General features: G+C 60.2%; 56 protein-coding genes (2 of these 56 only partly in view). 36 read left to right on the top strand and 20 right to left on the bottom strand.

Annotation, left to right across the window (positions count from 1 at the left end; translation table 11 throughout):
* Positions 1-545, bottom strand: the beginning of a protein-coding gene (locus C1725_RS16980) for a glycosyltransferase 87 family protein (protein ID WP_102412872.1). Its footprint begins 952 nt before the window's first position; 545 of the gene's 1497 nt are visible here — the first part of the coding sequence; its start codon is at positions 543-545; its stop codon lies off the left edge, out of view.
* 256 nt (positions 546-801) lie between these two features.
* Here C1725_RS16980 and C1725_RS16975 point away from each other — a divergent pair, with 256 nt between their 5' ends.
* Entirely contained in the window at positions 802-1872 is a 1071-nt protein-coding gene (locus tag C1725_RS16975) for a galactose-1-epimerase (RefSeq protein WP_102412871.1), read from the top strand.
* Between the two features lie 95 nt (positions 1873-1967).
* Here C1725_RS16975 and C1725_RS16970 read toward each other — a convergent pair whose 3' ends face one another.
* Positions 1968-2738 (bottom strand): helix-turn-helix domain-containing protein, encoded by a 771-nt coding sequence (locus tag C1725_RS16970; RefSeq protein WP_146009283.1) that lies wholly within the window; start codon positions 2736-2738, stop codon positions 1968-1970.
* 286 nt (positions 2739-3024) lie between these two features.
* Between C1725_RS16970 and C1725_RS16965 the strand changes: the two genes are divergently transcribed.
* The 4 genes from C1725_RS16965 to C1725_RS16950 all read left to right on the top strand — a co-directional run bounded on the left by C1725_RS16965 (position 3025) and on the right by C1725_RS16950 (position 7021).
* Complete coding sequence (locus C1725_RS16965; protein ID WP_102412869.1) at positions 3025-4257, top strand: extracellular solute-binding protein; 1233 nt, start codon at positions 3025-3027, stop codon at positions 4255-4257.
* 92 nt (positions 4258-4349) lie between these two features.
* Positions 4350-5276 carry a carbohydrate ABC transporter permease gene (locus tag C1725_RS16960; RefSeq protein WP_102412868.1) on the top strand — a complete coding sequence of 309 codons (927 nt, stop codon included), beginning with the start codon at positions 4350-4352 and terminating at the stop codon, positions 5274-5276.
* Between the two features lie 15 nt (positions 5277-5291).
* Entirely contained in the window at positions 5292-6170 is an 879-nt protein-coding gene (locus tag C1725_RS16955) for an ABC transporter permease subunit (protein WP_102412867.1), read from the top strand.
* Positions 6171-6190: 20 nt separating this feature from the next.
* Positions 6191-7021 (top strand): alpha/beta hydrolase-fold protein, encoded by an 831-nt coding sequence (locus C1725_RS16950; protein ID WP_102412866.1) that lies wholly within the window; start codon positions 6191-6193, stop codon positions 7019-7021.
* Here the strand turns inward: C1725_RS16950 and C1725_RS16945 are convergent.
* From C1725_RS16945 to C1725_RS16935, 3 genes are all read right to left on the bottom strand, one after another.
* Complete coding sequence (locus C1725_RS16945; RefSeq protein ID WP_102412865.1) at positions 7001-8107, bottom strand: hypothetical protein; 1107 nt, start codon at positions 8105-8107, stop codon at positions 7001-7003. The two genes, C1725_RS16950 and C1725_RS16945, sit on opposite strands and share 21 nt — an antisense overlap.
* A 67-nt stretch (positions 8108-8174) precedes the next feature.
* Positions 8175-8864 carry a DUF1919 domain-containing protein gene (locus C1725_RS16940; protein ID WP_346026783.1) on the bottom strand — a complete coding sequence of 230 codons (690 nt, stop codon included), beginning with the start codon at positions 8862-8864 and terminating at the stop codon, positions 8175-8177.
* Between the two features lie 68 nt (positions 8865-8932).
* On the bottom strand, positions 8933-9184 hold the full coding sequence (locus C1725_RS16935) for a DUF3781 domain-containing protein (RefSeq protein WP_102412863.1): 252 nt from the start codon (positions 9182-9184) through the stop codon (positions 8933-8935).
* 281 nt (positions 9185-9465) lie between these two features.
* On the opposite strand from C1725_RS16935, the gene C1725_RS16930 reads away from it, so the two are divergent.
* Positions 9466-10227 (top strand): hypothetical protein, encoded by a 762-nt coding sequence (locus C1725_RS16930; protein WP_102412862.1) that lies wholly within the window; start codon positions 9466-9468, stop codon positions 10225-10227.
* A 60-nt stretch (positions 10228-10287) separates the two neighbouring features.
* On the opposite strand, the gene C1725_RS16925 is transcribed toward C1725_RS16930, so the two are convergent.
* Positions 10288-11805: a response regulator gene (locus tag C1725_RS16925; RefSeq protein WP_102412861.1), complete on the bottom strand. Its 1518-nt coding sequence runs from the start codon at positions 11803-11805 to the stop codon at positions 10288-10290.
* Entirely contained in the window at positions 11802-13616 is a 1815-nt protein-coding gene (locus C1725_RS16920; RefSeq protein ID WP_346026782.1) for a sensor histidine kinase, read from the bottom strand. The genes C1725_RS16925 and C1725_RS16920 overlap by 4 nt, the downstream gene beginning before the upstream one ends.
* Before the next feature lie 229 nt (positions 13617-13845).
* Here C1725_RS16920 and C1725_RS16915 point away from each other — a divergent pair, with 229 nt between their 5' ends.
* From C1725_RS16915 to C1725_RS16890, 6 genes are all read left to right on the top strand, one after another.
* Positions 13846-15069 carry an extracellular solute-binding protein gene (locus tag C1725_RS16915; RefSeq protein ID WP_102412859.1) on the top strand — a complete coding sequence of 408 codons (1224 nt, stop codon included), beginning with the start codon at positions 13846-13848 and terminating at the stop codon, positions 15067-15069.
* A gap of 92 nt (positions 15070-15161) precedes the next feature.
* A complete protein-coding gene (locus C1725_RS16910; protein ID WP_346026781.1) occupies positions 15162-16070 on the top strand; it encodes a carbohydrate ABC transporter permease in 909 nt (302 codons plus the stop codon).
* A complete protein-coding gene (locus tag C1725_RS16905) occupies positions 16071-16907 on the top strand; it encodes an ABC transporter permease subunit (protein ID WP_102412857.1) in 837 nt (278 codons plus the stop codon).
* Positions 16888-17739, top strand: a complete 852-nt coding sequence (locus tag C1725_RS16900) for an endonuclease/exonuclease/phosphatase family protein (RefSeq protein WP_102412856.1) — start codon at positions 16888-16890, stop codon at positions 17737-17739. The genes C1725_RS16905 and C1725_RS16900 overlap by 20 nt, the downstream gene beginning before the upstream one ends.
* Before the next feature lie 247 nt (positions 17740-17986).
* Positions 17987-18508, top strand: a complete 522-nt coding sequence (locus C1725_RS16895; protein WP_102412855.1) for a sigma-70 family RNA polymerase sigma factor — start codon at positions 17987-17989, stop codon at positions 18506-18508.
* On the top strand, positions 18498-20738 hold the full coding sequence (locus tag C1725_RS16890; RefSeq protein WP_346026780.1) for an extracellular solute-binding protein: 2241 nt from the start codon (positions 18498-18500) through the stop codon (positions 20736-20738). Before C1725_RS16895 ends, C1725_RS16890 begins: the two co-directional genes overlap by 11 nt.
* 304 nt (positions 20739-21042) lie before the next feature.
* Here the strand turns inward: C1725_RS16890 and C1725_RS16885 are convergent, their stop codons facing one another.
* Both C1725_RS16885 and C1725_RS16880 read right to left on the bottom strand, forming a co-directional pair.
* On the bottom strand, positions 21043-21906 hold the full coding sequence (locus C1725_RS16885) for a radical SAM protein (protein ID WP_102412853.1): 864 nt from the start codon (positions 21904-21906) through the stop codon (positions 21043-21045).
* A gap of 3 nt (positions 21907-21909) precedes the next feature.
* Positions 21910-23475, bottom strand: coding sequence for a hypothetical protein (locus C1725_RS16880; RefSeq protein WP_102412852.1), 1566 nt, complete (start codon positions 23473-23475; stop codon positions 21910-21912).
* Between the two features lie 126 nt (positions 23476-23601).
* On the opposite strand from C1725_RS16880, the gene C1725_RS16875 reads away from it, so the two are divergent.
* From C1725_RS16875 to C1725_RS16860, 4 genes are all read left to right on the top strand, one after another.
* The gene (locus C1725_RS16875) at positions 23602-24336 is read left to right on the top strand and encodes an SH3 domain-containing protein (protein ID WP_102412851.1); all 735 of its coding nucleotides are present in this window, start codon (positions 23602-23604) and stop codon (positions 24334-24336) included.
* A gap of 102 nt (positions 24337-24438) precedes the next feature.
* Positions 24439-25206, top strand: a complete 768-nt coding sequence (locus C1725_RS16870; RefSeq protein WP_102412850.1) for a TSUP family transporter — start codon at positions 24439-24441, stop codon at positions 25204-25206.
* Between the two features lie 350 nt (positions 25207-25556).
* On the top strand, positions 25557-27014 hold the full coding sequence (locus tag C1725_RS16865; RefSeq protein ID WP_102412849.1) for an SH3 domain-containing protein: 1458 nt from the start codon (positions 25557-25559) through the stop codon (positions 27012-27014).
* Positions 27015-27033: 19 nt separating this feature from the next.
* Positions 27034-27894 carry an NlpC/P60 family protein gene (locus tag C1725_RS16860; protein WP_102412848.1) on the top strand — a complete coding sequence of 287 codons (861 nt, stop codon included), beginning with the start codon at positions 27034-27036 and terminating at the stop codon, positions 27892-27894.
* 17 nt (positions 27895-27911) lie between these two features.
* Here the strand turns inward: C1725_RS16860 and C1725_RS16855 are convergent, their stop codons facing one another.
* The 4 genes from C1725_RS16855 to C1725_RS16840 all read right to left on the bottom strand — a co-directional run bounded on the left by C1725_RS16855 (position 27912) and on the right by C1725_RS16840 (position 31538).
* On the bottom strand, positions 27912-28553 hold the full coding sequence (locus tag C1725_RS16855) for a hypothetical protein (RefSeq protein ID WP_102412847.1): 642 nt from the start codon (positions 28551-28553) through the stop codon (positions 27912-27914).
* Complete coding sequence (uvrC, locus tag C1725_RS16850) at positions 28550-30415, bottom strand: excinuclease ABC subunit UvrC (protein WP_102412846.1); 1866 nt, start codon at positions 30413-30415, stop codon at positions 28550-28552. Before uvrC ends, C1725_RS16855 begins: the two co-directional genes overlap by 4 nt.
* 394 nt (positions 30416-30809) lie before the next feature.
* Complete coding sequence (locus C1725_RS16845; RefSeq protein ID WP_102412845.1) at positions 30810-31172, bottom strand: DUF1292 domain-containing protein; 363 nt, start codon at positions 31170-31172, stop codon at positions 30810-30812.
* A gap of 162 nt (positions 31173-31334) precedes the next feature.
* Positions 31335-31538, bottom strand: coding sequence for a DUF896 domain-containing protein (locus C1725_RS16840; protein ID WP_346026779.1), 204 nt, complete (start codon positions 31536-31538; stop codon positions 31335-31337).
* A 98-nt stretch (positions 31539-31636) separates the two neighbouring features.
* Between C1725_RS16840 and C1725_RS16835 the strand changes: the two genes are divergently transcribed.
* A complete protein-coding gene (locus tag C1725_RS16835; RefSeq protein WP_346026778.1) occupies positions 31637-32140 on the top strand; it encodes a GNAT family N-acetyltransferase in 504 nt (167 codons plus the stop codon).
* A gap of 37 nt (positions 32141-32177) precedes the next feature.
* Positions 32178-32588, top strand: coding sequence for a methylated-DNA--[protein]-cysteine S-methyltransferase (locus tag C1725_RS16830; RefSeq protein ID WP_102412842.1), 411 nt, complete (start codon positions 32178-32180; stop codon positions 32586-32588).
* Between the two features lie 64 nt (positions 32589-32652).
* Here the strand turns inward: C1725_RS16830 and C1725_RS16825 are convergent, their stop codons facing one another.
* Entirely contained in the window at positions 32653-33432 is a 780-nt protein-coding gene (locus C1725_RS16825; protein WP_102412841.1) for a UTRA domain-containing protein, read from the bottom strand.
* A gap of 260 nt (positions 33433-33692) precedes the next feature.
* Here C1725_RS16825 and C1725_RS16820 point away from each other — a divergent pair, with 260 nt between their 5' ends.
* From C1725_RS16820 to C1725_RS16780, 9 genes are all read left to right on the top strand, one after another.
* Positions 33693-34706, top strand: coding sequence for an extracellular solute-binding protein (locus C1725_RS16820; RefSeq protein WP_102412840.1), 1014 nt, complete (start codon positions 33693-33695; stop codon positions 34704-34706).
* 68 nt (positions 34707-34774) lie between these two features.
* Positions 34775-35866: an ATP-binding cassette domain-containing protein gene (locus C1725_RS16815; RefSeq protein ID WP_102412839.1), complete on the top strand. Its 1092-nt coding sequence runs from the start codon at positions 34775-34777 to the stop codon at positions 35864-35866.
* A 43-nt stretch (positions 35867-35909) separates the two neighbouring features.
* Positions 35910-36998, top strand: a complete 1089-nt coding sequence (locus C1725_RS16810) for an enolase C-terminal domain-like protein (protein ID WP_102412838.1) — start codon at positions 35910-35912, stop codon at positions 36996-36998.
* A 15-nt stretch (positions 36999-37013) separates the two neighbouring features.
* The gene (locus tag C1725_RS16805; RefSeq protein ID WP_102412837.1) at positions 37014-38711 is read left to right on the top strand and encodes an ABC transporter permease subunit; all 1698 of its coding nucleotides are present in this window, start codon (positions 37014-37016) and stop codon (positions 38709-38711) included.
* Positions 38712-38723: 12 nt separating this feature from the next.
* Positions 38724-39170, top strand: a complete 447-nt coding sequence (locus C1725_RS16800; RefSeq protein WP_102412836.1) for a C-glycoside deglycosidase beta subunit domain-containing protein — start codon at positions 38724-38726, stop codon at positions 39168-39170.
* Positions 39167-40156 (top strand): TIM barrel protein, encoded by a 990-nt coding sequence (locus C1725_RS16795; RefSeq protein ID WP_102412835.1) that lies wholly within the window; start codon positions 39167-39169, stop codon positions 40154-40156. The genes C1725_RS16800 and C1725_RS16795 overlap by 4 nt, the downstream gene beginning before the upstream one ends.
* 3 nt (positions 40157-40159) lie before the next feature.
* On the top strand, positions 40160-41350 hold the full coding sequence (locus tag C1725_RS16790) for a Gfo/Idh/MocA family protein (RefSeq protein WP_346026777.1): 1191 nt from the start codon (positions 40160-40162) through the stop codon (positions 41348-41350).
* 36 nt (positions 41351-41386) lie between these two features.
* Positions 41387-42286, top strand: coding sequence for an EamA family transporter (locus C1725_RS16785; protein ID WP_102412834.1), 900 nt, complete (start codon positions 41387-41389; stop codon positions 42284-42286).
* Positions 42283-43170 (top strand): N-acetylneuraminate lyase, encoded by an 888-nt coding sequence (locus tag C1725_RS16780; RefSeq protein WP_102412833.1) that lies wholly within the window; start codon positions 42283-42285, stop codon positions 43168-43170. Before C1725_RS16785 ends, C1725_RS16780 begins: the two co-directional genes overlap by 4 nt.
* A 67-nt stretch (positions 43171-43237) precedes the next feature.
* Here the strand turns inward: C1725_RS16780 and C1725_RS16775 are convergent, their stop codons facing one another.
* A complete protein-coding gene (locus C1725_RS16775) occupies positions 43238-44353 on the bottom strand; it encodes a hypothetical protein (protein ID WP_102412832.1) in 1116 nt (371 codons plus the stop codon).
* Positions 44350-44823, bottom strand: a complete 474-nt coding sequence (locus C1725_RS16770; RefSeq protein WP_102412831.1) for a sigma-70 family RNA polymerase sigma factor — start codon at positions 44821-44823, stop codon at positions 44350-44352. The genes C1725_RS16775 and C1725_RS16770 overlap by 4 nt, the downstream gene beginning before the upstream one ends.
* A gap of 205 nt (positions 44824-45028) precedes the next feature.
* Here C1725_RS16770 and C1725_RS16765 point away from each other — a divergent pair, with 205 nt between their 5' ends.
* Entirely contained in the window at positions 45029-46120 is a 1092-nt protein-coding gene (locus tag C1725_RS16765) for a hypothetical protein (protein WP_102412830.1), read from the top strand.
* 172 nt (positions 46121-46292) lie between these two features.
* Entirely contained in the window at positions 46293-46727 is a 435-nt protein-coding gene (locus tag C1725_RS16760) for a GNAT family N-acetyltransferase (protein WP_102412829.1), read from the top strand.
* A 184-nt stretch (positions 46728-46911) separates the two neighbouring features.
* Here the strand turns inward: C1725_RS16760 and C1725_RS16755 are convergent, their stop codons facing one another.
* Positions 46912-48084: an amidohydrolase gene (locus C1725_RS16755; RefSeq protein ID WP_102412828.1), complete on the bottom strand. Its 1173-nt coding sequence runs from the start codon at positions 48082-48084 to the stop codon at positions 46912-46914.
* A gap of 206 nt (positions 48085-48290) precedes the next feature.
* Here C1725_RS16755 and C1725_RS16750 point away from each other — a divergent pair, with 206 nt between their 5' ends.
* The 3 genes from C1725_RS16750 (at position 48291) to C1725_RS16740 (ending at position 50908) form a co-directional block, all read left to right on the top strand.
* Positions 48291-49331 (top strand): ATP-binding cassette domain-containing protein, encoded by a 1041-nt coding sequence (locus tag C1725_RS16750; protein ID WP_102412827.1) that lies wholly within the window; start codon positions 48291-48293, stop codon positions 49329-49331.
* On the top strand, positions 49324-50001 hold the full coding sequence (locus tag C1725_RS16745) for a methionine ABC transporter permease (RefSeq protein ID WP_346026776.1): 678 nt from the start codon (positions 49324-49326) through the stop codon (positions 49999-50001). Before C1725_RS16750 ends, C1725_RS16745 begins: the two co-directional genes overlap by 8 nt.
* 91 nt (positions 50002-50092) lie before the next feature.
* Positions 50093-50908: a MetQ/NlpA family ABC transporter substrate-binding protein gene (locus C1725_RS16740; protein ID WP_102412826.1), complete on the top strand. Its 816-nt coding sequence runs from the start codon at positions 50093-50095 to the stop codon at positions 50906-50908.
* A gap of 174 nt (positions 50909-51082) precedes the next feature.
* On the opposite strand, the gene C1725_RS16735 is transcribed toward C1725_RS16740, so the two are convergent.
* The 3 genes from C1725_RS16735 to C1725_RS16725 all read right to left on the bottom strand — a co-directional run bounded on the left by C1725_RS16735 (position 51083) and on the right by C1725_RS16725 (position 52416).
* The gene (locus tag C1725_RS16735; protein ID WP_102412825.1) at positions 51083-51760 is read right to left on the bottom strand and encodes a hypothetical protein; all 678 of its coding nucleotides are present in this window, start codon (positions 51758-51760) and stop codon (positions 51083-51085) included.
* A complete protein-coding gene (locus C1725_RS16730) occupies positions 51751-51963 on the bottom strand; it encodes a hypothetical protein (protein WP_346026775.1) in 213 nt (70 codons plus the stop codon). Before C1725_RS16730 ends, C1725_RS16735 begins: the two co-directional genes overlap by 10 nt.
* 81 nt (positions 51964-52044) lie before the next feature.
* On the bottom strand, positions 52045-52416 hold the full coding sequence (locus C1725_RS16725) for a hypothetical protein (RefSeq protein ID WP_102412823.1): 372 nt from the start codon (positions 52414-52416) through the stop codon (positions 52045-52047).
* Between the two features lie 129 nt (positions 52417-52545).
* On the opposite strand from C1725_RS16725, the gene C1725_RS16720 reads away from it, so the two are divergent.
* The 4 genes from C1725_RS16720 to C1725_RS16705 form a co-directional block, all read left to right on the top strand.
* A complete protein-coding gene (locus C1725_RS16720) occupies positions 52546-53115 on the top strand; it encodes a TetR/AcrR family transcriptional regulator C-terminal domain-containing protein (protein WP_102412822.1) in 570 nt (189 codons plus the stop codon).
* Positions 53116-53320: 205 nt separating this feature from the next.
* Entirely contained in the window at positions 53321-55582 is a 2262-nt protein-coding gene (locus C1725_RS16715; protein ID WP_102412821.1) for an EAL domain-containing protein, read from the top strand.
* Positions 55583-55713: 131 nt separating this feature from the next.
* Entirely contained in the window at positions 55714-56025 is a 312-nt protein-coding gene (locus C1725_RS16710; protein WP_102412820.1) for an L-rhamnose mutarotase, read from the top strand.
* Positions 56026-56047: 22 nt separating this feature from the next.
* Positions 56048-56796: the 5' portion of a RecQ family ATP-dependent DNA helicase gene (locus tag C1725_RS16705; RefSeq protein ID WP_102412819.1), read on the top strand. 763 nt of this gene lie beyond the right edge of the window; the window shows 749 of its 1512 coding nt (coding positions 1-749); it begins with the start codon at positions 56048-56050; its stop codon lies off the right edge, out of view.

The following is a 56796-nucleotide window of genomic DNA, read 5'->3' as shown; positions in this document are numbered from 1 at the left end:
CGGTTTTCGTCGATGAAGCGTTCCGTCATCTGCATCATCATCAGCGCCAGCGCGAAGTCAAAGCAGATGGAGACCAGCTTGATGAGGTACAGGTCAGGGAGCGGGCTGCGCGCGATGAGCGCCAGGATGTAGAGGTAGGGCAGGTTGTAATCCCCGATCTCCTCCTTGATCATCGCAAAGCCGCCCTCGCGGAAGATGTCCACCCAACGCTCTAAAAAGGCGGCGTAGTCCGCGGAAACCTGGTCGAGCAGCCCCAACCGCAGCACGAGCGCGAGCGCCGTGGCCGCGCCCGCCAGCCCAAAGGCGCCGAGCGTCAGGCGCTTTTTCAGGGCGAGCGCGAGGAGCGCCGCAAACAGCAGCAGCGAGGTCAGCAGGAGGAAGTGCGTGCGGTCCGCCGGGACCGCAAAGCGCGTAAGGCTTTTCAGCGGGCCGGCAAAGGAGAGGAGGACGGCGTAGAGCAGGGTGAGGCAGACCGCCGCCCCAATTTTGCAGGCGCGTTTCTCGCAGGCCAGCGCCCGGCGCGCGCGGGAAGGGAGATTTCCCATTGAATACCCCTTTCTGATGTGCAGATCAACAGGCAAAAAGAAAGATTTATGCCCGGCGGAGGGCCGGCAGGAACGCCGCTATGCGCGGCGACGGCCGGGGCATCCGAGAAAGTCCTCATTTATTATACAAAAAAAAGCGGATTTAGCAAGGCCGCGGGCTAAAAGATCGCAAAAGGCCTTGCGATTTTCACCGGAAGCGTTTAAAATGAACGTATTGCTTATTTCTATCGAATGATTTTAAGGAGTGACTATTTCCATGAGCATTGTGCGCGCCCCGTTTGGCGTCATGCCCTCGGGCGAAGCTGTCGACCAATATACCCTGCAAAGCGAGGACGGCAGCGCCGTATCGATCATTACCTACGGCGGGACGCTGACCTCCATCCGCGTGCCCGATCGCACCGGAAAGCTCGCAGACGTTTGCCTGGGCTTTGACACGCTCGAAAAATACCTGCACGTGCCCGGATATATGGGCGCCCTGATCGGGCGCTACGCCAACCGCATCGGGGACAGCCGCTTTGAACTGAACGGCAGGGAGTACCGCCTTTTCGCCAACGAAGGCAGGAACACGCTGCACGGCGGCAAGATTGGGTTCAACCAGAAGGTTTGGAAGGCCGAGACCGCGAGCGAGGAAGGGCTGGACAGCCTGATCCTCACCTGCGAGAGCGCGGACGGGGAAGAGGGATACCCCGGAAACCTCAGCGTGCGCGTCACCTATTCCTTTGGGGAGGGCGAGCTCACCCTCCATTACGAGGCCGTGAGCGATCAGGACACGGTCATCAACCTGACGAACCACTGCTACTTCAACCTGGCGGGCCACGCGAGCGGCACCGTGAACGACCATTTCATGCAGATCAACGCCGACCGCTTCACGGTCGTGCGGGACGACTGCATCCCCACCGGCGAGCTGCGTCCCGTGGAAGGCACACCGTTCGACCTGCGGGGCAGCGTTCGCATCGCGGACGGCCTTGCCCGCATGGACGAGGACGAGCAGATGCGCTTTGGAAAGGGATACGACCACAACTTCGTCATCGCCCGCGAGGGCGAGGGCATCAGCAAGGCGGCGGAGCTGTTTGATCCCGCCACCGGCCGCGTGATGGAGACGTTTACCGACATGCCCGGCGTGCAGTTCTACGGCGGAAACATGCTGGAATGCGACTTCGACGGCAAGGACGGCGTGCGCTACGCACCGCACGGAGGCCTGTGCCTGGAGACGCAGTTCTTCCCGGATTCGCCGAACCAGCCGGACTTTCCCTCCTGCGTGCTCCGCGCGGGCGACAAATACGACTACACGACGGTCTATAAATTTTCCGTACGCGAGGACGCGTAACCGGACAAGCGAATGAGCGAACGCCGCCATGGACAGCAGATGCGCCATGGCGGCGTTTTTCTGTGCCGGCGGCCGCCGCGCGGGGCCCCATCCGCTCAGCACTTCTTGAACTGATAAGGGGTCGTGCCCACGAGGCGCTTGAACTGGCGGATGAAGTGATAGACGCTCGAATACCCGCACTTTTCCGCAGCCGCGGCGACCGTGCAGTCGTGCAGCAGCAGCGTGCGCGCCCGTTCGATGCGGATGCCGATCAGGTCCTGCGTGGGCGTGATGCCGAAACACCGGCGGTAGAGCTGGTAAAAGTACGACTCGCTGAGGTAGAGCCTCCTGGCCATTTCAGCGACGGTCCAGTCGTATTCCGGATGCGCGAGGATGGAGAAGCGCAGCTCCTTCAGGCGCACGATCGTGCTGTAGCTCATCTCGCTGGCCGCCTTCTGCAGGCTGAGCTGCATGGCCATCGTGATGAACAGCTCCTCGATTTTCAGCTGGATGTAGTCCTCGCGGAACGCTCCCTTGTCGTGGTGCGTCATGGATATTTGACGAAAGAGCGCGGATATTTCGTTCGTGTTTTTGAGGTTGTACAGACGGTTGGGCAGGATTGCGTACTTTTGCATTAGGCCGGTCAGGTCGCCCTCGACGTGAAACCAGTGGTGCAGCAGTTCCTCCGGGCAGCGGTAGTAGTGCGGGACGTTCGGCTCAAGGATCAGGATGGAGCCGCGCTCCGCCGGCATCTCCTCGCCGTCGATGCGAAGGTCAAGGCGCGTCAGGTACTGCGCGACGATGTAGGTCGTAAGCCCCGCCCTGCGGTCGAGCTCCGTACCCGCCTTTTCCACCCAGTCCATCTGGGCCTCCGTAACCCGCAGCACAGCGGCCGCCCCCTTTGCTTCAAGATAAAAGCATTGTACCGTCTAAAGTAGGATAAGTCAATTTTATTGTGGGATTGTTCATTGTGAAAGCGAGGAGCGCGCCCTATAATGAGCACAGGAAATAGGAATAATTGCACAGCAAATTTGGCGGATACTTGACGCTTATGCTTCCTTTCTGCGGCGGTTTAGCGCTCGGAAATGCCCATAGGATGTTTCTTCGCCTTTCTAGAGGGTGAAGAGAAAGATAGAAGAGGACATCTGGATAAAAAGAAGGGACGGTCAAGCCATGAAGAAAATCTTTGCGATCCTGCTCTGCCTGTCGATGATGGGCGCGTGCATCCTTCCCGCCTCGGCGCAGGCGCCGGTGGAAATCGAACTGTGGACGCTCTTTACGGGAGACGACGGCACCACGATGACCGGCATCGTGGACGACTTCAACGCCGCCCAAAGCGACGTGCATTTGACGCACGTCGCGATCGACCGCGAAAACCTGTACACCAAGCTGGCGCTGGCCATGAACGACCCGGCCGCGCTGCCGGACGTCTTCGTCACCTATTCCTACGACGTGGCCCGCTTTGTCGAACTGGGCTACATTCAGCCGATGGATGAGACGCTCGCGTCGCTCGGCGACTTCGACTTTGCCATCGACAAGTACCACGACGCGTGCGCGGCGCTGAACTATTACGACGGCAAGCGCTACTGCGTGTCGCTCGACTTCCCGACCTGGGGCATGTACGTCAACGACGCCCTCGCCGAGCAGTATTGCCCGGAGGTGCTGGAGGACGGCATCGTCACCTGGGACGAGATCAGGGCGGTCGGAGAGCGGCTGAAGGAGCAGGGCGTGGAGGACGTCGCCGTGCTTTCGGCGAGCTGGGCACGCAACGACCTGCTGGCGTCCTATCTCGACCTGGCCGGGACCTACGCCTCCGAGGACGGCACGACGCTCGCGCTCGACAAGGACGCGGTCGCTTCGATGATCGACCTGTGGAAGGGCTGCTACGACGCGGGATACCTGTGGCAGGAGGGAGACGACGCCTCCACGCTGTTCGCGCTGGAGGAGACGATCTTCTACACGGGCGGCACGTGGAACATGAGCGCCGTGAAGGAATACGGCTTTGACTTCTCCTTCATCGCGGGTCCGCAGACCTCCGCGGACGACACGCCCACGCTCTTCGGCGCTTCCCACGCGTTCATGATGCCCAACAAGGCGTGCAGCGCGGAGGAACAGCGCGCCATCGCTTCCTTTATCCATTACTTTTACGAGCACTCGATCGACTGGGCGCAGGCAGGCTCCATCGTCGCCTCCAAGGCGACCGCGGCGAGCGAGGAATATCAGGCGCTTCCGCAGGCGTTTGTCAGCAACAACTACAACATCTCCAACCCGAACTACGTCTACTCGCAGCTCCTGTTCGACGTGCTCGACGGCCTGGGCTGGGAGGGCGTGTACGGCCGGATCAGCGCGGAGGAATTCGCGCAGACCTGGGAAAAGCAGACGCTGGAGAAGATCGCCGCACAGTAAGGGAACCTTGAACCGCGTTCCCCTCCGGGGGAACCCATGTGGGATCAGGCGCTGCCTGATCCCACATTCCATAAACGGAAGGATGGATCGCCTTGTCCACAAAGCATCGCAAACTAAGGCTCTACGCCTGGTGGGTTCCTGTCGCCTTTTTGCTGCCGCATCTGATCGTATTCCTCTGCTTTAACATCTTTCCGATCCTCACCGGCGTGTACGCCTCTTTTACGAAGTGGACGCTCGGCAAGCAGCCGGTCTGGGTGGGACTGTCAAACTACGCGTCCCTCCTGACGGAACAGACCTCCATGTACTATTGGCAGCTTCGCTGGGGGCTCGCAAGCACCGTCAAGTTCGTGCTCCTGTGCGTCCCCTTCAGGATCCTCGTGCCCCTGGCGCTCGCGCTGCTGCTGAGCACGAAGTGCCGCGGGCATAAGCTGCTCCAGACCTGCTATTACCTGCCCTCGCTCCTGTCGCTTTCCGTCGTCATGGTCTCCTGGCGCTACATGTTCGACAGCAACGCGGGCATCATCAACAACTTTCTGGGGCTGGGAAAGCTGCAATGGACCACCGCCTCGCCCTATAACTGGATCGCCCTGATCTTCATCACCGTCTGGTGGGGCTGTGGAAGCAACCTGATCATCTATCAGTCGGCCCTCGCGGGCGTCTCCACCGAGATTCTGGAGGCCGCCTCCGTCGACGGGGCCAACGCCTTTCAGCGCTTTCTTCACGTGACCATCCCCTCCATCCGGTTTCCGCTGCAATACACGCTGATCACCAGCGTCATCGCGGAATTTGGCATCTGGGGCCAGCCGGACATGTTCAACAAGGGCGGGCCGACGCTCGAGGTCGTGAACGGCATCAACCATCAGGCGAACAAGATGATCATGCAGTACATCGCCGAGAGCGGCTTTGGCAGCTCCGGCGTCAACGCGGGCATCGCCTCGTCCATGGCGCTCATCCTGGGCATCCTCATATTCTTCGTGTCGCTGCTGCAGTTTGGCGCAATGCGCCGGGGGAACGATTAAGGAGGGAGAGACCGCATGTATTCCGGTATGCAAACAAAGACAGCGCTTCCCGCGCGCCTTCGGCGCGAATGGAAGACGCTGCTGCTGTCCGTCCTGCTGTTTGCACTGGCGGCCGCATGGCTCAGCCCGCTCGTCTTTTCGTTCTTCGCGAGCTTCAAGACCAACGTGGAGATGAAGCGTTTTTCAAAGTACCTGAACGTCCTGCCCCTTCAATGGACGACGGACAATTACGCGTTCGTATGGAACAACACCGCCGCGCCGTTTGTCAGCATGGTGATGAACTCCTTCATCGTTTCCGGGGTCACGGTGCTACTGGTGCTGTTTATTTCCTCCACCTCCGCCTATGCCTACGAACGGCTGCAGTTCAGGGGCAAGGAGAAGCTCTTCTGGTTCCTCTTTGGGCTGAGCATGATCCCCGGCGTGGTGGCGCTGGTGCCGCAGTATTACCTTTACGACGCCCTGGGGTGGACGAACCGGCTCATCTGCCTGATTACGCCCGCGCTCGGCAACGTGTTCAACATCTTCCTGCTGCGCAACTTCATGCACGGCATCCCCAAGGACATGGACGAATCCGCGCGAATCGACGGCGCGAGCGATCTGCACATCTACCTTCGCATCATCCTGCCCTGCCTGTACCCGGCGATGATGGTCGTGGCGCTGTTCACGTTCACCGCCTCCTGGAACGACCTGATGTGGCCGTCGCTTGCGATCACCACACCCTCGCGCCTGACGCTCACCGCGGGCATCCGTCTGCTCAACGACTCGTACGGCGGGTACTACGAGCGGGTGCTGGCAGCCTGCATGCTGGCCGTAATTCCGACGTTTCTCCTGTATCTATTCGCGCGCAGGTACTTCATGCAGGGGCTCCAACTGAGCGCTGCGGTAAAAGGCTGACAGAAAGAGAGCGAACAAGCATGGCTTTGATGCACGTAAACTGCTATTCAAAGGTCTTACGCCAACACATTTCCCTGGACGTGCTGCTGCCCGCGGAGGGCGAGCAGGACGACTACCCCCCGGAGTACCGCTGGCCCACGCTGTACCTGCTGCACGGCCTCTCGGACGACCACACCGTCTGGCAGCGGTGGAGCGCGATCGAACGCAAGCTCGGCGGCATCCCGCTCGCCGTGGTCATGCCCACCACGTTGCGGGGTTTTTACACGGACATGAAGTACGGCCCCCGCTATTTTACGTTCATCGCGGAGGAGCTGCCGGGCCTTTGCGAGCGGTTCTTCCACCTTTCTCCCCTGCGGGAGGACCGGTTCGCCGCGGGCCTTTCCATGGGCGGGTACGGCGCCTTCAAGCTGGGGCTGCTGCATCCTGAAAAATACGGCGCGGTGGCCAGCCTCTCCGGGGCGCTCGACGTGGTGGGGAGTACCCCGTTCGCCTACGACTACGATTCGCTGCTGCCCGAATACCGGCTGATCTTCGGGCGGCGGGAAGAGGCGGTCGGCGGCGCGGACGACCTGTTCCAAGCGGCGGAACGCCTCGCGGCGTCCGGCGCGGAGCGCCCCCGTTTCTTCATGTGGTGCGGCACGGGGGACAAGCTCTACCGCGAAAATGCGTACTTTAACCAGCGCTTCGGTCAAAAGCTCGGCATCGAGTATCACGAGGGGCCCGGCACCCATGAATGGAGGTACTGGGACGAGCACATCTCGGACGTGCTCGACTGGCTGCCCCTGCGCACGCGGCGCTTTCCCGAGGCGCGGCGCACGGCGCCGCAGGGCTCACAGCTCTGTGCGCTTTAGAAACCCACGGAGGGGCGCCTTGCCCGTGCGGCGAAGCTCCACGCAGATGTGGCCTTCCACCGTATAGAAGAGGTAGGTGAGCTCGGCCTCCTCCCCCGCGCGGACGGCGGCGATCTCTGCGGCTTCCTCACCGCTCATGCTGTCGTATACGGTGTAAGCCTTTTTCGTCCGCAGCGGCTCGTAGGCGAGCGAAAGCTGCGGCGCCTGCAGCCCCTCGGGCAGGCTGGCGCGCGGCGCATAGCCGTAATACCCCATTACCGGGTCGTCCAGACCGTAGCGAAGCAGGGCCCAGTCGCCTTCAAAGCCGATCAGGGAAACCGTCTCGCCGGCGGGAAGCCGGCCCAGGCCACCTCCGAGACGCAGGTATACGTCGCCCGGGCCCGTATAGAGGTCCGTTTCGGCAGGCAGCGCGACGTCTACGCCCGCCGGCAGCTCGAGCAGATACGGCGGCTGCTCCGGAACCGGCCCGCTAAGGAGCCGCTCGACCGCGTCAGCGTCCGGCGCGGAAGCGTTTTCGCAGGTCAGGTTCCAGGTGCGCGCCATGGAGACGCGCCGCCCCGACGCATCCTGCCGCTCGTCGCAGAGCTGAAACAGGCCGCCGTCCAGCGCAAAGAGCGAGCGCACCTGTGTCTGGCCGTCTCTGTTTATAAGGTGGCGTCCGGCGTACTGAAAGGTGAGCGCGCCGGCCTGACCGAAGAGAAAGTGGATGTCCTCCTGATAGGGCATGCCGCCGTCGTCCCCGGCGTACTGCACGGTGATCCAGCCGTTGTCCGCGGCGCGAAGGCCGACGGCCTGCGCGTCCTGGCGCAGGGCGGTTTTGCTCTTCAATGCCAGCGCGTAGAGCTCTTCGCCCAGCCGCCGAAAGACGGTGAGCACGCTTTCGCCGTCCTTCGTGAGGGCGATCACCGCGAATTCGCCGGGCGTGCCCGCGGCGAGCGCGTCGTCCGCAGCCAGCAGGGCGTAATCGGAGTAGCGCTCGCCGAGCTCACGGCCGATGCTCTCCGGCAGGGAGACGTTTTGCGCGAGAACCGGGAAGCACGCGAGACAAAGGACGATCAGCGCACACGATAGGCACGTTCGCTTCATGGCATTTTCCTCCTTATCGCTTTCACTGAAAAAGACGGAAAGAAACGGCAAAAAGCTCCGGCGGCCGTTATTTTTTTTGCATGCGGTTGAGCACGCGCGTGAGGGGAAAGTCCCGTGAAAAGCGCAGCTCCTCCGTCTCGGCGCGCACGCAGGGCTGACCGCGATCCGCCCGCAGGGGCACGACGCTGCCCGCGCCGGGGTAGGCGCGCGCGGTAAAACAGACCTTGTGCGGATAGGGAAGCTGGTCGAAGGCCCGAATCTGCTCTTCCGTCGCGCCGTTCTGGTCGCAGAACTTGACGAGCAGGTTGTCCCAGTTGATGCGCGCGCAGCGGCGCGTCCATTTTTCGCGCGCTTCCTCGGGCGTGGCGTAGTGCATAAAGTAGACCTCGACGTCCAGCAGGCGCGCGACGGGGTAGCTACCGTAGGCGGGGTCGGCGGCGCCGAGCGCCGCGGCGCAGCGCGCCTGCAAGGGATCTATAAAGCGGAGGGGCGCGGCGAAGTAGCGCCTGGGATCGCCCAGCAGCTTTAAATAGTCGTCCGGCATGAAGAAGAGCCCGGCGGTCGGCGTGCGATAGGGCAGGGCATAACGCTGATAGACGAAACCGCCGAAGCAGTTGTTCGAGATCACCGTAAAGTCCCTGTTGCGAAGGAAAGCGCGCCGCAGATCCTTCCTTGCGCGCTCCAGGCGCTTGCGAAGTCGCCACCAGGGCCGAAGCGCGCGCTCGCCCAGGAAGCGCTTGATGGATTCCTTCCTCAATGTCCTGCCTCCTCCGGCGCGGGAAGCCCCGCGGAAATCTGTTCCTGCGCTTTGCGTGCGCCGAACCGTTAACCCTCTGCCCTGTGCGCGGTGATGATCGTGTAACTGGCGGCGTTCACGGTGAAGACGCAGCCTTCTGCCGTGACGTACCAGTTTTTCCCCTGCCGTGAGATGCGGGCGTCCGCGCCGGCCATGCGCGCTTTACACCAGGATACGACGTCGTCTTCGATGAGGCCAAGGTTTCGCCTGATTCGTACGGCGCCCATTTCGGTGGTGTGGATCCTGTCGAGGTGGGCGAGCAGGTCGCAGCTTAAGGCCATAAGCGTCCTCCTATTTTGAAAATCTGCTTTTTTTCAGTATACTTCTTTCCGGTGAATTTGTCATCCATCAAGTGCGCGCCCGCTGAACGCCTGCGCGGACGGGGATGCCGGGCGTTTAGAGACCTTTGCCAGCGGCGCACACGTTGACATTCACGGCTCGTCCTGTTACAATGCACATAGAAGCTGGGCAATTCTGCCCGGCATGGTCACAGTTTGTTTCCGGTCCCAGCGGCCGGAGAGATGCCAGGCCCCGCGAGGGCGAAATGGAGGTTATAGACCCTATGAAGCGTGTGTTTCTGCTCGTAGCGCTGCTGCTTTGCGCGTTCGCGTTGTCCGGCTGCCAGGCGGGGGATCCGGATGCGACGTCGACGCCGATCCCCACGGCCTCACCGTCGCCTACGCCCTCGCCGACGCCCGACCCCACGAAGGACCCGACGATCAACGACGACATGCCTCCGCTCGATCCGACGGAGCCGGGCGCGACGCCCGTGGCGATCGACCCGATCGACATGCCGACCCCGACGCCCAAGCCGACGGCGAACGTGAAGTACGACACATTCTCCTCGAGCGCGGCGGGCTTTGAATTTAGCAAGCCGAATACCTGGATTCAGACCTCGGGCACGGTGGCGGAGTTCGTGCAGTATGTGGAGCCCTCCGCTGAGGCGAGCCTGCGCGAGGAGAGCGGATACCCCGCGCGCCTCACGATGGTGAAGTATCAGAAGGGCACCAAGCAGACCAGCGACGACGCGAAGGACCAGCTTGATTCGATCATGAACGAGATGACCAACGAGTTCCTGGAGCTTACGGTCAATACGGAATACGGTTCTTTGCCCATGGGCGGCGGCAAGGGCTACTACGTGTACTACAAGGGCGTGGTGGCGGACCCGACCGACCCGAACAAGACCTACAGCGTGCGCGGACGCGCGGGCGTCGTCGCCAAGGACCAGGCGCTCTATCAGATCCGCATCTCCACCCCCGCCGACTACTTCGACTACTATCAGGAAATCTACCGCACTGCGAGAAACTCCTTCAAGGTGCTGTAAGAGGGGAACGCAGCCGCCTCCCGCCGGTCGATGGCGGGAGGCGGCTTTTTGCTCCGGCGCTCAGCGCGCGCCGGAGGCTTTTTTGTATTCCCGCGGCGAGCAGTTCATCTCCTCGCGAAACGCCCGGTTGAACTGCACGGGATCGTGGTAGCCGACGCCTTCCCCGATCGCGTAGAGCTTATCGTTCGTCTCCCGGATACGGCGGCAGGCTTCTTCGATGCGCACCCTGCGCAGGTAGTGGCTGTAGGGGATGCCGCAGGCCTTTTTGAACAGCGTGCTCACGTAGTTGGGGTTCAGCGCGAGGTGCTCCGCCAGCGCGGGGAGCGTCAGGTCCTCGGCGTAGTGCTGGGCGATGTACTGCTTGGCGCGTTCGACGTGCTGCTCGTCGCGCGAGGCGGACTGCGCGCGCACCTTTTCAATCTGCAGGCGCACGATGCGCCGCAGCTCCCGCGAGAGGTCGGCGGCGCTCTGCGCGCCCTGAATGCAGCGGATGACGTCGTCCTGCGTGAGCTCCATGTGCCCCACGACGCGGATAAACGCGCTGTTTCGCTGCAGCACCGCGTAGACCATCGCGCAGAGGAGCTGGCGCAGCTGCTCCACGGGCGGAAGCTGCGCGCAGACGAGGCCGAGGAGACGCGAAAGGCTTTCGTCGAAGCCGTCCGGCTGCAACCGGCACACGGCGTCCGTCATCTGCGAGAAGAGGGACGCGTAGGGGTAGCGCTCCGGCCCGTCCTCGCCGGGCAGGTCGTAAAACCTGCGCGTCAGCAGCTGCTGGCATTCCTCCAGCCCGGCGGCGGCGCCATCAAGCGCCAGGGGCTTGGAGCAGACGAGACCCGGCGCGCGCCGCATCAGCGTCCGCTTGGCCTCGCGGAACGCTTCGAGCTGGGCGGGCGTCCTGTAAAAGAAGAGCGAGACGAAGAGCCGCTGCCACTCGCCCTGAACGAGCACGCATCCGTCCGCGAGCAGGGAGGACAGCGCTTCCTCCCACTCCGCCTGCCACGCCTTTTGCAACAGCGCGCTCGCGGGCGTGCTGCCGGAGGAGGCGCAGACGACGAGTCGGTGCTCCGGGTGCAGATGGCAATCCGCCATCAGGCCTTGAAGCGCACCGCCCGTGTCGCGCAGCAGGTGCTCCAGGGCGTACTGCTGGCGGTACGAGCGCCTCTGCGCGGAGGACACGGCCGCAGGACGCGCGGGCGGCATGCGCTGGCGATACCGGAGCAGGAAGCCGTCGATCTGCAGGAAGAAGTCCTCCGCGACGATGGGCTTGAGCAGGTAATCCGAAGCGCCCAGCTTCATCGCGCGGCGCACGAGCGCATAGTCGTCGAAGCCGCTGATCACGATGACCTCGCCCTCGTAGTGTACCTCGCTGAGCCGCTCCAGCATGTCCAGGCCCGTCAGCACCGGCATCTTGATGTCGGCGAGGATGAGCGACACGCTCTGCGCGCAGGCGAACTCCACCGCGCGCTGGCCGTTCTCCGCCTGATGCAGCGAAAACGTGCCGGGATAGCGCGCTTCGAGCATGGAAGCGATGGATGCGCGGATGGCGGCTTCGTCGTCCACGATCAGGATCGGAATCATGCGGGTTCTCCTTTCCCGGGGGCCCTGATGGGCGTGAGCCTTCGCGGCACGCGCACGGTGATGACCGTCCCTTCGCCCAGGATGGAGCGGATGGCCAGCCCGTAGCGGCTGCCGTAGTACAGCCGGATGCGCCGGTTGGTGTTGCGCAGGCCGATGGAGGTAAAGGCGTCGTTTTTTCCCTCGACGTAGTCGCTCAGGAGCGAAAGCTCCTCCGGCGCGATGCCGATGCCGTCGTCTGAGACGGTGAAGACGACGTCCCCGTCCTCCGCGTAGCCCAGCACGCGGATGCGGCCCTCGCCCTCGGTCATCGACATGCCGTGATAGATGGCGTTTTCCACCAGCGGCTGCAGGAGCAGCTTGATGATGAAGCAGGCGTATAGCTCCGGCTCGACGTTGATGAGCACGGTGAGGCGGCCGTGAAAGTGCATCTGCTGCAGCGCGACGTAGTCGCGCAGGTTGGAAAGCTCCTGCTCGACCGTCACGGGTTCCGATTGCAGCGAGACGCCGTAGCGCAGCGTCTTGCCCAGCAGGGCCGCCATGTCGGCCAGTTCGCCGTTGCCCTGGGTGAGGGCCGCGGCGCGGATGGTCTCCAGGGTGTTGTAGACGAAGTGCGGGTTGATCTGCGAGCGCAGCAGCTGCATTTCGGTCTGCGCCTGCAGGAGGTTCTTCTGGTAGACCTCCTCGATCAGGCGCTGAATGTGCGCGGACATCGCGTTGAACGACTCGATCAGGTCGTGCATCTCGTCGTGCGCGTCTTCGTCCTCCACGGGAGAAAAGTCTTCCTCGCGGATGCGCTCACATACGCCCATGAGCTTGCCGATGGGTTCTCGGATGCTGGAGACGAGCAGACGGGTGAAGATCAGCACGCTCAGCACGAAGAAGAGCAGCAGGCCGCCGAGCACCAGAATCTGCGCGCGCAGGCCGCCCAGCACGCAGACGAGCGGCGTGCGCAGGGACGCGGTCAGCCCTCCGGCCGACCGGTAGAGCTGATAGACCGCGAAGCCCTCGCCGTCGCGGATGTAACGGGTGACGAGCTCGCCCGCGGGCAGCACGCTCAGGCGTGCGGCGACGGAGAGATCCATTTCGCCAAGCAGCGCTTTCCCCTCGGCGTCGAGCACGCACAGGCGCTGCTCCGGGTACGGCCGCCCGAGCTCAAAGGATTCGCGCAGGGCGGTCAGGTCGATGCAGCACAGCGCGACGCCCACGGGCGAAAAGTGGTTGAGCTTCATGATGGCGCGCGCGCCGAAGAGGCATTCTTCCGGGTGCGGAAGGCTCTGGGCGAGCGGGCCGAGCTCCGAAGATGGAATGACCTGATAGCCGCCCCGCCGCTCCAGCACCGACTGGAAGAGGGCGCTGTCCGGGTCGAGAGAGGCGAGGCTGTAGTAGATCGCGTCCGATTTGCAGTAGACGAGCCTTCCGGACAGGTCGCTGACGCCTACCAGCGACGCGCTGGAGTGCAGCACCAGCAGGTTCATCAGCTCCTGCTGGATGCTGCGGTAATAGGCGATCAGGCGGGAGGTGTCGGCGGATTCGCTGACCAGGTAGTCGAAGATCGACGTGGAGCCGTATGCCGCCTGCAGGACAGGAAACTTGGTGAGCATGTCGATCTCCGAGATGGCGGATTCCATGCGGCTGGAGGCAGAGTACAGCAGCTGCGAACCGGAAAGGCGCAGGTTGTCCGCGATGTCCTGCACGGAGGAGCGCACCGTGGCGGCGCAGAAGAGGGCGATCACGACGGTCTGGAGGAGGAACAGATAGAGCAGCCGCCTGACCACGGAGGTCCGTCGGAGCAGAGAGATAAATCGGTTCATGGCGCACCTCACGCGAGCGGGTTGGACGTTTTTCTTATCATAGAGCATAATAGAAAAAAAGGCAACAAGTTGAAGGGAACTGGCGGAAAAAGCAATTTTTTCTCCCAAAAATTCGGAAGAAGGAAATAAGAAACTGAAAAAATGATAAGAAATATGAAAATCAGCTATTTTCTTCTGCACCCCGTTTTCTTATAATGGGTTCACAATAAATATCGGAGGTGCCCGGAATATGAAGCAATGGAGCAAGATTCTCTCTGTGATTCTGGCGGCCACGCTGATGCTGTCCATGTGCGTGCTTGCGCAGGCGGAGGACGTGGTGGAGCTTGAATACGTCATCCACAAGTCCGAGGCCGCGGCCATCAACGGCATGCAGGCGGTGATCGACGAGTTCAACGCGCAAAACCCCGGCATCCACGTCACCATGACGCAGGTGCCCGACGCGGGCACGGTGCTGCAGACGCGCGCGCAGACGAACGAAATGCCCGATCTGTTCAGCTGCGTGACGAGCACCATGTACGAAATCATGTTCGAGGACGGCATCATCATGGACCTGACGGGCCAGCCGTTCCTTGAAAACGTGGAGGACGAGACGCTCGGCCTGTCCGAATACGACGGGAAGAACTGGCGCATGCCGTATTCGCTGAGCTGCTACGGCCTGTACATCCGCACCGATATTTTTGAAGAGCAGGGCCTTGCGTGGCCGACGACCTGGGACGAGCTGATGGACGTATGCGAAAAGCTCGCTGCGGCGGGCATCACGCCGTTTGCGCTGCCGGACAAGACGATGGTTTATCAGCGCATGGAGCGCATGATGAGCTTCATCTCGGAGGACGACGCGGACTTCAAGCAGATCGCGGCGGGCGAGCTGGAGGCGAAGGATTCCGCGGTGCTCACCACCTACGCGAACGCGGCGCTGCAGATCGCCGATTACATGACGCCCGAATCCCTCGGCTCTGAATACACCGAGTCCTATCAGCAGCTTCTCTCTGGCCAGGCGGCCATGACGATCAACGGCCAGTGGTCCCTCACCACGCTCAAGGATTACGATCCCGACCTCAAGATCGCGCTGATTCCGCTGCCCAACCCGACCGGCAAGGAATCCGACGTCGTGGTCAGCATCGACACGAGCTTCTGCATCTCCTCTTCCACCAAGCATCCGGAGGAGTGCCTGAAGTTCCTCGAGTTCCTGAGCAGAACCGAGACGGCCCAGACCTACACCGACATCGAGGGCAGCCCGAACGTCATCAAGGGCGTTAAGCTCAACGTCAAGGAGCTGGAGAAGATCAACGAGACCATGGCGGCGGGGCATGTGGTCATCAGCCAGAACGCGATCTGGCCCAGCGGCTTCCGCAAGGAGCTGGGCGACGTGGCCACCAACCTGGAGATCGACCGTGACCTGGACGCCTACTACGAGGACGCGGCGCTGGTCATCGACGACTACTACAACGACTGATACATTGCCCTGCGGGGCTGCCGCGCTGAGGTGGGCAGCCCCGTTTCTCTTTCACGGATACGCCAAGAACGCAAGAAAGGCGGAATCAAAGCATGGTAGCGCCAGCGAAAGCGAGAAGAGGCAGGCGGCCGGGGCTTCGGCGGGAACAGACGATGACCTTCGTCGCCTTTACCCTTCCGGGTTTTTTGATGTACTGCTGCTTCCTCATCTTTCCCATCCTCATGGGCATCTACTACAGCTTCATGGACTGGAACGGCATCAGCCCCACCTATGAATTCGTCGGCTTTGAAAACTACGCGAAGCTGCTGACCGACCGCAAGTTCAAGTCGGCCCTGTTCTTCAACGCGCGCTATACCCTGATGCTGATCGTGGGCGTCGTCGTGATCAGCGTCATCCTGGCGCTGATGCTCAACCGCGAGATCAGGGGGCGTTCCTTCTTTCGGACGCTCTACTTTGCGCCGGCGGTGCTGAGCATGATCACGATCAGCCTGATCTTCAAGCAGATCTTCTTTTACGTGCTGCCGGGCATCGGCAAAGGCCTGAACATCGGCTTCCTGGCCGGCAACGTCCTCGCGGACCGGAACCTCGCGATCTACGGCATCCTCTTCGTGCACTTATGGCAGGGCGTCGCGCTGCCGACGCTGCTCTTCCTGGCGGGCCTTCAGACGATCCCGCAGGAATTGTACGAGGCGGCCTCCATCGACGGGGCGAACGCGTGGCAGCAATTCAAGGCGATCACCGTCACCTATCTGCTGCCTACGCTCAGCGTCGTGCTGGTGCTGGTCGTCAAGCAGGGCCTGATGGTGTTCGACTACGTCAAGGCCATGACCCAGGGCGGGCCCGGCGGCGCGACGCAGAGCATCGCGCTGCTGATCTACAACAACGGCTTTGAGCGCAACAAGTACAGCTATTCCATCGCGCAGGCCATCGCCACAGGCCTCATCATCGCGCTCATCTCGGTCATCCAGATCAAATTCACGAGCGGAAAGAAGGTGGAGTAGGTGAACAGATCCAAACGGCGCGGCAATGCCGTCACGTACGTCTTCCTCATCCTCGGCGCGGTGCTGATCCTGTTCCCGCTCTACATCTGCATCGCGACGACGTTCAAGACCTCGTCCGAGAGCGCGGTCAGCTTCTTCACGCTGCCCAAGTCCCTGTATCTGGGCAATTACGCCGAGGTGCTGGCGGATGAAAAGCTGTACTACGCCTATAAGAATACCATCCTCGTCACCGTGCTCTCCCTCGTCGCGGAGATGATCATCATGCCGCCGATGAGCTACGCGCTCTCGCGTTCCATGGGGCGCAGCCGCTTTTTCAGGGGGCTGTACTTCTTCTTCCTGCTGGGCATCTTCCTGCCCTGGCAGGTGCGCATGATGCCGGTGGTCAAGCTGATGGGCTGGCTGAACCTGCTCAGCCCCGTGGGCATCGTGCTGCTCTACCTCGCGCACGCGACCTGCGAGAGCATGTTCCTCTACGTCGGCTACCTCGCGACGGTCAGCACGAGCCTGGAGGAAGCCGCCTACATCGACGGCGCGACGACCTTCCAAACCTATACGCGCGTCATCCTGCCGCTGATGCGCCCGATTCTGGCGACGGTGCTCATCCGCGAGGGACTGGCGATCTGGAACGACTTTCAGATGCCACTGGTCTGCCTCAACCGCTCGCATAAGCTGTGGACGCTCACGATCTATCAGAACAACTTCCAGTCCGAATACAGCGTGGATTACAACCTCGCCTTCGCCTGCCTGGTCGTAGCGAGCCTGCCGATCGTGATTTTCTACGTCGTCATGCAAAAGCAAATCATTGGAGGGCTCACAAATGGCGCGGTCAAAGGATAAGCTTCGGCTGCTCACGCTCAACACGCACAGCCTCATGGAGGAGGATAACGCCTTTTGCCTGCGCACGCTGGCCGACGCCATCGTGCGGGAGGACGTGGACGTGGTCGCCCTGCAGGAGGTGAACCAGTCCGCCGACGCAAGGGAGGCGGAAGCGGAACGCCTCCGCGCTTCGCGCTTCGTGCCCTGCGAATCGGAGGCGCCGATCCGCGCGGACAACTTCGCCCTCACGCTCTCGGAGCTGCTCAGGGAAAGCGGAGCCCCCTTTTACTGGACCTGGGCCTACGCGCACCGGGGCTACCGGGTGTACGAGGAGGGCGTCGCCCTGCTCAGCCGTGCGCCGGTTACAGGGGTTGATGCGGTTTGCGTCTCCACCCCTAAGGGGCGCTGCCGCAGGAAGATCGCGGGCATCCGCACACAGGCGCTGTGTGGAGACGGCTGGTTTTACTGCGTGCACATGGGGTGGTGGAAGGACGAGGAAGACCCCTTCGCGGGCCAGTGGGTCAGGTTTGTGCAATCGCGCGGGAAGCGGCTGGAGCCCGCCTATCTCATGGGCGACTTCAACAGCCCCGCGCACGTGCGCGGCGAGGGGTACGACCTGGTCGTCGCCTCCGGCTGGGAGGACTGCTTCCTGCGCGCGGCGGAGCGCGACGCGGGCGCGACGGTCGGCGGCCAGATCGACGGCTGGCGCAAGGAAAAGGTGGACCCCATGCGCATCGACTTCGCGTTCGCCGCGCAGCCGGGTGCGACGCGAAGCAGCCGCGTGATCTTCAACGGCGATTTTTATCCCGTCATCTCCGACCATTATGGGGTGCTGACGGAAGATGGACGATGAACCTCTTTCCCCATGCACAGGCTCCTGGTGATTTGAATCATACCTTTTTGAATGTTCGTGCGTACAATGCCGGACATTCTTTTTTACGTTCCTTTTTTGCTGCCTCGCCTTGCTGACATCTTCGATTTGCCGCTACAAAATAGAAAATGCAACGTGAAGAAAACAGGAAGGAATCGGGAAAAATTTCTCTTTTGCCTTAATTATAGGCAATGCGGATCGTCTAATTGAGTAGAAGGAGGTGGCGCAGATGGAAGTTGTCTCGGGCCCGGACGACAACCTCGAGAACCGACTGATTTTCCTGATGGAGAAATATGAAAAGGATTTGCTGCGCATGTGCTGCGTGTACCTGCGGGACATATCGCTCGCGGAGGACGCCGTGCAGGAGACCTTTCTAAAGGCATACAAAAATCTCAAAGACTTCCGCGGCGACAGCAATGAAAGAACGTGGCTGACGCGCATTGCGGTCAATACCTGCAAGGACATGCGGCGGGGCGCCTGGTTCCGCTTCGTCGACCGGCGGGTGTCGCTGGAGAGGCTGCCGGAGCCGTCTGTGCCCAGCTCGAATGCGAGCGTGGAATTGACGCTGGAAGTCATGCGCCTGCCGCGGAAACTCATGGAGGTCGTTTTGCTGTACTACTATCAGGGGATGAAGGCGTCAGAGGTTGCCCAGGTTCTGAGCGTCTCACGGCCTGCCGTATCCCAGCGGCTGAAAAAGGCGCGACGGTTGCTGCACGACGCGTTGGAAGGGGGGCATGAAGATGAGCAATAAGGATCTGCACGACAACCGCATCCGCTCCGCGATCGATGAATGCCTCTCCGGTGTCGAGAAAATGCCGTCCCTTCGCTATCAAGTGCTGCAAAAAACGAGAGGGGATGTGAAGGTGAAAAAGAAGATTTCGATTGGGTTTGTACTCGTGATCGTACTCATTTTGGCAACGGCAACTGCGCTGGCTGTAGGCGCGGTTAAAGGTATTTTTAAGTTAGAAAAGATAGATTTTGGATCAATGCGAGGGTGTGTATCTACCGGCGATACTTTATACCTAATGACAAGCGGAGGCTTGTATACATGGGTTCCCGACGATGATGAACCCACTTTGCGGCTATCGGCGGATGCTCTTTGCGAGCAGGACGTATCCTTTGATGCGCTGATTTTTCGAAACGACGATGTGATCGGGATATTGGATCAGGGAAATAAGAAGCTTTGGGCATATCAAAGCGGCAGACTGAATCTTCAGCTAGATTATTCAAATACGGCAATGGATTTGCGGACGATGAGGTATACGGCCGCGGTACATCAGGATGGATGGTTGTTCCTGGTTGCTCAGCCGCTGGAAGACGCGATGGAAGGAGGCGCGACGCTTTATCGAGTCAATCCTGTTACGGGCGACGCCGAAGAGCTGGAAATAGGAGGAGCATTGGAACTGTGTGCCTATGAACCGGGGGAGCTACTGCTACTTCAATACGATGGCGTCACACAAAAGGACAGGCTGGTTGCGTTGGACACGAATACGTGTCAAATAAACGAAACATGGTACACCACACATATACAGGGTATCAAGGGAATTGCTTATGACAAGGCTCATGGCCTATACGCTCTGGTGGGCGGCTCGCTCTCCCGTTGGGAGGGTAGCGGTTGGACAGCTTTGCAGAGCTATGCGTCCCACCATTTAACAAACGCCTATGCCGTGGTCGGCGAGGGCTATGTTTCTGTCAGCTTCGATGGAATGCAATATGTACCTCTTGAATGGGAAAACGATCTCATTCCCCTTACCATTCGGGGTTATATGGCCTCGGATAACGCGGATGAAGAATTTCAAAAGGAAAATCCTGGTGTGGCGGTACAGCGCGAACGCGAGCCTACCCTCACTGCCGCCGATGTACGCAAGGCGATCGAAGCGGGAGATACCACCGACTTGTTCCACTTACGGCTGGATGGAGATTTAGATAAGATCATCCAGGATGGCTTCCTCGCACCACTCAATTCTTCAAGCGTGCTGATAACCGATGCACAGGAGATCATCTCCGTCGTTCAAAATGCGCTATTCCATGAGGGGCGGCTCTATGCCGTTCCCTCCATGATGAGCCCAATGGCTTGGCAGGGAGAGTATGCGTTACCAAATACATATAATGAATTGCTCGAATTGATCGACGAAATGGGGAGTAATGCCCCAGTCATTGCATGGGACAAAGCAGAAAAACCGTGGGCAAAGGAAGACTACGCAAACTATCTGCTAGAGACGTTTATTGCTGAGTCCGTGCGAGACGACAAGACGGTTGACTTTCATGAGGAAGGGTTTGCAAACGCACTTATGGCACTAAAAAATTTGACGCTGCCATGTAATTCAACGCCTTTTATTCAAGGAGATATCAATCCTGGAGAGAGTATAGATTTAGGGGGAGAGTATCCTAAGAACCTTCCCGAAAGCGGCGAGCGATTTTACGAGTTGGAAACGGCGCAACCTGACGAAATCTACTGGCAGCTACCTCCTACAATCGTTCACGGAGCGAAACCCTCTGTTCCGATATGGCTGGTTGTATATGTGTTAAACCCTAACGCGAAAAACCCGGAGGCCGCGATGGAATACCTAGAGTATATCGCCGCTCATCGCGCTCCTGGCGACGAGGGTTTGTTTAAGCCTGATTTAGCCGAACCCGTTCTGCGTCCTTCTAAGGAAGTCTTTATAGACTTTATTATTGAAGATCAACGAGGCGCTGACAAAGCGCGCGGCATTTGTACCGATGAAGCGGCATTGCAAGCGCAAGTGGACGCAATATGCGCGGCGCCCGACTCTTGGGCAATTACAGACAAAAGATTAGATACCTACCGTAAAGTAATCCTGCCACATCTTGACTTAAGACGAGATCCTTTGCTGTCTCTCTCTTCGAAAAAAGATGGCGGCATCTATGATCTTTTACTGAAAACGGTGCTTGAGTATGTGTCGGGCAACCAAACGCTTAAAGCGTGCTTAGATGGCCTGCAAACGCTCGTCAACGAATAGCGCCTTGAATATGTAAAAATTATCCGCCATAAAGGAACTCACAGGGGATTTAGAATCTTATGTATGAAATACAGAGGGGGAATTGCCTTGTTGGCGGTTTCCCCTTGATTAAATCTGGTCGGATTTTGCTTAATATCCCGTTGTATGATAGCCGCAATTGCTGCACTCCGTACTTGTAGGATCAACACTGGGATTGGTATGGCGAATAAATAAAGAAAGGCACGGGAGAATGTCTTCCATGCCTTGAAAAGATCGTTTGGCTATCCAATGAGGGCAGGCTTTAGAGCCCGCCCTTTTTGCGCCGTCAAAACATCCTGAGCTGCTCGCCCGCCTCGGGAAAAGCGTGCAGGTAGCGGAAAACCTCGTCCGGCTCGCACAAAACCCCGCGAAGGCGGCATTCCGCGCGGAAGATTTCCATCAGCGCCGCGTGCCGGTCGCTCGTAACCGCATATTGCAGGCCGTACTTCTGCGCGTACCGCCTGCGCAGACCGGGAAAGTGCGCGTCGAGCTGCTCGTAGAAGTACTCCCGGTTGCCCTCGCGCAGCGTGAGGCCGATGCCGAAGTTGAGGATGCCGTGAACGCCCGCCTCAAAGCAATAGCCTAAAATCCCACGCAGGTTATCCTCCGTGTCGTTTATAAAGGGCAGCAGCGGGCAGAGCCACACCACGGTGGGAATGCCGCGTGCCTGAAAGGCCTTCAGCACTTCAAAACGCCTGCGCGTGGTGCATACATTCGGCTCGAGCGTCCGGCAAAGCGCCTCGTCGTAGGTGGTGAGCGTCATCTGCACCACGCACTTGGCCTTATTGTGGATCCGCTCCAGCAGATCGATGTCGCGCAGGATGCCGTCGGACTTCGTCAGAATCGTAAGGCCGAAGCCGTGACGCTCGATGATCTCAAGACAGGCGCGGGTGAGGCCCAGCTCCTGCTCCAGCGGGATGTAGGGGTCGCTCATCGCGCCCGTGCCGATCATGCACTTCCTGCGCTTCCCCCGCAGCGCCGCTTCCAGCAGCTCCGGCGCGTTGCGCTTGACCTCCACGTCGTCAAAGGGAGGGTCGACGTGGTAGCAGCGGCTCCGGCTGTCGCAGTAGATGCACCCGTGTGTGCACCCGCGGTAGAGGTTCATGCCGTTTTGGGCGGACAAAAGGCCCTTGACTTCCGTATAATGCATTTCTCACCTGTCCGCGTAATACATCAGCGGAAAGTCCGAGGTGTAGAGCGCGTATTTGCCGATCCGGGCCTGCTCGGTGAGCACGGCGCCCATCTCTTCGGCAGTGGCGAAGACCTCCTCGCGGTCCTCCTCCCGCAGCATGTAGATCGCCCAGTCGCAGAGATCCTCTCCGTACACGTCGGTCAGCGTGATGTAGGGCTGCACCTGCAGGGGCCTCGCGATCCATCCGCTGCCCTGGACGCGCCCGTCCGCCGCGGCGAGCACGCGCCCCACGTCCCACCAGTAGCCGTAGAGCACGTCGTAGTCGTTTTCGGCCATCCAGTCGGCTATCCGCATGGCGTCGGTCTTTTCAGTGGAAAAGGACGCGCGTACACAGGGCAGAACGCCGGTCGTGAAGTTGACGAGGGCGATCAGGCACAACGCGCCGGAAAGCGCGATGCGCGCGCGGCCGGCTGCCCGAATCGCCAGATCGCACAGGCACAGTGCCGCGAGCGGGTAGTACATGAACAGATACGTGCTGCGCATGACGAACGAGGAGAGGAACGTCGCGGGCAGCACGCCCAGAACGCCGAGCAGGCAGAGCCCCTGCGCCGCAAAGATCGCGCGCTCCCCGCGCGGGCGAAGCGCCTGCAGCGCGAGATCGAGCAGCGTAAGCAGCAGGAGCAAAAGCGCGGGCAGCAGAACGGGAAGCGGCGAGAGCGCGCCGCCCGACGTGAGTCCCGCGGCGTCGCCAAAGGCCGAAAGGAAGCTGCCGACGCGCTGCGTGAGCGGCACGGTGAAGTCCGTGGGGAAGCTGTCGTAGAGGGTCCGCTGCTCCGGCGAAAGGGCGCGGATCGCGAGGAGGCCCAGCATGTTTGCGGCCGCCGCGAGCAGCGCGAATGCGGCGGGACCGAGCCTTTTCGGGCGCCTGCGCGCGGCGTCCCGGGCGAAGCAGATTGCCTCAACGAGCAGCAGCGGCAGCACCATCACCTGCGTCTGCCGCAGGCTCTGCATGCCCATGGCGAAGCTGAGCGCGAGGGCCACGGGGGCCATCGCCCACGCCCGCCTACGGCTGGGCGTGAAGCGCAGACGGAGCCATACCCCGTAGACGAGGAAGGCGGTCACCACGTAGCAGGCGTAATAGGAGGCCATCAAAAAGAAGAGCTGCCCTATACGGGACACGGCGATGTTTTCGCAGGCGATGCCCGCGGCCAGCGTGACGAGCGCAAAGAGCCGCGCCGTTTTGCCTGTAAAGGGGCGCAGCAGGTAGAGCGCGGAGAGCAGCACGAGCGCGCCCATGATCGTGGTCGAAAGGCCCATCGCGAGGTTGGGCGAGGGCACGACGCGCATCAGCAGCGCGCATAGAACGGGCGTCGCGGCCACGTAGAACTGGTTGCCGAAGATCCAGTTGTCGGGAAAGAGCGTCCCCTGTTCGCGCATGAGAGAAGCCACCTGCACGTCCGCCTGCATGTCCGCGTCGCAAAAGCGCACGAAGCCCCGCACATTGACGATGAGAAAGGCGCCAAGAAACAGCGCGAGCAGCGCCGAAAGCGCCGCGGCGACGAGAAGGCGCGCACGAGGTTTGTTCATAGCCCGCTCCTTTTTCCTGTCGTGATTTCTCCCCATTATAACAGATATCGAACTTTCTGTGCAGGGTGGAAGAAAAGTTCGTCGGATGCCGTCGTATCAAGGAAAGGTTTGGAAGGAGGCCTCGGGATGAAACGGATTTTTTGGGTCCTGTTTGCTCTGGCGCTGCTTGCCGCAAGCGCGGCCTGCGCGGAAGCGACGCCCGGAGAAGCGCAGGAGGCGTTTACGGCAAAGGTGGCGATCGACGCGCCGCTGTGCTCGGTTCAAGGCGACGACGGCATGTTCGCCAGGCTCGCGGTCGGAGAAGCGCTGGAGGTGACCCAGGTCGGAAGCTGTTGGTGCCGCGTGCGCTCCAGCCAGGGAGAAGGGTTTGTGCCGACGATCAACCTTTCCTTCGGCGAGTGCGAGGCGGCCGCGCGCATCGCGATTGTGAATGCCGCGGCGGGGAGCACCGCCGTACACCCGACGGCGTCCCTGGGCGCGCAGAGGGCGCTCATCAGGCCGGGCCGCGTGCTCGCCGTGCTGGGGGAAGAAGGGCAGTTTACGCACGTCGCGCTGCCCGGCCTGGAAGGGTACGTGCTCACCAACCGGCTGACCGTAAAGGGGGCGGAGGACATGGCCGGCGGACGCATGCGAGTGGCAGACCCGGACGACCCCGCGCGCGAGACGACCGTCAACCTGCGCCTGGCGCCCAGCCTGGAGGCTCCGGTCGCCGGCAGGGTGCCCACCGGCACGGAGATTCTGCTGCTGTTTCCGGACGACGAGTGGTCGCAGGTCGAGCTGAACGGCGTGCGCGGCTACATGATGACGCGCTACCTTTCGCCGGTTACGGCGGACGATCCAAACGTATACGAGGTGTTTTGAAACACTTTTTTGCGGTTTTCAGCCCCAAATGGTTGCGAAAAGCGGCATCCCGCCTTATAATAGTTCATCGGTAAACGATTAAAGGCAGGGAGTGGACGGAACATGGCTTTCGCAATTCTGATTTACATCATCGCGGGTTTGGGCGCGGGCGTGGGCACGGGCCTTGCGGGCCTTTCGGCGGCGGCGGTTATCTCGCCCATGCTCATCACGTTTTTGCACTTCGATCCTTATGAGGCGGTGGGTATCGCCCTGGCGTCGGACGTGCTGGCCTCCGCGATTTCCGCGTACACCTACGGCAAGCACAAGAACCTGGACGTGAAAAACGGTTTGGTGATGCTCGTCAGCGTGCTCGCCTTCACGCTGGTAGGCAGCTACGTCGCCTCTTTGGTTCCCAGCACGGCGATGGGCAACTTTTCCGTGTTCATGACGTTTCTGCTGGGCGTGAAGTTCATCGCGCGCCCGGTGCTGACGACCAAGGAGAAGCAGGCGCAGAAGAGCGCGCGCACGAAGGCGGTTCAGTCTCTGGTGTGCGGCGTATTGATCGGCTTCATCTGCGGCTTCATCGGCGCGGGCGGCGGCATGATGCTCCTACTCATCCTCACCAGCGTGCTGGGCTATGAGCTCAAGACGGCCGTGGGCACCAGCGTGTTCATCATGGCGTTCACGGCCTTCACGGGCGCGGCCTCGCACATGGTCATCGGCGGCCTACCGGACATGATGGCGCTGGTCGTATGCGTGATCTCGACGCTGGTGGGCGCGCGGGTATCGGCGCTGTTTGCCAACAAGGCGGACCCGAAGGTTCTCAACCGCGCGACCGGCGTGGTATTGGCGGCGCTGGGCCTCGCGATGATCCTCGTGAAGCTGCTGTGACGGGCATAGAAACGTGCAGGGCTGCGGCATCCTTTGATTTGTATTTTGCGAGTAAGGGAAGCGCGGAGGGAAAAAATTGCCGGCGCAGTTCATCGGCGCGCAAGGGATATCGAATGATATGGAAGGTATGGACAGCTCTTGGCAGGGGTATTCACTGCGTGCCTTGACGGTCTTAGCGGGACCTTCCGAAGGAGAGGACTTGCTTTCAATGCGCCGGGCCCCGGGGAGCCGGTCCACCTAGATCTGCTCCATGGGAAAAGCTCATCCAAATTCCCTTTATTTTGCACGAAATCGCTTTTTTCGCGCGTTATTTCCATAGAACAGATCAGGGCTGAGGGGAGTGCTTTACGATGAAGGGGAAGCTGGGCGGAGGTCTTTTTCTGGCGCTCGCGCTGCTGCTGGTGCTGTGCACCGGGGCGCAGGCGGGCAGTTATCTACAGGGCGTGGTGGTGAACGACCGGCCGGAAAACCGCCTGCATCTGCGCGTGCTGCCGGATACGCAGGCGCAGTCGCTGGGCAAGTACTACACGGGCGTGAGGGTCGAGGTGCTGAACGACCGCGACTTTGGCGATTGGGCCCAGGTACGCGTGCGCGGTGTCGAGGGCTTCATGCTCAAGACCTACCTGCGGATAGGCGGCGATGCCTACGTCACGCCCGCGACGCCGTCGGCCTTTGTGAACAACCCGAACCCGGCCGACCGGCTGAACCTGCGAAGCCGGCCGGACGAGCGCGCGCAGTCGCTGGGGCGGTATTACAACGGCACGCGCGTCACGGTGCTGGGCGTCGCGGGCGCGTGGTATCACGTGGACGTGGAGGGGCAGAGCGGGTACATGCGCGGCGCGTACCTCTCCCTGGAGGACGCGGGCGGCGGGGCCGAAACGGGCGATGCGGTGGTGAACAACCCGAACCCGCAGGACCGTCTGCACCTGCGCGTGCTGCCGGATACGCAGGCGCAGTCGCTGGGCAAGTACTACAACGGCGTACACGTGCGGGTGCTGGGCGGGAGCACGGGCGCCTGGGTCAGGGTTAGCGTCGCCGGCGTCGAGGGCTACATGCAGAGCCGTTATCTCGCCTTTGGCAGTGCGGGCGGCCTCGTGGAGAGCGCGATGCCCGCAGGCCGGGTGAACAACCCGCGCATTACGGACCGGCTGAACCTGCGCAGCCGTCCGGACGAGGCGTCGGATTCCCTCGGCCGCTATTACAACAACACGCGCGTGCGCGTCCTGGGCGTGCTGGACGGCTGGTATCACGTGCTGGTGGACGAGGACGACAAGACGGGCTATATGAAAGCAAACTACCTGACGGTAGCGGATGCCGGGAGCTTCTATTATGGAGCCGGGACGTATACGGCGGGCGCTAACCTTGCCGCGGGATTCTACGTCGTGCGCGGCGAGGCAGGGGCGATCTCCATCCGCTCAAAGGGCGGCGAGACCTTTTCGTGCAGCCTGGCGCGTCTTGCGGACGGCGGGAGCCGGCAAAGCGCCTGCGTCGTATCCGTGAAGCGGGGGGACGTGGTTCAGGTAGGCGACGGCATGACGATCGAGCGCATCGTGGCCTCGCCGGCTGTGTCGGACAAGACGGCCATGAGTTTCGCAGGGAGTGCGGCGTTGCGCGTCAAGCGCGATTACCCGGACGGCATGTGCTATCTGTGCGCCGTCCCCGGCGAGGCGAGCGGCAGCTACGTGCTGCGCGACGCGGCGGGAAACGTGTTGGAGCAGGGAACCGTCACGTCAGAGAAAGTTAGCCTGATGCTGGCGGACGGTATGACGCTTGAGCTTTCAAACTGCTGGGTACATACCAACGGCTGATGCGGAAAGGCGGAATAGCTTGGAGCGGAAAAGGCGGGTTTTCCTTTCGCTGTTTTTGGCCCTGTCCTGCCTCGCAAGCGCCGCGCCTGCGGACGCGCTTCCCCGCACGGCGGGTGCCCTCTGTGCCTATGCGCGCGCGAAGGTGGGCGTGGGTTACCTGTACGGGGCTGCGGGTGAAATTTGCACGCCTGCGGTGCGGCGGCAGCGGGCGGAACAGTACGAGGACTATGCACAACTGCTGCTCGGGCCCTGCGAACGCTGGGATGGTCTGGAGGTTTTCGACTGTGCGGGGCTGCTGGAGGGCTTTCTATCCGCTTCGGAGGGGCTCTTTCCGAAGGAATGGCGAACGAACGTCGAGGGCGCGGCTGCGCGCTGGTGTATGGAGTCGGGGCCCATCGAGACGATGCCGCATGAGGCGGGCATTCTGCTCTTTCAGGCGGACGACGCAGGCCGCTTTACGCACATGGGGGTGTACGTCGGATCGGGACGGTGCGTGCACGCGCGCGGACATCTCTACGGCGTGGTAGAGGACGAGATGCCCTACCTGTGGACGCACTGGGGGCGCGCTTCCTGGCTCGTTTATGATCAGCCCGCGGAGGCGGCCGAGCCCTTTGCCCCCTGGCTGGGCGCGGGCAGCCGGGCGCGCGTCACGACGCGGGATGGCAAGTCGCTTCGCGTGTACGCGCACCCCATCGAGAACGGGAAAAACTTCACCGGTATCACGATAAAGGACGGAAGCGAGCTGACGATTCAGGCGCAGGTAGAGGGAAAGCCCCTGTGGAGGGAGATTCGGGCCGTGGAGCGCGGCGGACGCGAACGCGTGGGCTACGTGAACGCGAAGGACCTTTCCAGCTACGAAGAGAGGGAGGAAGCGCCATGAACGGGCGGGCATGACGCTCAGCCTTCTGGACTGCATGCTTCAGGGGAGCGGCTGACGGAAAGGAAACGCCACCAGTAGCCCTCCATGCGGGCGAGAAGCGCGTCGGCGTCCAGGAGACGTGCGCGCCCGTCCGCCGGGTCGATGATCTCAAAGACGGTTTCGCCGCCGGGCGCGCTGGCATAGGCGGCGACGATGTAGCAATGGCCGAGCCCGTTTTCCTGCACGAGCACGAGCAGGGCTCGCCCCGCCCGCAGCGCCCCGGTCATGGCGTCGAGCGAGATTTCAGGCGTTTCGACGTGGAGACCCGCGCGGGTTAGCACTTCCTGTACCTGCTGGGGACGCCAGGGCGCACCCCGCAGCGGCACGAGCGCCCGCAGCGTTCGCGCGTCCGGCCAGCCGTCACCCGGCCAGCCGTCGTCCCTTCCATCCAGTGCCCAGCGCAGCAGCATAGCGCTCGCAGCGGGCATGCAGTTGACTTCTTCATAGGGGCCGGACCCGCGCTGGCTGACGTAAAAACGGGGCTCGAAGCCAACATCCGCCCCCTCAAAGGACGAAACGGCCCGCACGGCGCTCAGGAAAGCGTCTGATGCGGGCGTCTTTTGTATCTGTGCCTGGGAAGGCCCGAGCAGCAGGGCCGTCAGCAGCAGGGCAAGGATCATGCCTTTGGCTCCTTGGCGTCGAAGAAGGCGCGCACGGCCTCCGCCGCCGGACGGCTCATGCCCTGCACCGCGCACAGGTCGTCGATGCTGGCCTCCCGGATCGCCTCGAGGGTGCGGAAGTGCGTGAGCAGCGCGCGCCTGCGCGTGGGGCCGATGCCCGGGATGTCCTCGAGCTGGGAGTGCACGCTGGCCTTGCCGCGCAGGTTGCGGTGGTGGGTAATGCCGAAGCGGTGCGCCTCGTCGCGGACGCGCTGAATGAGGTGCAGCGCGGGGCTGTGGCGGTCGAGCAGGATGGACTCCTTCTGCCCCGGCAGGAAGATTTCTTCCAGCCGCTTGGCCAGGCCGAACATGGGGATGTTGAACCCCGTCGCCAGCATCGCCCGGCGCGCGAAGTCGAGCTGTTCCGGGCCGCCGTCGATCAAGATCAGATCCGGCAGGTCGGTGAATTTGCCCTCGGACGGGTCGCGGCCCGCGGAGCGCAGCTCTTCCAGCTCCTTCTTGGCGTGTGAAAAGCGGCGGGTGATGACCTCGTTCATGGACGCGAAGTCGTTCGCGCCGACCACGGTCTTGATGCGGAAGTGGCGGTATTCCTTCTTGGCGGCCACGCCGTCGATGAAGACGACCATCGACGCCACGGAGAGCACGCCCTGTGTGTTGGAGATATCGTATCCTTCGATGCGCCGGGGATAGGCTTCCATGCCCACCGCTTCGCCCAACGCCTTGGCCGCGCCCACAGTGCGCGTCTGCTGGCTTTCCAGGCGCGCGTTGCGCTTTTCCAGCGCGTCGCGCGCGTTCTTGCGGGCCATTTCGACGAGCTGGTGCTTTGTGCCGCGCTGCGGCATGCGCAGCGTGACCTTCGCGCCGCGCCGGTCGGAGAGGTAGCCTTCCAGCTCGCCCGCGCCTTCGGTCAGGGACTGCACGATCAGCTCGGAGGGGATGATCTGCGCGTCCTCGTAAAACTGGGGGATGAAGCTCTCCAGCACCTCGGCCGCCGGCTGGTCGCCCGCGCGCTCGAGCGCGAAGTGTTCGCCGCCGATCATGTGTCCGCCGCGCACGAACAGCACCTGCACCATCGCGTCCAGCCCGTCCTGCCAGACGGCCAGGATGTCCTGATCCCCGCCGCGCACGTTGATCGCCTTCTGGCGCTCCATCAGGCTTTCCACCGCGCGGATGCGGTCGCGATAGACGCCCGCCTGCTCAAAGCGCATGGCGGCTGCGGCCTCCTGCATGCGGCTTTTGAGGTCGCGCAGGATGGGTTCGCTCTTGCCGGAGAGGAATTCGATCACCTTGTCCACGTACAGGTGGTATTCGTCGCGGGTGACGAGTCCCGCGCAGGGAGCCAGGCATTGGCCCACCTGGTGGTGCAGGCAGGGGCGCTGCGGGCGGTCCGGGTTCATGGTTCGCGTGCAGGTGCGCAGCGGAAACACCTGGCGCAGCACGTCCAGCACCTCGCGCACGCTGCCGCCGCCCATGTAGGGGCCGAAGTAGCGCGCGCCGTCCTTTTCCACGCGGCGAACCATCTCCACGCGCGGAAAGTCCTCGCTGACGTCGATGCGCAGGTAGGGGTAGTGCTTGTCGTCCTTGAGCAGGATGTTATAGTACGGCTTGTGCAGCTTGATGAGGTTGCACTCCAGAATCAGCGATTCCAGGTTGGAGTCCACCAGGATGATGTCGAAATCGTCGATTCGCTCCACCATCGCGGCGACCTTGGGCGTGTGCTCGCGCGTCTGAAAGTAGGAGCGCACGCGGTTTTTCAGGTTTTTGGCCTTGCCCACGTAGATGATCTGGCCCTGGGATTTCATCATGTAGCAGCCGGGGCTGTCGGGCAGCTTTTGGATTTTGAGGCGAAGCAGGTCGTTCATGCAGCAGGTCCTTTCGTAAAGGGATCGGAAGGGGAGCGCTCCCTTATTTAACGGTAAAAAGGAACCAAGGATTGCTATCCTTGGCTCCTTTTCAGTATGTAATTGTTGGATAGCCGGGGAGAGAAACCTCGCATTTTCGAGAGGGATACCTATAGACCAAACCCAGATCCAATGAGCAATGTTTACCGGTCGGTTGATTCTGCCTCATGCTTACGAAAAGTTTCCATCGATTTAAAGGGGATAAAAGTCGATCCGCAATGTACAAACCGTCATCTATCTCAAATTAAACCCTTGATTCGCGTTGCGAACCCTGCGGTAGATGTCACCCATCGCTTCAAGCGGGAACCATCGATCCTGAAAGATAAACACCCATCTATCTGAAAATGCGTTTGGATTAGGCTTCCGGATCCTCGTCCTCGACATCGTCGTCTTCCGTGAAACGCGTCTGAACGACTTCAATGAGTTGATCGAGCAGAGCTTCGTCCGGGGGAATGAACTCTTCCATTTCCTCTCCGTCCTCACTCGTTGTGCTGACAACCTTCATTATATAGACCGTGTGCTCATGCTCGCAATCGCATTCACACGCGTCGTCATCACATTCGCAATCGCATGCTTCCTCGTCGGCATCGCAGAGAACTGCATACTCTTCACCATTGTAGAAGAAGTAATCCATGACTTCCAGAAGCAGCTTATTGCCATCCTCATCGGAGAATTCGACGATGTCGCGCTCCTCTTGCTGGAGATCATCCTGGTTCATTGGAATCGCCTCCTTTTCTGGCGTCAGCGACAGGCCGGAGACTTTGCTTTAGCCCATCTCTTGTTCCGCCTTTATTATACCCGATCTCCCCATAAAATGCAAGGGGATAGAAAAATCCTTTGCAAAAATCGCACGATGTTGTACAATGGAAACCGTGCGATATTACTGTTTTTTCTTGAGCGGCGCGTAGGTGCCGTCCTGCTGCTCGACGCGCACGGCTTTCAGCGTTTCCTCCATGTTCTGGCGGAATTCCGACAGGTATTGCGCGCGCAGCACCTGCTGCTCCGAAAGCTCCTCCGGCGTCAGGCCAACGGTGCGCTTCTTACGCGCCAGCTCATTGATGCGCAGTATTTTTTCGTGTTCCAAGGGATGACCCTCCATTCGAGGCGGATTTTGAAATCGTATACAAGACATTTCGACGTGCGGCGGTGTTTTCCTGCCGCCCTTTGGAAAGGATGACGCGGATGATTCGCGGTAAATTGCTGCGTCCGGGCTCGGACATATCACAGGCGCTCCACGTTCGCGACGCGGTCTTCGTGCGCGAGCAGGGCTACAGCGCCGCGCTGGAGCACGACGAGATCGACCGCATCAGCTGGCACGCGCTGGTCTACGACCAGGCGGACGCATCGGGCGAGCCTGTGGGCGACGCCTGCGGCACGGGCCGCATCTGGTGGCAGGACGGCGAATTTCACCTGGGCCGCATCGCGGTGCTCAGGGAAAAGCGCGGCCAGGGGCTGGGCGACCTGCTCATGCGCATGCTGCTCTTTAAGGCCAAGGAGCACGGAGCGCGGAGCGTCGCGCTTTCGGCGCAGCTGCAGGCGGTGCCCTTTTACGCGCGCTATGGGTTCGTCCCGTTCGGGGAACAGATTCTGGACGAAGGCGTTCCGCACCAGCGCATGCGCGTGATGGGCGATCAAATCAACCTGGAGGGCACGTGCTGCAAGCGCGGGGCGCAGGATCAGCGATAGGCCGTCCGCAAGGGCCGGGGTGGGCGGACGCCGGGCAATGCAGCGGCCTTATTTTGACGTGGGGGAGGCGTGCAGCCGCGTGAATTTCTTTGAAAAGGTCTACGAGATCGTGCGCTCCATCCCGCCGGGCCGCGTCATGAGCTACGGCCAGGTGGCGCGTCTGGCGGGCAACCCCCGCATGGCGCGTCAGGTCGGCTGGGCGCTGCACGCGCTTTCGTCTGCGGACGGCGTCCCCTGGCAGCGCGTGGTGCAAAAGGACGGGCGCATCGCCGGGCGGTATGAGGAAGGCGGCGTGGGCCTTCAGCGCGCGCTGCTGGAGGCGGAAGGCGTGCGGTTCGACGCCCAAGGACGCATCTTGCAGGAGTACAGGATCGAACTGGGGGAGTGCGATCGATGCCCGGGCGCGCTTGCAGCGCGTGCACGCCCCGGCACGAAGAAAAGTACATAAGGGATAGAGCTGACGACCAGGCGGACGCCGCGGAATTTCCGGGCGTCTGCTTTTTTTGCGCGCGTCAGCACTTCATGTAGTTCGTGAACTTGATGACCTCGCTGCGGTAGCGGGAGATGGAATATTCGATGGGCCGGTTCTGCTCGTCGAAGGCGAGGTTGTAAACCATGCAGATTGCGCGTCCCTTGGGGATTTCCAGCATGCCGGCGTCAGCCTGATTCGCGTTTGCGGCGCTGACCTCGCGGCGAACGACCGCTACAGGAGAATGATAGACTTCCTTCATCGTGGCGTACAGCGAGACCTTGGAAAAGTCGTATTGTAGCAGCCCGGGAAAGCGGGAGGCCTGTGTATAGGATTCCGAAAAAAGCATGGGGGCGTCGTTGGCCATGCACAGGCGTACGAGGGAGTACAGCGGTTCGTCGGGCGGAAGCTGCAAAATTTCGTTGATGGACGGCTCCGGCGCTATCTGCCTGAAGGACAGCACGCGCGTAAAGGGCGTGTAGCCGTACTTGCTGATGATCTCGTGGAAGCTTTCGTGTTTGGCAATGTAGTTGATTTCGATCTTCTTTTGCGACACAAAGGTCCCCTTTCCCTTTTGGCGGGTCAAGTATCCCTCTGCGACCAGTTCCTGCATGCACTGGCGGATCGTCGGGCGGCTGATTTCCAGCGCTTCGCTCAGTTCGGCCTCCGTCGGCAGCGCATCGCCGTGCCGGAGCCGCCCGGCGTCGATCATCTCCGTAATCAGGAGCTTGAGCTGGTAGTATAGCGGCGTGGGAATTTCGCGGTCTATCCTCCCCTTCCACTGCTTCAGAATCTCCGGGTCAAAAGAGAGCCTGTTTCTCATATGTAACCTTCCTTTCAGGGCTTGTTAGAAGCAGAACAACCTATAATGATATGACATTATTATATTATACGATAAATGGAAAAAGTTCAATGGAAAGACAAAGATTCGTCAAAAATAAGGGAGAAAAGGGCGAAAAAATAGGTTGAATTATCGGCGGGCGCCTGATATAATGTAATTACAATAATACGTTATGACAAATGTCGTGACGGAAACAGCGGACAGCCGGCAAGGCTGATCCAGCAACGTTAGGAGGAATCATCGTGAAACGGAAACTGTCTGCGCTCATCTGTCTGGCACTCCTGGGCAGCCTGCTCGCCTGCGTCTCGGCAGGCGCAGAGGCGATGGAGCTCACCGTCTACTACGGGGCGACGCTCGACCAAATGACCCCCGTCCTGAACGCGTTCCAGGCCAAGTACCCAGACGTCAAGCTCAAGAGCTACCGTGCGGCGAACGAAGAGCTGGCCGCTACAATGGAAATGGAAACCCGATCCGGCAACCCGCAGTTTGACGTGGTCGTGCAGGGAAACGGCCCCGTGATAACGCTGCAGGGAAAATACGGCTGCTTTGAACCTTTCGCCTGTGCGTCCGCAGAGGCGATCGCCGAGGGCCTGCGGGATCCGGACGGCATCATGACGCCCGTCGGCACCGGATTCTACGTCATCATCTATAACACAAACCTGGTAGGCGCGGAGGAAGCGCCTGCGTCCTTCAAGGATCTGATGGATCCCAAGTGGGAAAATGCGATTACCCTGGCCGATCCGACCAGCTCCTCCTCCGTCTATACCCTCATCTGGATGATGACGCAGTATCTGGATCAGGAGACTTACGGCTGGAACTTCTTTGAAAAGATGCAGGAGTTGAACGCGAACTACGTGGCCAGCCACGGAACCATCGGGGAGCTGGTCTCCATGGGCGAGCGCAAGGTGGGCATCCAGGTAATGGCGACTGCGGGCACGTCGCTGAAGAAGGGCGATCCCATCGCGATCGTCTATCCGGAGGAAGGCATGCCCAGCGAGATCAACGTGGCGGCCATTCGCAAGGATACCCCCAACCAGGAAGCGGCGGGTTTGTTTGTGGACTTCCTGCTTTCCGAAGAGGGGCAAAAGATGGTGGCGGAAAATCTGGGCTGGATCCCTGTGCGAACCGATCTGAAGGACTATGCGCTCGCAGACGGTACCCCGCTTTCTGAAATCAAGCTGATTTCCCGCGACGTGTCCTGGGTGACCGAGAAGAAATCCGAAGTGCTGGATAAGTTTGCGGAAATCCGCGATTGATGAAGCCGCTGTGCGCTTGCGCCGGTACGCCGTGCCGGCGCAAGCGCCGGCAGAGAGGATATGGAACGATGAGCGATCAAAAGCTGGAGATCAAAAACCTGGTGAAGCGTTACGGCTCGGTGACGGCGGTTGACCATATCGACCTGAGCATCGGGCAGGGGAAGCTGTTTTCCTTCCTTGGCCCCAGCGGCTGCGGCAAGACGACCACGCTGCGCATGATCGCGGGACTGGAGACGCCGACGGAGGGAGAAATCGTCGTGGACGGCGAGGTGCTGTCCGATTCAAAGCGCGTGGTGCTGCCGGAAAAGCGCAACATGGGCATGGTGTTTCAGAGCTATGCGGTTTGGCCGCACATGACCGTGTCTGACAACGTGGCCTATGGACTGAAAATCAAGAAGCAGCCGAGGAGCGACATCGAAAAGAAGGTTCGGGAAACGCTGAGCCTGGTCGGGCTCGCTGATTATCAGGATCGATACCCGACCCAGCTGTCCGGCGGCCAGCAGCAGCGCGTCGCGCTGGCGAGGGCGCTGGCGAACGAGCCGGCCATCCTTTTGCTGGACGAGCCCCTGTGCAACCTGGACGCCAAGCTGCGCGAAAACATGCGCTTTGAAATTCGGACGCTTCAGCAACGGCTCGGCATTACGGCGGTGTACGTGACCCACTCTCAGGATGAGGCGCTGGCAGTCTCCGACGAGATCGTCATCATGCGAGAGGGGCGCATTCTGCAGCAGGGCGCGCCGGAGGAGATCTACGCGCACCCGCGCAGCAGCTTTGTCGCCGGGTTTATCGGGCTGATCAACAAGCTGGACGCCGAGGTCGTCTCCGTGGAGGAGAGCTGCTGCCGCGTGCGCCTGCCGAACGGTCAGCTACTGGCCGCCGCATGGAGCGACCGCAATTTAAAGCCGGGCGAACGCTGTAATTTGCTGATCCGGCCCGAAAACATCGTCTTCGACGCCTGGAATCGGGATTTACAGTACAACCGCCTCGAGGCGCGCATTGAAAACGTCAGCTTTACCGGCAGCATCGTCAACTACTTTGTTCGGGTGGATGGCATCAAGGAAAGCTGCCGCATCCAATCCACGCCGCCGCTGCGCTATGCGGCTGGGGAAAAGGCCGTCTGCTACTTTACACCGGACGCGTGCATTTTGACAAAGGACTGACGGGCCGTCCGAAACAAATTTGGTTGGGAAGGAACAAGGCTGTATGAAGATTACGGACATTCGCACGAAGCTGCTGCATACGCCCGTCGAAACCGCGCTGATCAACCAGACGAAGTCGCGCGCTTACATGGAAATCGTATTGGTGGAGATTGAGACGGACGAGGGACTCACCGGCTATGGATATACCTATACCGACGGATTCGGAGGACATGCGATCAAGACGCTGATCGATACGGATATCCGCGCCCTGCTCATGGGCAGGGACCCGACCGAGGTAAAGGCGCTGTCCGCCTTCCTGCTTTGGGAGCTGCGGCAGGCGGGCTTTGCGGGCATTACCGTGCTGGGCGCTGCGGGCATCGACTTGGCGCTGTGGGACATTTACAGCAAGGCCGTCGGCCAACCGATCTGCGGCATCCTGGGCAAGTATCGGGACAGGGTGCCGATGTACGCCAGCGTAGCCGGGTGGATCGGCCTGCCGGTGGAGGAAATGGTGGAGCGTGCCCGGGAGCTTGTGGCGGAGAAGAAGATGCTGGGCGTCAAGATTCAGGTCGGCCGCGCGGGGCTGGAGACGGATGCCCTGCGCCTTGAAAAGCTGCGTCTGGCGCTGGGGAGCGATGCGAAGCTGTTCATCGACGCGAACACCATTCTGGACGTCCCGGCGGCGATCCGTCTGGGAAAACGCCTGCAGGAGTACGATGTCTTCTGGCTGGAGGAGCCGATTTCGCTTCGTGACCCTCAGGGACACCGCGCCATCGCTGAGCAGATCGGCATTCCGCTCGCGACGGGCGAAAACTTTTTCGGCATACACGACTGTGACGAGTACATTCGCGACCGGCTGGTTTCCTACATCCAGGCCGACGTGATCCGCGTGGGCGGCATCACCGAATGGATGCGCGTGGCCGCTTATTGCGACGCGCAGGGCATTCGGATTTCGCCCCACTTCGTCATGGAGGTGACGGCCCAGGTGCAGTGCTGCGTGCCCAACGCGCTGTTTGTGGAGTACATACCGTGGTTTCAAAGGTTTTTCGAGGAACCGGTGCGCACGGAGGATGGCTTCGCGCTTGCCCGAACGGAGCCGGGGCTGGGCCTGAAGTTTACGCAGTCCGCCATTGACCGGTACGAAGTGAAATGAAGGCGGTGATACGAGATGGCTGACACAAACCCCAAACCCAGGCGGTCTTTTCAGGCGAGCTCCATTTTGTTTGCCGCCGTATGCCTGACGATCGCGCTGCTGGTGCTGGTGCCGATCGGCTACATGGTCTTTGAAGGCGTTACGGACGAGTCAGGCGCGTTTACCCTTCAGAATTTCATCAAGTACTTCCGGCGCGGGAGCATCCGGGAGGCGTTGCTCAACACGCTGATGGTCGCCGTTGGAATCGGCGGCCTGGGGACGCTGCTGGGCGTGACGCTGGCCTTTGGCGTCAGCCGCACGAACATGCGATTTAAGACCCTCGTCAAGAGCACCATCATCATCGCCATCATGACCCCGCCCTTCTTAATCACCCTGGCCTATATCATCCTGGCGGGGCCGAACGTGGGCTTCGTCAACCGCGCGCTGCGCTTTTTGCTGCGGCTTGACACCACGTACGGGCCGGTCAACATCTATTCGGTCTGGTCTTTGGTGATCCTGGGGCTGCCGCAGGGCATCGCCACCATCTTCATGATGGTATTTCCGGCCATGGAAAATATGGATCCTTACCTGGAGGAAGCCGCGCGCATGTCCGGCGCTGGCGCCCGGCGGGCCTCGCTGGACGTCACCATCCCGCTGGTCAGACCGGCGATCCTCTCCGGATTAATTCTCTCCTTCGGCCAGTCGCTCGCGTTGTACGGCGTGCCGCGCATGCTGAACATCAACGTGCTTACGACGAAGATTCGCGAGTCGATTACGGTCATGGACTTCAAGATGGGCGCGGTGCTTTCCGTAACCGTTACCGCGCTGTCGCTTCTGGCGGTGTTTTTCTACCGGCGCACGGTGCGCTCGAGCAAGAAGTATTCGACCATTTCCGCAAAGGGATTTCGCCCCAGCGTGATGAAGCTGGGACGCGCGCGCCATCTGTTTTCGGCGCTGGGGCTCGTCTACGCGCTGTTTGGGTTCGTCATCCCGTATTGCACGCTGCTGATGGCGTCGTTCATGCGCTCGGTGGGCAATGGGTTTGAAAGAAGCAACTGGACGCTTCAAAATTATATTACGCTGCTCGACAGCGATGTCGCGATTACAGCCTTCAAAAACAGCCTTTTCCTGGGCGCGATGACGGCGACCTGCGTGGTGCTGCTGGGCCTGATTGCAGGGTATATCATCGTCCGCGCAAGGGTGCGCGGCAGGGGGGTGCTGGAGTACCTGTGCAACATGCCCTCGGGCATCTCCGGCACGGCGCTGGCCATGGGCCTGATCTTCATGTACCTGAGCAAGCCTCTGAATCAACTGCACCTGTACGGCACGATTTGGCTGCTTCTGGTGGCATACGTCACGCGCATGCTGCCCTCAGGCGTGCGCTACTGCCAATCGGCGCTCATTCAGATCAACACGGAATTGGAGGAGGCGAGCCGGATTTCCGGCGCTTCCTGGGGCAGAACCATGCGGAAGGTTACCATACCGCTGGCCAGGACGGGCATGCTGTACGCCTGGATTCTGACGTTTGTCATGGCGTTTCCGGAGCTGAGCAGCTCCGTCATGCTCCGCAACGCGGGTACGGACGTCGTCGCCACGGCGATCCTCGACCTGTGGGATGGCGCGGGCGGCTTGCCGCAGGCAGCGGCCTTCGGTACGGTGGTCTTCATGTTGGTGACGGGGTTGGTCATCCTGGCACAGAAGGTCACCGGACGCTCCATGATCGACCGGGCATAGGAGGTGGACAAGATGGGACTGATTAACAATCAAAAGGCCTACGATGCGTTTCTGGTCTGGCCTGAGGGCGCGCAAAGCGTCGAGGTGTGCGGACGCAGGATCGGCTTTCGCTTTCAGATCCGCATGCCGAATTTCAGGGGCAATTACCTGTCCTGCATCGAGGAGCTGCGCTTTACCCTGGACGGGGAGCCGATCGATCCGGAGCAGATGGAGCTGCTGCTGAACGACAAGCGGTTCCGGATGGAGGAACTGCCGCAGATGTATAAGGAATACTGGAACGTGAACGACTGCGCCGTCATAGAGGTGCTGCACGAGGGCGGCCTCGAGGGAACGCACCGCGTCGGCGCGGTGATGAGGCTGCGCTACGGGTATTCCGCGTACTTCGGCGTGTGCAAGGTCGTCACATCCACGGGCGAGCGCACGCTCGACTTTACAGGCGAAGGGAGCGGCGCGGCATGACACAGGCGATCAGATTGGGCGTATCGCTGTTTTCCTATTCCAGCGAATACTACTTGAAGCGGCTCTCCCTCGATGACGCCCTGCGCAAGGCAAAGGAAGCCGGGGGAGAGGCGATTGAAATCGTGGCTTCCCAGATGATGCCGGGATTTCCCTACCCCACCAAGCGGTGGCTTCACGACCTGCGCGCCCGATGCGAAGCGCTGGAATTGGAGCCCTTCTGCTACAGCGCGCATCTGGACAGCGGCCTGCGCAGCGACCGGTTTCTCACCGATGAGGAAAAGGTCATGAGCACGGTAAACGACATCCGCAACGCTTACGAGATGGGCGCGTCCGTCGTGCGCACGCAGCACGCGATTTCCCCGGAGCTGCTCTGCCGCGTGGCGCCGTGGGCGGAAAAGTATCAGGTCAAGGTCGGCGTCGAGATTCATCCGCCGCACAGATTTGATACGGAGATCTGGCAGAGGTTCCTCAAGGCGTTCCGCGATCTGGATACGCCGTATATCGGCGTGGTGGTGGACACGGGCATCTATCAGGAGTATCCCTACGACGGCTGGCTCGACGCCTATGCGCAGCACGGCGTGCGAAGGGAGACCATCGACGCGTTGCTGGAGCTCCTGGCAGAGGATGCCGGGCTTCAAACGGCGCGTGATTATCTGCGCGCGCACGACGACAGCGCATACGCCGGGGAACTCGCGGAGGAACTGTTCGCCCTTTACCGGCCGTACCGGCCAGATGAACTCGCGGAGGTCATGAAATACGTGACCCATTTTCACACCAAGTTTTATCACATGCAGGACGGCGAGGAGAAGACGATTCCCTATGCCAGGCTGCTGGATGTCATCGAGCGCAGCGGCTTTGCCGGCTATCTCATCAGCGAGTACGAAGGGCACTATTGCTACGACGCTGACCAATACCCCGCAGCCGAACAGGTTCGGGAACACATTCGCATGGAAAAGCGCCTGCTCGCAGGGAACAGGGAGGAATGAAAAATGGCCATGAAACGGATAACCAGCCGAAACCAGGCGGGAGACGACATTTTAAACCTCTTCAAGAAGGACAACGAAGAAGGCGCGGGCGTAGACGTGCGACGCCGCGTGCGGGTGGGCATCATCGGCACGGGCTGGATCGCGGCGGCGCACATCGCCAGCTATCTTAAAATGCCGGACGTGGACGTCGTGGCAGGCGCGGACATCGTCGAGGGGAAGGCCGGCGCGTTCTTTGAACGGCATGGTGTTTCGGGGGTTCACACCTATACCAATCACAGGGAAATGCTCGAAAAAGAGCAGCTCGATTGCGTCAGCGTGTGCACGTATAACCGGACCCATGCGCAGTGCGCCATCGACGCGCTGAACGCGGGCGTGCACGTGCTGCTCGAGAAGCCGATGTGCGTCACGCTGGAGGAGGCGGTTGAGATTCTGCGCGCGGAGAAGCGCAGCGGAAAGGTGCTGTCCATCGGCTTTCAGCCCCGCTTTGATCCTAACATGCGCAAGATCAAGGAGATCGTGCAGTCGGGCGAACTGGGCGAGGTGTACTACATCCAGACCGGCGGGGGGCGGCGGCGCGGCATTCCGGTCCCCTTTGGCACCAGCTTTATCGAAGAGCGCACGGCCGGCATCGGCGCCGTCGGCGACATCGGCTGTTACTCGCTGGACATGGTGCTCAATGCCGTCGGCTATCCCAGGCCGCTGACCGTGACCGGCTTTCGGGGCGCCTTTTTCGGCAATAAGCCGGAGTACTATCGCACGCACCCTGAATACGCGCAAAAGTTTGGCGTGGACGACTTTGCGGCCGCCTTCGTCCGCCTGGAGGGCGGCATCGTGCTGGACTTCCGCATCGCATGGGCCATGAACATGGACACGCCGGGCGACACGCTGATCTTCGGCACCAAGGCAGGCCTGCGCATCCCCTCCACCGAGTGCTGGAACGGGACCGTGGGCGGCCCGATGAAGGCCTATATGCAATTTGGCGGGATGGAGACCTGCATGGAAATTCCGGTCATCGAGAACGAGGGCATCGACCTGTTCGATCGGAAGATCCGTTCCTTCCTAGACGCCTGCAAGGAAGGCGGCGAAGCGCCGGTGCCCGCGAGCCAAATCCTGTACAACCAGGCCATCATCGACGGCATTGTCCGCTCAAGCGATCTGGGCCAGGAAGTAAAGATCGTCATCCCCGACATATAACGCAGAGGCGCGCAGAAGCGGGCGCAGCGAGGGAACATGAACAAAAAGAATTTCTTATACGTGCTCTTTACCGCGGTCGCCTTCGCGGCCATGGAGCCTGCCAGCAAGCTGCTGGCAGGTCAAGTCGATCCTCTGGCGCTGACATTCCTCCGCTTCCTCATTGGCAGCCTCCTGCTGCTGCCGATGGCGGTTCGCACGATCAGAAAGCAGCGCCTTGCGCTGAGCTGCCGCGACCTGCTGGGGCTGGCGGCGCGGGGCATTCTGTGCGTCTGTATCAGCATGGGCTTTTTGCAGGCGGCTGTTTTCAGCGCAAATTCGGCGGCGATGATAGCGGTGATCTTCTCCGCCAATTCGGTGATGACCGCGGCGTTCGCGGCGTGGCTGCTGCAAGAGAGGCTGACCCGGCGGCGGGCGGCGGCGCTTGCGCTGTGCATGGTGGGCGTCGCCGTTGGCGGGGGAGGCGCAGCGGCGGAGAACGTCTGGTCTGTGCTGTTGGCGTTCCTCGCAGCGGCGGCGATGAGCCTTTTTACGGTGCTCGGCAAGCGGGCGCTGGGCAGGATTCCAACCTCTGTACAGATCGGGCTCTCCTTTTCCATCGGGACGGCTCTGCTGGGCCTGGTACTCGCCGCCGCGGGAATCCCGCTCAGCGTGCAAACGCTTGACGTGCGGAGCGTTGGCGTTCTGCTCTTCCTGGGCGTCGTGGTGACCGGGCTGGGCTATTTGTCCTACTTTAAGGCGATGGAAAAGGCAGGCGCTTTCATGGCGTCTCTCGTCTTTTTCATCAAACCGGTCCTCGCGCCACTTATGTCGCTGCTGATTCTGGGAGAGGCCAGGGGCGGGGCGGCCCTTTACGCGGCGCTTGCGCTGGTCATGGCCGGCAGCACGCTGCTCTGGGAGGGAAAGGAGAGAACCGGCCGTAGGCCGGAAAAGGCATGATGACAGAATTTAAAGGGATCTATCCGGCGCTGATGACGCCTTTTGACGCGGGGGGAAACGTGGATCGAGCGGCGCTTCGCAGGCTGGTGCGCATGAACATGGAAAAGGGTGTGAATGGCTTTTACGTGTGCGGCAGCACGGCAGAGGTGTTTTTGCTCACGGGCGCGCAGCGCATGGAAATCCTGGAGACCGTCATGGCCGAGGTGAACCATGCGCTGCCGGTCATCGCCCACGTAGGCTGTATCTCGCAGGCGCAGGCCGAGGAGCTGGCGCGCCATGCCGCACGGTTGGGCGTGGACGCCGTCAGCTCCGTGCCTCCGTTCTATTATCCTTTTACTGCGGAGGAAATCCGCCGTTACTATCTGACGCTGGCGGACGCGGCGAAAAGGCCGGTTCTGATTTACAATATCCCCGGCTATTCGGGCGTCAGGCTGACGGTGGAAGACCTGCGTCCACTGCTGGAGGACGGCCGGTTTCTGGGCGTCAAGCACACCAGCAGCGATTTTTTCATGCTGGAACGCATGCGGCGGATTCGTTCCGACCTGGTGGTCATGAATGGGCTGGACGAGATGTTTCTGGCAGGGCTCAGCATGGGAGCGGACGGCGGCATCGGGAGCACTTATAACTTCATGGCCGAGAAATTCGTTGCCATGTATCGCCTCTTCCAAGCGGGGCGTATGCGGGAGGCGCTGAAAATTCAGGGCCAGGTAAACGCAGTGGTTGAAACCCTCCTGTCGCTGGGGCTGATGGCTGCGGAAAAGGAGGCGCTTTGCCTGATGGGCATCTGTTCGAGCGCCTGCATGCGGCCCTTTGGAGGATTGAGCGACGATCAAAGGTCGATTCTCAAAAAAGCGCTGAGCGACAACGAATGCCTGTGTGATTGACAAGACAGGAAACGTCGCCGGACTGCAAACAGCAGCCCGGCGACGTCCGTTTAATCGAAGGGAATGTTCAGTTCATTTCAAACACATGCGTCTCGTAGCGGTTTTTTTCCCAGCAGTTGTAGCCGCGCAGGGTGACCTGCCGGGGCAGCGTCTCCATGGCCTCCAGCGAGCCTCTTTCCATGAGGACCTTGCCGTTGGAGCCCTCCACCTCCGCGACCTCGCCGCTCGCGGTCGCGCCGTCGGGCAGGCGCTCGCCTTTTTCATCGAGGAACTCGAACCACAGGCCGTCGTCGGTTTTCTCGTAGGCCGCCTCGTCCACGACGGTGTATTCGATCTCGTAATACACGGCCATGGGCGTGCCTTCCAGCGTCACGCGGTCTACGCGCACGCCGCAGTCCGCGTAGGTCGCGGGCTCGGCGTTCTGCGCGCGGTCGTTGGCGGCGGAGGCCGTAAGCTCGAAGGCCAGCGGGACGCGCTCCAGGCTCTCCTGCGACAGGGATTCGTTCTCGTCGTAGAGGCCGCTGATGCAGACCAGCTCCACGTCCAGCTTCGATTTTCCGCTCTGGCGCGCGCCGCTCAGCATGTAGACGAGCGTACCGTCCTCTTCGGTGATGAAGTCGATGCTGCTTACAATGCTCTCTTCTCCCTGCGCGAGCGCGTTGTCGCCCACATTGGTGTGCACGAGCTTCGTCTTTCCGTGCTTTGCGGCCCAGTCGCGGATGGTGAGCCCTTCGCCGCGCTCCTCGCCCAGCAGGTCGGAGGCCATGTCGGCCGGCATGCTGTCCGTGCCCAGCAGCAGGACCGAATCGTCCGCGGGCTTCACCGCGAGCACGATGTACGTGTGCTGCCCGTCGAAGACGGCCTCGCGGACGCTGAAGACCGCATCGCCGGCCTGCACGGAATTTTCGGCAAATTCTCTTTGAACGATGTCCTGCGCCTGCGGGAGCACCTTGATGTTGTAGCGGTTGGCGACAAAGTCGAATACGCCCCACTGGTTCGCCGCGGCGAGCGCCGCGGTTGCGAGCATTATGCAGGCGATAGCAATCGCGAGCCCTGTGCTGAATTTTTTCATATGCCTTTCCTCTTCTTCCCTTTTAATCGTTTCAAGCGTCCGGTTTACGGCGTTCACGAAGCCGGGATCGGCGTTTCCGAAAACGCTTTGCAGCTCTTTGCGTTTCTTCACGGCTCAAACACCTCTTCCCTGAGCAGCTCTCGCAGCTGCTTTCGTCCCCGGGTCATGCGCGTCTTGACGGTTCCTGTGGGCAGGCGGAGCATGTCCGCCACTTCGTCCACCTTAAAGCCTTCAATATAGTACAGCAGGAGCGGAATGCGCAGTTTGTCCGGCAGACGCAGCAGCGCGTCGTGCAGCGCGATGTCGCCGCTGTCTTTGGGCGCCGGCGGGGGCACGTCCTCGGACGGCACCTCGCGCCGGTTTTTCTTGTAAATGTTGCGGCATTCGTTCAGGAGAATGCGGATCACCCAGGTTTGCATGTAGCGTTCGTCCCGCAGGCGCCCCCGGTGCTGCCATGCCTTGCGCAGGCATTCCTGCACGGCGTCTTCACGGTCGCATGCCCTTTGGAGCTGCGAATAGCTGACCCGGTAGAGCAGCTGCGTCATCTCCGTAATGCGCTGTGCGAATTCGTCGCTCGTCATGGCGCGCCTCCTTTTTTCTCTGGCCTTCGGCTTCCTTTGTTGTTTTGACCGGTCAACCGTTAGACATGCGGGCCCTGCATTTGGATTTTGGAAGAAGGAAAAAGTTTAAGCTGGGAAGAAGATTGTGGGATTTTTTTCATTGTGATATAATTTTTTTGTGGGTTGAAAGGATGAGATCGATGATTTTGAAAGAGAGGGAAAGGCGATGAATCGAAGGGTCCTCTTAAAGTGCGCATTTTTTCTGATTCCGCTGCTGTTATGTTGTCCCTCATCAGGTTTTGCCGAGGAAGCGAAAATAAGTGTGCCCGAGCATCTGTTTTACCCGCCTGAAAGCAAATGCATTATTTATAGCGCCATAACTCAAACGTTCAATTCTGAGAAAATCGCCTCTTTCTTAGAAAAGAACGGCATCATCCTTGAAGAGCCGGAGGACGAAAAGCGCGATGGAGAAATCACCACATTTAAAAATGACGAAGGATGGATGATTGTTTCTCCGGGATATATTGAGTATATGTCTGGTGCGGGGGAAAGATATTCGGAACTGTTAGGCTATTTGCTGACGGAGATCAAGGCTCAAAATATGCGTAAAGGCGTTTATGCGTGGCCTCTGGAAAAATCGCCGCTGGAGGACGCAGGCTATAGCGAGTCTCTCGACTTTTTGGATATAGAAGCGGCAGACCAGCTTTGCAGATGCACCTTGAAAGGTCTCGGGATAGAATATGATTGCGTTCTTCTCGAATCTTATTCCTTTGCGCAGGATTTCCTCGATGTGAATTATCAGAATTTGCTTGCCGACAATGAATTCTTGGAATTTGGGGATTCGGATTTTCTGGATTTGGGCGGCGCCTATAGGCTCTCTTACGCCTTTATATGGGATGGAAATATAATTTATTCGAACGCGGAATCTCCGCTGCTAAATGGTAGAATCAGAGGAGATGAACTGGCGCAGCCTTTCTACGCGGAATTTCTTGTCAACCAGGCAGGCGTCGTTTATTTGAAGGTCGAGAATTCTATTGTGATAAGCGGACCTTTGTCCACGCAGCCCGTGATAAGCGTCGATCAGATGTTGCGTCGCCTTGAAAATTACCTGGATCATGAATATGACGTTAAGGATGCGCAAATCAAGCAGATTTATTTTGAATATCTGCCGCTTAACGACGAAAATGGAGGAATGGAGAAAGCGCTGACGCCGGCTTGGGCTGCTTATACGGTGCAGAACGAATATATCGAAGGCGAATTGATAAGGCATTCTATATGCCACCGGATCAATGCGATAACAGGCGAGGCGATACGATAAAAAATATTTATTTTTAGCTATCCAAAATCATAAAATGGTGAAAACCATTGAAAATGCTGACTTCTTTGCCAGCTTGGGCACTTGACAGCACATTGATTTTTGACGCTTTGGTGCCCGAATTTCCTGTGATTGAAGTTATGATTTTTTAAGTTTGTATATGGTGAGGTAAGAAATGGAATATACGATCAAAGAAGAACGATTGACAGCATCGGAATACATAGATTTTTTGAGAGAAACGGATTTAGGGTCGCAATATCCCAAGGAAAGATTTGAACTGCGGATCAATACATTAGTAAGTAAAGTATCCATCAGTTTGGTTGCAAGAGACAGAACGAATCGAATTGTGGGCGTGTGTTTTGGCATAACGGACTTCGCGTACTGGCTTTTTGTTACAGATTTAGGCGTTGCCCGGACACATGTAGGTCAAGGCATCGGGAAAGCCCTTGTGAAGAAGCTGCATGAATTGGCTGGTGGAGAGGACAATATCATCATGTATACTTGTGCAAACGAAAATGCTGTCGGTTTTTATAAAAAACTGGGTATGACAACACCCCATGACGTGATGGTCTATGATAAAATGCCATGGACCGATTTTACGGTTGAGTAATTCAAATTCTAATCGTTAAGGATTTGGGATTATCCCAACAAGCAAGAATACGTCGCATTTTTGATGATATGAAACACTTTTTATCTGTTCAATCAGTAAAAGAGCTCGCCAGATCGCCGGGCCTTTTCCGAAATCAGCAAAGCGATGCCTGTTCCCTGAAAAGAAAGGCATCGCTTTGTCTTTGTCAGAGGAAGCTGGAAGCCGCGCGCTCCGCGCAGGCGGCGAGCCAGGCGGCGCAAAGGGGGAGCACGTCCTCATCCACCTTGAACAGCCCGTGATGGTGCGCGTGGCAGCAGCCCTTTTCGGGGGCGTTCATGCCCACCTGTACGTAGCAGCAGGGGGCGATCTTGCGGTACTCCGCGAAGTCGTCGCCCAGCATGGAGGGCGCCTGCGGCTGAATTTTTTCCGCGGGCACGAGGCGCGCAGCTTCTTCGTTCGCGAGGCGGCAGAGGCGCTCGTCGTTTGCGACGACGCCGGTCACCTCGTTGATCTCGATTTCGGCCGTGCACCCGTGCGCGGCGGCGACATTTTCAATCACGCGCCGGAAGGTCTGGAGCAGCGTCTCGTGCACGCCGTCGTCGAACGCGCGCAGCGTGCCCTCGAGCACAGCCTCCCCTGCGATGATGTTGCAGCGCGTGCCCGCATGGAAGGAGCCGACGGTCACCACCACGCTCTGCATGGGCGAGATGAAGCGCGAGGCGATGTGCTGCAGCGACTGCACCACCGCAGCGCCCGCCGCCACCGCATCCACGCACAGCTCCGGCGTCGCGCCATGGCCGCCCCGTCCGCGAAGCGTCACCTTGAACATGTCCGGGCACGCGCATACGCCGCCCGGCGTCGCGTGCAGGGTGCCGGTCTCGTAAAGGCTCCACACGTGTAGGCCGAAAAAGGCGTCCACGTCGTCCACGAGCCCGGTCTGGACGACCTCGTGCGCGCCGTGCTCGCCCTCTTCCGCGGGCTGAAAGATGACCTTGTAGACGCCGCTGAGCGCGTCGCGGTGCGCATGCAGAAGCCTTGCGACGTACACGCCGACGGCGGTGTGCGCGTCGTGGCCGCAGCCGTGCATGAGCCCCGGGCGCTGCGACTTGTAGGGCAGGTCGCAGAGCTCCTCCATCTGCAGGGCGTCCGTGTCAAAGCGCAGCCCCACGGTTTTGCCGGGGCGCGCGCCGCGAACGACGGCGATGGTGATGTTGTCCTGCGGGCAGCAAAGCTCGATGCCGTCCTTTGAAAGCTCCTCGCGCACGCGCTGATTGGTGCGCACCTCCTCGTGCGAGGGCTCGGGATAACGGTGCAGGTCCTCAAAGAGCGCCCGCATGTCCGCAAAATGCGCCTGCGCCTGCGTAAGCCAATCTATCATAGAAAATCAAACCCCGCTTTCTTACGTGAAAGGTTATCCGGTTTCCGGTATGTAATCTTCGGCGCGCCGCGGCGAATTCCTGTAAATTTCACGATCGTTTTGCACGCTCATTGAAATTTCATTCACTTTATAGTATAATAACCCGAAACGATGCGATCTAAAGGAAGCCCTGCCGCGCAGGCGGGCTGAAGTGGGGGATAGACGGTATGATCGAGTTACGCCAGGTCTGCAAGACGTTTGAGACCGGCGCGCGGGAGGAAAACGTGCACGCAGTCCGGGATGTGTCGCTGACCATCGGGGACGGCGAAATCTTCGGCATCATCGGCTTTTCCGGCGCGGGCAAGTCCACGCTGGTGCGCTGCATCAACCTGCTGGAGCGGCCCACGTCCGGCCAGGTCATCCTGGACGGGCAGGATCTGACGAAGTATTCGGAAAGGGAGCTGCGCGCGGCGAGAAGGAAGATCGGCATGATCTTTCAGCACTTCAACCTCATGAAGTCGCGCACGGTCTATCAGAACGTCGCCTATCCCCTGCGCGGGGCGAAGCTCACGAAGGCGGAAAAGCACGAAAAGGTCATGAAGCTGCTATCCATCGTGGGCCTTTCGGACAAGGAGCACGCCTACCCCTCGCAGCTTTCGGGCGGGCAGAAGCAGCGCGTCGCCATCGCCCGCGCGCTCGCCAACGACCCCAAGGTGCTGCTGTGCGACGAGGCGACCAGCGCCCTGGACCCGCAGACGACGCAGGACATCCTGCGGCTGCTGCGCGATCTCAACAAGAGCCTTGGGCTCACCATCGTGCTCATCACGCACGAGATGGCCGTCGTCAAGGAGGTCTGCACGCGCGTGGCGGTCATGGAGGACGGCCGCGTGGTCGAGGAGGGCGGCATCTACGACGTGTTCGCCAACCCGAAGATGCCCATCACCCGGCGCTTCATCCGCACGACGACCAACATCGCGGGCATGGAGGAAATGGTGCGCGCGGAGCCGGAGCTGTTGGGGCTTCTGCCCGGGGACATCGTCGTGCGCTACGACTGCTCCGGCGACAGCACCGGGCAGGCCGTCGTCTCGCGCCTTTCGCGCACGTATGGGGTGGACATCAGCATCATCTTCGGCAACGTGGAAATGCTGCTGGGCACGCCGTTTGGCACGATGATCGTCGTATTCCGCGGCGAGCCGGAGGCTGTTTCCAGCGCGCTGGACGCATTCGGCAAGGCCGCGAGCCGCGTGGAGGTGCTCTCTCGTGTATGAGTTTTTGCAGGGGATCATCCCCAACGTCGTAAAGACGTTTCCGGAGCTCACAAAGGCGTTCTTTCAAACGCTTCAAATGGTCGGCGTCAGCGCGCTTTGGAGCGCGGTGTTCGGCGTCTTCTTCGGCGTGGTGCTGGTGGTGACGGCGCCGGGCGGCATCATGGAAAACCGCTTCGTCCATTCCGTGCTGGACAAGGTCATCAATGTCTTCCGCTCCATTCCGTTCGTCATCCTCATCGCCCTGCTGCTGCCGCTGACGCGCATCGTGATGGGCACCTCCATCGGCACGAAGGGCGCGATGTTCCCGCTGGTCATCGGCACCATTCCGTTCTTCTCGCGCCAGATTCACAGCGCGCTGTGCGAGGTGGACAAGGGCGTCATCGAGGCGGCGCAGGCCATGGGCTCCGGCCCCTGGGAGATCGTCTTTCGCGTGTACCTGCGCGAGGGGCTGGGCGGCATGATCCGCGGCGCGACCATCACGATCATCAACCTGATCGCCCTGTCCGCGATGGCGGGCGTCGTGGGCGGCGGCGGACTGGGCGACTACGCCATCCGCTACGGCTTTCAGCGCTTTCAGACGGACGTGACGATCGTGACGGTCATCGTGCTGCTGATCCTGGTGACGCTGATTCAGTCCGTGGGCAACCTGCTGACGAAGCGGCTGCAATAAAAACGCTCGCGCCGCCGTCTTCTTATTACACGCAGGTGCTGCGCCAAGGCGCATTCCTGATATAGCCCCAATCGAGAAGGAGGAATTCCCCATGAAACGGATTTTTGCGGCGCTGCTCGCGCTCGTCCTGTGCCTTGCGTCCGTGTCCTGCCTGGCAGGAGACGTCACCAAGGTCAAGGTCGGCGTCGTGGGCGAGAACAACGAACAGTGGGAGCAGGTCATCATCCCCACGCTGAAGGAAGAGGGTATCGAAATCGAGCTGGTGAAGTTCTCGGACTACATCATCCCCAACGAGGCACTCGCGAACGGCGACGTGGACCTGAACGCGTTTCAGCACTACAACTTCATGGACAACTGGTCCAAGGAGCACGGCGTGGAGCTGGTTTCCGTCTGCGACACGCTGATCGCCCCGCTGTGCATCTACTCTAAGAAGTACGCTTCGATGGAGGAGATCAAGGAAGGCGACGGCGTGGCCATCATGAACGACGTCGTCAACGAGGCGCGCGCGCTGCGCATGATGGAGGCGGCCGGGCTTATCAAGCTCAAGGCCGACATGACGGAGCTGGCGACCGTCGCGGACATCGAGGAGAACCCGATGAACCTTCAGTTCATGGAGATGGAAGCGGCGCTGACCGCCTCCGCCATGAGCGATCCCTCCATCGCCATCGCGTTCCTCAACGGCACGCATGCCAAGGACGCGGGGCTCACGAACGACGAGGCGCTCTACATGGAGCAGTACGACCCGAACAATCCCGACATGCACGGCATCATCAACGTGATCGCCGCGCGCGCCGACCGCAAGGACGAGCCGGCCTTCAAGCGCATCGCGGAGGTCTACCACTCCGACGCCGTGCGCGAGCTGTTCGACACGGTGTACAAGGGCGTCTACATCCCGGCCTGGGAATAAAAAAGAAGCCTAAGGGCGCAGCGGCGGAAGGAAATGCTCCGCGGCTGCGCCCTTTTTGTATTTACGGGAAGCGCCTTGGATGGTTTGCGGGCCCTCACCATGGGCGTACACGCATGAGCGATTCCGCCGCAAGGAGCCGGCCCGAAGCTATTCCTAAATGGGGTTTTGCCATAACTACACCCCTTTTCTTTCTATTCCTTTTTTTGCTGTCGTGACGCCAAGCGTCAACACGAATGAGCAGACAGCAGCCCCTGTTAAAATATTCATAATACGCGCGCCGAAATCGCTTATGCTCCCAAAGGAAGCAAGCATAGACCGCTGCAGGGTTAAAACAGACGCTGCTACGTCCGCATAACCAATGGTGCGAATCGCCGTGAGCAAGGGCGAAGGATTTTTTCGCTGCTTTACTGCGCGTATGATTGCCATTGTAATTTTATAGAATGTGTAGGCGGCAATGGTAATCATCATCACGGGATCATATTTTGCTGCGATATTTTCCGCCAAGCTTATGTAGATGACCCACGTCAAAACAAAGCTTAATACAGCAAGCAATATGCCGGACAGCCTCATCACAAAATACTCTGTGTCTAAAGAACCCGTAGAATTACGTTTCCATTCGCATAGGACGGCTGAAAAGCGTAGGGTGCCTAAAAGGGCATAGTAGGCACACAGGGTGATAAACCATAGGGACCGGTGGACAATACCAAGTGCCCCATGATAGAGCGCGTACAGCAAATTGACAGAGAAGCCGAGAGCCGCGGACAATACAATTTTGTATCGTGGATCGTTCCTTATACGCTTCCACGTTTCAGCGGTTTCAATTTTCCTCAATATTTTTTGCTTTATCCCCATACGTCAAACTCGATCATGGCATTCAAGGCGCGGCGTGGATCGGCCGCCGTTTGGATTGTCTTTTCCATCTCACAAAGAGGGAACTCGGGCGTGAGGACAGAAGATATATCCCACAGCGACGCACCCTGGGGCGCGTACCCGCCGGAGCCGATCATGCTTTTCTGCGCAAAGGTCATGCTACGAGGGGCCAATTTAATCATCATGCGCCCCCACGTGAGGGATAGCCGTTCGCCTGACCTCAATATGCTCCTGCCTCATATAGCGGGCAGACGGCCTATCACAGCTCATTCCTTAATGCCTTTCGTCAGGGGAACTAAGCAGAGCAGAACGGCAATCCCAATCAGGCCGATTACAATGCCCTGAATCATCTTTCCCCAAACCATGCTGAAACACATTCCAACGCCTAACGCTAAAGCGCCGACGACGCCGACGAGAACCGCAAGGATCGTTTTGCCCGAAAGTTGAATGGGCGCTTTGTGCTCCATTTTCCGCCATGCAACCAGCGTAGCAAGCCCAAGAAGAAGGCCGACGCACCCGAATACAATTCCCGGCTTAAACGCTTCCCACTCTGCGATCAGAGCCATACACATTCCGAGAGCAAATAAAACCCCGCTGACCGTTCCTAATACCATCGCGACAAAACTGCTTTTCTTCATTGTAAAAACGCCTCCATTATCTTTGAAACAACAGTGGTTGTTTCTATGTGAGTTTAGTATAATTGTCTGAAAAAGCAGAAGCAATCATCAATTTGCACACAAGTGTTGGAATAATAGAAGAGGACAATCATGAACACGAAGAATAATCGGCGGCGGCGTGAATCGATCGAGCGTATAAAAAAGGTCTTCATTGAATTGCTGCAAACAAAGGAACTCCATGAAATAACAGTTTCAGATATTTGTAAACGGTGCGAATTAAACCGCAGCACCTTTTACGCTAACTATGCAGATATTTATGAACTCGCAGACAAAGTAGGAGAAGACTTGGAAAGAGAGGTGGATTTGCTTTACGAAACAGAAACAACGCAGAGCTTTAACAGCAATGATTATCTTAAGCTGTTTCGCCATATCAAAGAAAACCAACTGGTCTACTGCACTTACTTTAAACTCGGCTATGACAATCAGTTCAAGCTCAAGTACTACGACATTCATCAGGCAAAACAGCATTTTGACAACCAGCATATTGAATATCATATCGAATTTTTCAGAAGCGGGTTGAATGCGATTGTGAAAAAATGGCTTGCGGATGGGTGTAGAGAAACGCCGGAAGAAATGAACGAGATTATCCGCAGCGAATATCGAGGGCGGGTTTCATTCGTTTCTGGACTTGGACGAACGGACGCCCGCTGTCATGAATGACCTGGTAAAGGCAATGGACGTTTACACGATTCGAAAACATTTCGATGCTGTTTGTTAAGGAAGCTATTTTGGGGGCAGGACGTTTTTTTGCAGGGCGGGGAACGGATTCCCCCCTTGAGATAAACCGGGCGCCTTGCTATAATGTTGAGAAGTATACCGTCTCTTTGCGCTGCGTCCGCGCGGGAGGCAAAGAAAGAGAAAGACCATGAACAGGAAAGAAAGCTTGCTCAACGGCAAGGGGATCGCGGCGCTCGCGGCGGCGCTGCTTTCCATCGCGCTGGTGGTGTGCGCGCTGTGCTACGCGATGGTCCATCGCGGGGACAGCGTGATTCAAAATCAGACGCGCCGGTACCTTGCGGAGGTATCCGAGCAGGTCTCCAGCCGGTTGACCCTGCGCATGAGCGCCAACCTCAGCACGCTGGAATCGATCAGCGACAACCTTTCCTTTTTTTCGGAGGCTGAGGCGTTTGGTCCGGCGTACCTCGAGCGCATGATTTCGCGTTATCCGTTCCATTGGGGTGGAATCACGGACGGCGGGGGACGGCTTGTGACGCGGGAGGGCGAGGCGCTCGACCTGGGCGGGCGCGGCGCCGTGCGGCAGGCGCTTTCGGGCGTGTCCGCCGTGGACGAGGCGCTCAGCTACTGCCCGGGCGTGGGCGACTGCATCCTGTACGCCGTGCCCTATCGCGAGGCGGACGAGGTCGTGGGGGCGCTCGTCGTATGGGGCGAGCCGAAGATCGTGGAGGAGCGGCTGCTGGGCATCGAGACGTTCGGCGGCGAAGGATTCTCCCACATCGTCAACAGGTCGGGCGACTTCATTTTGCGTTCCAGTAACGCCAACGCGATCCTGGGCGGGGACAACCTGTTTGAAAGCCTGCGGCTGCGCGGCAAGCTGGACGCGGGCGATTCCATCGAGGCGATGGAGGCGGCCATGCGGGAGGGGCGCGGCGGCTACCTGGAGTACACGTTTGACGGCAGCGTGCACGAGACGATGAACTACGTGCCGGTCAACGAAGGCAAGTGGTACCTGCTCTCCGTCGTTCCCACGGCGGTCTACGCCGACGAGATGCAGCGCTTCGCGGGCTTTTCGATGATGGCCAGCATCTTCATTTCGGCGCTGTTCCTGCTGGTAATCGCGGGCGTGCTGTTCATGACCGCGCGCAAGAACCGCGCGATTACCCGAATCGCGTATGAAGATCCGGTGACGGGCGGCTTCACCGCCGCCCGCTTTGCGCTTGCGCTGCGCGAACAGGCGGAGCGCTTTGAGCCTTACGCGTTCATCTCGGCCGACCTGCGCAGGTTCAAGCTGGTCAATTCATCGTTTGGGAGCCGGGAGGGCGACCGCGTGCTGCGGCACGCGCACGCGTGCATCGCGGCAAACCTGAACGCGGACGAATTCGCCGCCCGCATCAGCGGCGATACGTTCAACATCGTGATGCGTACGACGGACCCCGCGCTGATCGTCCGTCGGCTGGAGGCGATCGCGCAGGAGATCAACCGCTATAACGACCAGACAGAGGCGCCCTATTACCTGCCCATCGACTGCGGCGTCTACATCGTGGACGCCCCCGCCGCGGACGTGGTTACCATCCGCGATTACGCGAACGCCGCCCGCAAGAAGAACAAGGCGGAGGCGACGCACGCGCTTTGCCGGTGCGTTTTCTATGACGACATGGAGCGCGTCCGCCAGCTGCACGAGATGGACATGGAAAACAACATGGAGCAGGCGCTGGAGAACGGCGAATTTGTCGTCTACCTGCAGCCCAAGGTATCGCTCGAGAGCGGGAAGACGATCGGCGCGGAGGCGCTGGTGCGCTGGCAGGACCCCGTCCGCGGGCTCGTTCCGCCGGACGAATTCATCCCCTTCTTCGAGCGAAACGGCTTCATCCGCAAGATGGACCTGTACGTGTTCGAGGAGGTTTTGAAGCTGCTGCGCCGGTGGATGGACGCGGGGCTCACGCCCGTGCCCGTCTCGGTCAACATGTCCCGCGCGCACTTTCAGGTGCCTCATTTCCTGCAAAAGTACAAGGACGTGCAGCAGCGCTACGGCGTGCCTGAAAGCCTGCTCGAGATCGAACTGACCGAGACGCTGCTGTTTGAAAATATGGAGTACCTGAAACAGGTGGTAAGTGAAATTCACGAGATGGGCTTCCGCTGCTCCATGGACGACTTTGGCAGCGGCTATTCCTCCCTCAACGTGCTACGCGAGGTGCAGGTCGATACCCTCAAGCTGGACCGTGCGTTCTTCACGAAGGAGGACGACCCGCGCGGCGAGGAAGTGGTCCGCTCCGTCGTCGATCTGGCGCACAGGCTCGGCATGACCACCGTATCGGAGGGCGTGGAGACGGCGTCGCAGGTGCAGTTCCTGCGAAGGATTCACTGCGACGCCGTGCAGGGCTTCGTCTATTCGCAGCCTCTTCGCGCGGAGGACTTTGAAAAAAGGACGTTTTACGCGGAGGAGAATTGATCGTATGCCGCCGGAGCCCCAGGGCTTCGGCGGTTTTTAACGCGATCCGGGCGGGCTATTGACATTGTCCGCGCGCCTGCGGTAAGATGGGGACAATCGCTCGATTGCACAGAGGAAAGGATGAATGAACCATGGAACGATTCGCCTGGAAGGGCACCGTGCTGCCCGGAAAGACCGAGGAATACAAGCGCCGCCACGCGGAAATCTGGCCGGAGATGACCGAGGTGCTCAACCGCGCGGGCGTGCACAACTACACGATCTGGCTCGCGGGGGACGAGCTGTTCGGCTATTACGAATGCGAGAGCGTGGAGTACGCCGCAAGGGTGCAAAATGAGAGCCCCGTCGTCGCGCGCTGGAACGAGTCGATGAAGGACATCATGCGCATGGACTGCGACGGGCGCGACGGCGAAGACGGCATGGAAAGGGTGTTCTACCACGCCTGACACGAAGAGCGCCGCGCTTCGCGTGCTCAAGGAGACGTTCGGCTACGACGGCTTTCGGGAAGGGCAGGAGACGGTCGTAAACGCGGTGCTTCAGGGACGCGACGTGTTGGGCATCATGCCCACGGGCGCGGGGAAGTCGATCTGCTATCAGCTGCCCGCGCTGCTGCTGCCGGGCGTGACGCTGGTGGTTTCTCCGCTCATCTCGCTGATGAAGGATCAGGTGGCCTCGCTCGTGCAAAGCGGCGTGCGCGCGGCCTATCTGAACACGTCGCTCAGCCCCGCGCAGCTCCGGCGGGCGATGCAAAACGCCTGCGAGGGCATGTACAAGATCATCTACGTCGCGCCGGAACGGCTGCTGACGCCGGGCATGGAGCGGCTGATTCAAAGCGTTCCGGTGCCGTTGGTTGCGGTGGACGAGGCGCACTGCGTCTCGCAGTGGGGACAGGACTTTCGGCCCGGCTATCTGGACATCGATTCGTTCATCGCCTCCATGCCCAGGCGCCCGGCGGTCGCGGCGTTTACCGCGACGGCGACGCGCGAGGTGGGGGAGGACATTCTGCGCCTGCTGCGCCTGCAAAACCCGCTGCGCGTGACGACGGGATTCGACCGCAAAAACCTCTTCTTCGAGGTGCGCAGCGTGCAGGACAAGGACGCCGCGCTGGCGCGCGCCCTGGAACAGATGGAGGCGAAAAGGCGCTCCGGCATCGTCTACTGCGCCACGCGCAAGAACGTGGAGGCGGTCTGGCAGCTTCTGCTCGACCACGGCTACCG

The sequence above is a fragment of the Beduinella massiliensis genome (genome assembly GCF_900199405.1).
GTDB classification, from domain to species: domain Bacteria; phylum Bacillota; class Clostridia; order Christensenellales; family Aristaeellaceae; genus Beduinella; species Beduinella massiliensis.
The sequence above is the reverse complement of the archived record's forward strand: the minus strand, read 5'-3'. Positions and strand labels throughout refer to the sequence as shown.

Coding starts and splice junctions, on each gene's coding strand:
- C1725_RS16895 (WP_102412855.1), top strand. CDS start 17,987: ATGGAAGTTGTCTCGGGCCCGGACGACAACCTCGAGAACCGACTGATT.
- C1725_RS16755 (WP_102412828.1), bottom strand. CDS start 48,084: ATGATAGATTGGCTTACGCAGGCGCAGGCGCATTTTGCGGACATGCGG.
- C1725_RS16805 (WP_102412837.1), top strand. CDS start 37,014: ATGGCTGACACAAACCCCAAACCCAGGCGGTCTTTTCAGGCGAGCTCC.
- C1725_RS16890 (WP_346026780.1), top strand. CDS start 18,498: ATGAGCAATAAGGATCTGCACGACAACCGCATCCGCTCCGCGATCGAT.
- C1725_RS16765 (WP_102412830.1), top strand. CDS start 45,029: ATGAATCGAAGGGTCCTCTTAAAGTGCGCATTTTTTCTGATTCCGCTG.
- C1725_RS16800 (WP_102412836.1), top strand. CDS start 38,724: ATGGGACTGATTAACAATCAAAAGGCCTACGATGCGTTTCTGGTCTGG.
- C1725_RS16785 (WP_102412834.1), top strand. CDS start 41,387: ATGAACAAAAAGAATTTCTTATACGTGCTCTTTACCGCGGTCGCCTTC.
- C1725_RS16845 (WP_102412845.1), bottom strand. CDS start 31,172: ATGAACCAGGATGATCTCCAGCAAGAGGAGCGCGACATCGTCGAATTC.
- C1725_RS16710 (WP_102412820.1), top strand. CDS start 55,714: ATGGAACGATTCGCCTGGAAGGGCACCGTGCTGCCCGGAAAGACCGAG.
- C1725_RS16935 (WP_102412863.1), bottom strand. CDS start 9,184: ATGGCCTTAAGCTGCGACCTGCTCGCCCACCTCGACAGGATCCACACC.
- C1725_RS16770 (WP_102412831.1), bottom strand. CDS start 44,823: ATGACGAGCGACGAATTCGCACAGCGCATTACGGAGATGACGCAGCTG.
- C1725_RS16750 (WP_102412827.1), top strand. CDS start 48,291: ATGATCGAGTTACGCCAGGTCTGCAAGACGTTTGAGACCGGCGCGCGG.
- C1725_RS16740 (WP_102412826.1), top strand. CDS start 50,093: ATGAAACGGATTTTTGCGGCGCTGCTCGCGCTCGTCCTGTGCCTTGCG.
- C1725_RS16835 (WP_346026778.1), top strand. CDS start 31,637: ATGATTCGCGGTAAATTGCTGCGTCCGGGCTCGGACATATCACAGGCG.
- C1725_RS16865 (WP_102412849.1), top strand. CDS start 25,557: ATGAAGGGGAAGCTGGGCGGAGGTCTTTTTCTGGCGCTCGCGCTGCTG.
- C1725_RS16735 (WP_102412825.1), bottom strand. CDS start 51,760: ATGGGGATAAAGCAAAAAATATTGAGGAAAATTGAAACCGCTGAAACG.
- C1725_RS16790 (WP_346026777.1), top strand. CDS start 40,160: ATGGCCATGAAACGGATAACCAGCCGAAACCAGGCGGGAGACGACATT.
- C1725_RS16900 (WP_102412856.1), top strand. CDS start 16,888: ATGGCGCGGTCAAAGGATAAGCTTCGGCTGCTCACGCTCAACACGCAC.
- C1725_RS16955 (WP_102412867.1), top strand. CDS start 5,292: ATGTATTCCGGTATGCAAACAAAGACAGCGCTTCCCGCGCGCCTTCGG.
- C1725_RS16950 (WP_102412866.1), top strand. CDS start 6,191: ATGGCTTTGATGCACGTAAACTGCTATTCAAAGGTCTTACGCCAACAC.
- C1725_RS16725 (WP_102412823.1), bottom strand. CDS start 52,416: ATGAAGAAAAGCAGTTTTGTCGCGATGGTATTAGGAACGGTCAGCGGG.
- C1725_RS16915 (WP_102412859.1), top strand. CDS start 13,846: ATGAAGCAATGGAGCAAGATTCTCTCTGTGATTCTGGCGGCCACGCTG.
- C1725_RS16795 (WP_102412835.1), top strand. CDS start 39,167: ATGACACAGGCGATCAGATTGGGCGTATCGCTGTTTTCCTATTCCAGC.
- C1725_RS16965 (WP_102412869.1), top strand. CDS start 3,025: ATGAAGAAAATCTTTGCGATCCTGCTCTGCCTGTCGATGATGGGCGCG.
- C1725_RS16760 (WP_102412829.1), top strand. CDS start 46,293: ATGGAATATACGATCAAAGAAGAACGATTGACAGCATCGGAATACATA.
- C1725_RS16780 (WP_102412833.1), top strand. CDS start 42,283: ATGATGACAGAATTTAAAGGGATCTATCCGGCGCTGATGACGCCTTTT.
- C1725_RS16875 (WP_102412851.1), top strand. CDS start 23,602: ATGAAACGGATTTTTTGGGTCCTGTTTGCTCTGGCGCTGCTTGCCGCA.
- C1725_RS16930 (WP_102412862.1), top strand. CDS start 9,466: ATGAAGCGTGTGTTTCTGCTCGTAGCGCTGCTGCTTTGCGCGTTCGCG.
- C1725_RS16715 (WP_102412821.1), top strand. CDS start 53,321: ATGAACAGGAAAGAAAGCTTGCTCAACGGCAAGGGGATCGCGGCGCTC.
- C1725_RS16880 (WP_102412852.1), bottom strand. CDS start 23,475: ATGAACAAACCTCGTGCGCGCCTTCTCGTCGCCGCGGCGCTTTCGGCG.
- C1725_RS16830 (WP_102412842.1), top strand. CDS start 32,178: ATGCAGCGGCCTTATTTTGACGTGGGGGAGGCGTGCAGCCGCGTGAAT.
- C1725_RS16910 (WP_346026781.1), top strand. CDS start 15,162: ATGGTAGCGCCAGCGAAAGCGAGAAGAGGCAGGCGGCCGGGGCTTCGG.
- C1725_RS16730 (WP_346026775.1), bottom strand. CDS start 51,963: ATGATGATTAAATTGGCCCCTCGTAGCATGACCTTTGCGCAGAAAAGC.
- uvrC (WP_102412846.1), bottom strand. CDS start 30,415: ATGAACGACCTGCTTCGCCTCAAAATCCAAAAGCTGCCCGACAGCCCC.
- C1725_RS16720 (WP_102412822.1), top strand. CDS start 52,546: ATGAACACGAAGAATAATCGGCGGCGGCGTGAATCGATCGAGCGTATA.
- C1725_RS16925 (WP_102412861.1), bottom strand. CDS start 11,805: ATGATTCCGATCCTGATCGTGGACGACGAAGCCGCCATCCGCGCATCC.
- C1725_RS16810 (WP_102412838.1), top strand. CDS start 35,910: ATGAAGATTACGGACATTCGCACGAAGCTGCTGCATACGCCCGTCGAA.
- C1725_RS16885 (WP_102412853.1), bottom strand. CDS start 21,906: ATGCATTATACGGAAGTCAAGGGCCTTTTGTCCGCCCAAAACGGCATG.
- C1725_RS16815 (WP_102412839.1), top strand. CDS start 34,775: ATGAGCGATCAAAAGCTGGAGATCAAAAACCTGGTGAAGCGTTACGGC.
- C1725_RS16920 (WP_346026782.1), bottom strand. CDS start 13,616: ATGAACCGATTTATCTCTCTGCTCCGACGGACCTCCGTGGTCAGGCGG.
- C1725_RS16945 (WP_102412865.1), bottom strand. CDS start 8,107: ATGAAGCGAACGTGCCTATCGTGTGCGCTGATCGTCCTTTGTCTCGCG.
- C1725_RS16855 (WP_102412847.1), bottom strand. CDS start 28,553: ATGATCCTTGCCCTGCTGCTGACGGCCCTGCTGCTCGGGCCTTCCCAG.
- C1725_RS16870 (WP_102412850.1), top strand. CDS start 24,439: ATGGCTTTCGCAATTCTGATTTACATCATCGCGGGTTTGGGCGCGGGC.
- C1725_RS16975 (WP_102412871.1), top strand. CDS start 802: ATGAGCATTGTGCGCGCCCCGTTTGGCGTCATGCCCTCGGGCGAAGCT.
- C1725_RS16825 (WP_102412841.1), bottom strand. CDS start 33,432: ATGAGAAACAGGCTCTCTTTTGACCCGGAGATTCTGAAGCAGTGGAAG.